The sequence below is a fragment of the Pseudomonas sp. IT-P260 genome, assembly GCF_949768395.1.
GTDB lineage: Bacteria > Pseudomonadota > Gammaproteobacteria > Pseudomonadales > Pseudomonadaceae > Aquipseudomonas > Aquipseudomonas parakoreensis.
Genome location: NZ_CATKPO010000007.1, coordinates 55455 through 111983 on the forward strand (window position 1 = coordinate 55455; position 56529 = coordinate 111983).

Consider the following 56529-nt stretch of genomic DNA (forward strand, 5'->3'; position numbering starts at 1 on the left):
GACCTGTCCGACCGCAAGCGCTACCTGAACGCCCGCAGCACCCTGCGTGCACTGGTCGAGCTGAAAGTCATCCCGGTGATCAACGAAAACGACACGGTGGTCACCGACGAAATTCGTTTCGGCGACAACGACACGCTGGCAGCGCTGGTGGCCAATCTGGTCGAGGCTGATCTGCTGGTGATCCTCACCGATCGCGACGGCATGTTCGATGCTGATCCGCGCAATAACCCTGATGCGCAACTGATTTACGAGGCGCGCGCCGATGATCCGACCCTGGATGCGGTGGCGGGTGGCACCGGCGGTGCGCTGGGGCGTGGCGGCATGCAGACCAAGCTGCGTGCGGCGCGTCTGGCAGCGCGTTCCGGGGCGCATACCATCATCGTCGGCGGGCGTCTGGAGCGAGTGCTCGATCGCCTGAAGGCTGGCGAGCGCATCGGTACGCTGCTGTCGCCTGAGCGCGGCATGCTGGCGGCGCGCAAGCAGTGGCTGGCCGGGCATCTGCAAACTCGCGGCACGCTGGTGCTGGACGAAGGTGCGGTGTCGGCATTGTCGCAGGGCCACAAGAGTCTGTTGCCGGTCGGTGTGAAACTGGTCCAGGGCAGTTTTCGCCGGGGCGAAATGGTGGTCTGCGTGGCACCTGATGGTCGTGAGATCGCCCGTGGCCTGGCCAACTACAGTGCGCTTGAGGCGCAAAAAATCATCGGTCAGTCGTCGGATGCGATTGTCGGCGTGCTGGGCTACATGGCTGAGCCGGAACTGGTTCACCGTGACAACCTGATTCTGGTCTAAGGGAAATTACGCATGCGCATGGCAAAAGGATTGTTGGGGCTATTGATGGCGTTGCCATTACTGGCCTCGGCCGAGGAAATCGGTCAGGTGTCGACGGTATTCAAGTTCGTCGGCCCGAATGACCGAATCGTAGTCGAGGCTTTCGATGATCCGAAAGTCGACGGCGTGACCTGCTACCTGTCTCGCGCCAAAACGGGTGGGGTGAAGGGTGGTCTGGGTCTGGCCGAGGATCGCGCTGAGGCGTCGATTGCCTGTCGTCAGGTTGGTCCGATCAAGTTCAAGGGCGAGCTGAAGGATGGCGACGAGGTGTTCAAGGAGCGCACGTCGCTGGTGTTCAAGACCATGCAGGTGGTGCGTTTCCTCGACAAGAAGCGCAATACGCTGGTGTACCTGGTTTACAGCGATCGCATGATCGAAGGGAGTCCGCAGAATGCGGTAACCGCAATTCCGATCGTGCCGTGGGTACCGGTCCAGCAGTAACAGCGCAAAGCCAATTGCAGGGGTGAGCTTGCTCGCTCCTGCATTTTTTTGCCCTGCGTTGATCAAATTGCAGGCAATAAAAAACCGACCCTAAGGTCGGTTTTTTAATGACTACGTCGATTAAGCAGCTTCTTTCAGTGCCTTGACGTGGCCATTCAGACGGCTCTTATGACGAGCAGCCTTGTTCTTGTGGATGATGCCTTTATCGGCCATACGGTCGATAACTGGCACAGCCAGAACGTATGCAGCTTGAGCTTTTTCAGCGTCTTTTGCGTCGATGGCTTTAACTACATTCTTGATGTAGGTACGAACCATGGAACGCAGGCTGGCGTTGTGGCTGCGACGCTTCTCAGCCTGTTTTGCACGTTTTTTGGCGGAAGGTGAGTTGGCCACCGTCGAGCTCCTCGAAAGACTTTTTAGGAAATAGCAAACAAAATAGGCCGCGAATCATGCCGATGAAGAGAAGTCTTGTCAAGGGCGCTTGAAACGTTCCGCTAAGTGGTAGGTATAAAGAGGCGGGATATTTATTTCCGGCGCTTGACCTGTAAACTCGCGAGCTTTGGCTCTGTGCTGTTGCGGCGCGGAGTATCGCACAAGTGGGCGCATTGTTCGCCTGCTGTTTATCGACAGGCACTAATTTCCTCAATGAATCTGCTCAAATCGTTGGCCGCTGTCAGCTCTATCACGATGCTTTCCCGGATTCTGGGGTTCGTCCGTGACACGCTCATCGCTCGCACCTTCGGCGCCGGAATGGCGACGGACGCCTTTTTCATTGCCTTCAAATTGCCCAACCTGCTGCGACGAATCTTCGCCGAGGGTGCGTTCTCGCAGGCCTTCGTGCCGATTCTGGCCGAATACAAAAGCCAGAAGGGCGAAGAGGCGACTCGCACCTTTATCGCTTACGTTTCCGGCCTGCTGACCCTGGTGCTGGCGCTGGTTACCGCGCTGGGGATGATTGCTGCGCCGTGGGTGATCTGGGCCACGGCTCCCGGTTTTACCGACACGCCGGAAAAATTCCAGCTCACCTCCGACCTGTTGCGGGTGACGTTCCCTTATATATTGCTGATCTCCCTGTCCTCGCTGGCCGGGGCGATTCTCAATACCTGGAACCGTTTTTCGGTGCCGGCTTTTGTGCCGACCCTGCTCAACGTGAGCATGATCGTGTTTTCGTTGTTCCTGACGCCGTATTTCGACCCGCCGGTCATGGCGCTGGGCTGGGCGGTGCTGGTCGGTGGTCTGGCGCAGTTGCTCTATCAACTGCCGCACCTGAAAAAAATCGGCATGCTGGTGCTGCCACGCCTGAACCTGCGTGATACCGGCGTCTGGCGAGTGATGAAACAGATGTTGCCGGCGATCATTGGCGTTTCGGTGAGTCAGATTTCGCTGATCATCAACACCATTTTCGCTTCGTTCCTGGTGGCCGGGTCGGTGTCGTGGATGTATTACGCCGACCGTTTGATGGAGCTGCCGTCCGGCGTGCTCGGTGTGGCGCTGGGCACGATTCTGCTGCCGACATTGGCCAAGACCTACGCGAGCAAGGATCGCCACGAGTATTCGCGGATCCTCGACTGGGGCCTGCGCCTGTGCTTTGTGCTGGTGCTGCCGTGTGCATTGGCGCTGGGGATTCTCGCCGAACCGCTGACCGTTTCTCTGTTCCAGTACGGGCAATTCAGCGCGTTCGATGCATCCATGACCCAGCGTGCGCTGATTGCCTATTCTGTCGGTCTGCTGGGGATTATCGTGATCAAAGTGCTGGCGCCGGGCTTTTATGCGCAACAGAACATCCGCACCCCGGTGAAAATCGCAATCTTCACGCTGTTGTGCACGCAGCTGTTCAATCTGGTGTTGATCGGCCCGCTGGCTCACGCCGGTCTGGCGCTGGCGATCAGTGCAGGGGCCTGCCTCAATGCCGGGTTGCTGTTCTATCAACTGCGCAAGCAAAAGATGTATCAGCCGCAACCGGGCTGGTACATGTTCGGTTTCAAGCTGGTGGTAGCGGTGGCGGTGATGTCGGCAGTGCTGCTGCTGGGCATGCATTTCATGCCGGCCTGGGATCAGGGGCACATGCTGGAGCGCTTCCTGCGTCTGGGGGCGTTGGTGGTTGCCGGTGTGGTGGCGTATTTCGGTATGTTGCTGCTGCTCGGTTTCCGCCTGCGTGACTTCAATCGCAAGGCCTTGAGCTGAGGTTTCAGCCATTAAATACGGGCACGGGCTGGCAGTTTTGTCGGCTCGAGCACTTTGCGTTACGGTGTTGCCTGTCGTCGACCGTCGGGTGTGGTTATAATCGACCACTTTATGAGCAAGAAGCGCGTTATGCAGCTGGTTCGAGGCCTCCACAACTTGCGCCCCCAGCATCGGGGCTGCGTCGCCACTATTGGCAACTTTGACGGTGTTCACCGTGGTCACCAGGCTATCCTAGCCCGGCTGCGTGAGCGTGCGCTTGAGTTGGGCGTACCCAGCTGCGTGGTGATTTTCGAGCCGCAGCCCCGGGAGTTCTTTGCCCCGGAGACCGCGCCGGCACGTCTGGCCCGCTTGCGCGACAAGCTGCAGCTGCTGGCTGCCGAAGGTGTCGACCGGGTGTTGTGCCTGGCATTCAACCAGCGCTTGAGCAAGCTCAGCGCCAGTGAGTTCGTCGATACTATTTTGGTGGACGGCCTCGGCGTGCAGCATCTGGAAGTCGGCGACGATTTCCGCTTTGGCTGCGATCGCCTTGGCGATTTCGATTTTCTGCTGCAGGCCGGCCAAGTTCACGGTTTTACCGTGGAAGCCGCACAAACCGTTGAGCTGGACGGCATTCGCGTCAGCAGCACCCAGGTGCGCAATGCGTTGGCCGCCGCCGATTTTGCCTTGGCCGAACGCTTGCTCGGCCGTCCGTACCGGATTGCCGGTCGCGTGCTGCATGGTCAGAAGCTGGCCCGGCAACTGGGTACGCCCACTGCCAACATTCAACTCAAGCGTCGTCGCGTGCCGTTCACCGGGGTTTACCTGGTGGATGTGGACATCGACGGCAAGACCTGGCCCGGCGTCGCCAACATCGGCGTGCGGCCCACGGTCCAAGGTGACGGCAAAGCCCACCTTGAAGTTCATCTACTGGATTTTGCCGGCGATCTGTATGACCGGCGTCTGACGGTGGTTTTCCACCAAAAGCTGCGTGAAGAGCAGCGTTTCGCCTCCCTGGAGGCACTGAAAACGGCGATCAACGCGGATGTCGCCGCCGCCCGTGCACTAGCCGCACCTAGCGCCCATCGCTAATGAAGAGCCTTAAATGACCGACTATAAAGCCACGCTAAACCTTCCGGACACCGCCTTCCCAATGAAGGCCGGCCTGCCACAGCGCGAACCGCAGATTCTGCAGCGCTGGGACAGTATTGGCCTGTACGGAAAGTTGCGCGAGATTGGCAAGGATCGTCCGAAGTTCGTCCTGCACGACGGCCCTCCGTACGCCAACGGCACGATCCACATCGGTCACGCACTGAACAAGATTCTCAAGGACATGATCATCCGCTCGAAAACCCTGTCGGGTTTCGACGCGCCGTATGTTCCGGGTTGGGACTGCCATGGCCTGCCGATCGAGCACAAGGTTGAAGTGACCCACGGCAAGAACCTGGGCGCGGACAAGACCCGCGAGCTGTGCCGTGCCTACGCCACCGAGCAGATCGAAGGGCAGAAGACCGAGTTCATCCGCCTCGGCGTGCTCGGCGACTTCGCCAACCCCTACAAAACCATGGACTTCAAGAACGAGGCCGGTGAAATCCGCGCCCTCGCCGAAATCGTCAAGGGCGGTTTCGTGTTCAAGGGCCTCAAGCCGGTGAACTGGTGCTTCGATTGCGGTTCGGCGCTGGCCGAAGCCGAAGTCGAGTACGAGAACAAGAAGTCCTCGACCATCGACGTGGCGTTCCCGATCGCCGACGAAGCCAAACTGGCCGCCGCGTTCGGTCTGCCGTCGCTGGGCAAGCCTGTCTCGATCGTGATCTGGACCACCACCCCGTGGACCATCCCGGCCAACCAGGCGCTGAACGTTCATCCTGAGTTCAACTACGCGCTGGTGGATATCGGCGACAAGCTGCTCGTCCTGGCTGAAGAGCTGGTTGAATCCTGCCTGACCCGTTACGGCGTTGAAGGCACCGTACTGGCTACTGCGCCAGGTTCGGCGCTGGAACTGATCAATTTCCGTCACCCGTTCTACGACCGCCTGTCGCCAGTGTACCTGGCCGACTACGTCGAGCTGGGCGCCGGCACCGGTGTGGTTCACTCCGCTCCGGCCTACGGTGTGGACGACTTCGTGACCTGCAAGAAATACGGCATGGTCAACGATGACATCCTCAACCCGGTGCAAAGCAACGGCGTGTACGTGCCGTCGCTGGAATTCTTCGGCGGCCAGTTCATCTGGAAGGCCAACCCGGCCATCGTCGACAAGCTGACCGAAGTCGGTGCGCTGATGCACACCACCGTCATCGAACACAGCTACATGCACTGCTGGCGCCACAAGACCCCGCTGATCTACCGCGCCACCGCGCAGTGGTTCATCGGCATGGACAAAGAGCCAGTCAGCGGCGACACCCTGCGTCAGCGCTCGCTCAAAGCCATTGAAGACACCAAATTCGTGCCGGCCTGGGGCCAGGCGCGCCTGCACTCGATGATCGCCAACCGCCCGGACTGGTGCATCTCCCGTCAGCGCAACTGGGGCGTGCCGATCCCGTTCTTCCTGAACAAGGAAAGCGGCGAATTGCACCCACGTACCGTGGAGCTGATGGAAGAAGTCGCCAAGCGCGTCGAAGTCGAAGGCATCGAAGCCTGGTTCAAACTCGACGCTGCCGAACTGCTGGGCGATGAAGCCCCGCAATACGACAAGATCAGCGACACCCTCGACGTCTGGTTCGACTCGGGCACCACCCACTGGCACGTCCTGCGCGGCTCGCACCCGATGGGCCACGAGAGCGGCCCGCGCGCCGACCTGTACCTGGAAGGTTCCGACCAGCACCGCGGCTGGTTCCACTCGTCCTTGCTGACCGGTTGCGCCATCGACAACCACGCGCCGTACCGCGAGCTGCTGACTCACGGTTTCACCGTCGATGAGTCCGGGCGCAAGATGTCCAAATCGCTCGGCAACGTGATCGCGCCGCAAAAAGTCAACGACACCCTGGGCGCCGACATCATGCGTCTGTGGGTCGCTTCGACCGACTACTCCGGCGAAATGGCGGTGTCCGAGCAGATCCTGCAACGCAGCGCGGACGCCTATCGCCGTATCCGTAACACCGCGCGCTTCCTGCTTTCCAACCTGACCGGTTTCAACCCGGCCACCGACCTGCTGCCGGCTGAAGACATGCTGGCGCTGGATCGCTGGGCGGTGGATCGCACGCTGCTGCTGCAACGCGAATTGCAAGAGCACTACGGCGAATACCGTTTCTGGAACGTTTACTCGAAGATCCACAACTTCTGCGTGCAGGAGCTGGGTGGTTTCTACCTCGACATCATCAAGGATCGCCAGTACACCACCGGCGCCGACAGCAAGGCACGTCGCTCGTGCCAGACCGCGCTGTTCCACATCTCCGAAGCGCTGGTACGCTGGATCGCGCCGATCCTCGCGTTCACCGCCGACGAGCTGTGGCAGTACCTGCCGGGCGAGCGCAACGAATCGGTGATGCTCAACACCTGGTACGAAGGTCTGACCGAGCTGCCGGAAGGCTTCGAGCTGGGTCGCGCCTACTGGGATCGCATCATGGAAGTGAAGGTAGCGGTCAACAAAGAGATGGAAATCCAGCGTGCGGCCAAAGCCGTCGGTGGCAACCTGCAAGCCGAAGTGACGCTGTTCGCCGAAGAGGCGCTGAGTGCCGACCTGGCCAAGCTGAGCAACGAGCTGCGCTTTGTCCTGATCACCTCGACTGCCAGCGTGGCGCCTTTCGTTCAGGCACCTGCGGACGCGGTAGCCACCGAAGTCAGCGGCCTGAAACTGAAGATCGTCAAATCGGCCTTCCCGAAGTGCGCCCGTTGCTGGCACTGCCGTGAAGACGTCGGCGTGAACCCGGAGCATCCGGAAATCTGCGGTCGTTGCGTCGACAACATCAGCGGCGCCGGCGAGGTTCGTCACTATGCCTAATGCCGTTGGCCGTTTCGGACGGCTGAGCTGGCTCTGGTTGAGCTTGCTGGTTCTGGTCATCGACCAGGCCAGCAAGTTCTACTTCGAAGGCAAGCTCGAAATGTTCCAGCAGATCGTGATCATTCCCGATTACTTCAGCTGGACCCTGGCCTACAACACCGGCGCGGCGTTCAGCTTCCTGGCTGACAGCTCCGGCTGGCAGCGCTGGCTGTTCGCCTTGATCGCGATCGTGGTCAGTGCGGTGCTGGTGGTCTGGCTCAAGCGTCTGGGACGCAACGATACCTGGCTGGCCGTCGCCTTGGCGCTGGTGCTGGGTGGCGCGCTGGGCAATCTGTATGACCGCATTGCCCTGGGCCATGTGATCGACTTCATTCTGGTGCACTGGCAGAACCGCTGGTACTTCCCGGCGTTCAACTTCGCCGACAGCGCCATCACCGTGGGTGCGGTGATGCTGGCACTGGACATGTTCAAATCGAAGAAAACCGGAGAAGCCGTTCATGACTGAACAGGTATTGGCTGAGCAACGCATCGGCCAGAACATGGAAGTCACTTTGCACTTTGCATTGCGCCTGGAGAACGGCGACACGGTCGACAGCACATTCGACAAAGCCCCGGCGACCTTCAAGGTCGGCGACGGCAACCTGCTGCCGGGTTTCGAAGCGGCATTGTTCGGCTTCAAGGCCGGCGACAAGCGTACGCTGACCGTCGAGCCGGAAAACGCCTTCGGCCAGCCGAACCCGCAAAACGTACAGATCATCCCGCGTTCGCAGTTCGTCGACATGGAACTGTCGCCGGGTTTGCTGGTGATCTTCAACGATGCGGCCAATACTGAGTTGCCGGGTGTGGTGAAAACGTTCGACGACGCGCAAGTGACCATCGACTTCAACCATCCGCTGGCCGGCAAGACGCTGACCTTTGACGTCGAGATCATCAACGTCAAAGCGCTGTAAAAAATGTGGGAGCGAGCCTGCTCGCGAATGCTGACTGACATTCAACATCGCTGTTGTCTGACACACTGCCTTCGCGAGCAGGCTCGCTCCCACAATGTTTTCAACCGTTTTCGCTATTTCTTGCGCGCAAGACACGAGGCACAGCATGCAAATCAAACTCGCCAACCCCCGTGGCTTCTGCGCCGGCGTGGACCGGGCGATCGAAATCGTCAACCGCGCCCTTGAAGTCTTCGGGCCGCCGATCTATGTGCGTCATGAAGTGGTGCACAACAAGTTCGTCGTCGAAGACCTGCGCAACCGTGGCGCGATCTTCGTCGAAGAACTGGATCAAGTGCCGGACGACGTCATCGTGATCTTCAGTGCCCACGGCGTTTCCCAGGCTGTGCGCAATGAAGCCGCCGGCCGTGGCCTGAAGGTATTCGACGCCACATGCCCGCTGGTGACCAAGGTGCACATCGAAGTCGCCAAATACAGCCGCGACGGCCGTGAGTGCATCCTGATCGGCCACGCCGGCCACCCGGAAGTCGAAGGCACCATGGGCCAGTATGACGCCAGCAATGGCGGCGCGATCTACCTCGTCGAAGATGAAAAAGACGTGGCCGAACTGCAGGTGCGTAACCCGGAAAAACTGGCGTTCGTGACCCAGACCACCCTGTCGATGGACGACACCAGTCGCGTGATCGATGCCTTGCGCACACGTTTCCCGGCCATCGGTGGTCCGCGCAAGGACGACATCTGCTACGCCACGCAAAACCGTCAGGACGCGGTCAAGCAACTGGCCGACGAATGTGACGTGGTATTGGTGGTGGGCAGCCCGAACAGCTCCAACTCCAATCGCCTGCGTGAACTGGCCGAACGCATGGCCACGCCGGCCTACCTGATCGACGGCGCCGAAGACCTGCAGAAAAGCTGGTTCGATGGCGTTGGGCGCATCGGTATCACCGCCGGAGCCTCCGCGCCGGAAGTATTGGTTCGCGGCGTGATCCAGCAGTTGCAGGCCTGGGGCGCCACGGGTGCCGATGAGCTGGCCGGCCGCGAAGAGAACATCACCTTCTCGATGCCGAAAGAGCTGCGCGTCCGCTCGATCTGACGTTCTTCGTCTTCAGGCACAGCGCCTGCTCAGCCTTTGCGCTGGTCAGGCGCACCCGACCGGTTGCCGCCAGCACCACCTGGAGTTGGCTGACCGGTTCGCGTGCCGAGCAGATATGTAGCGTCCCCGCCTGAAACGCCCGCCCGGGCATCAGCGGTTGTCCCAGACTGCTGAAACGCACATAACGACTCACCGCCCAATTGCCGACGATCGGTATTCGTCCGTCACTCGCATGTTCAACCAGCAGCGGATTGCTGCGGTCCTGCGGCCCCTTGCCGTTGAGATCCAGAATGATCCGCCAGCCCTGACTCCAGTCGCCATCGATGCCATGGATTACCACACTCTGATTGCGGGTGATGGCCAGGGTGCGGGCGTTGCGAATGCCCTCGAGCAGTGACCGCGCTGCTTGCTCGCGATGGGTTGATTCGGTGAAGGCGGCGAACGCCGGGCTGACCAGTGACAGAACAATTGCGCCAATCGCCAGTCCCATAAGCAATTCGATCAGGCTGAAACCCTGTTGCGGCATGACGACTCCCTCCGTGGAGCATGAAGCCCGGCACGACCCTTTTCGTCGGGCAGGGCAAATCAACCGACGCAGGCCGGTTGAATGTTCTAGTTTGTAGAAGCAGGTATAGCCGACGGCAACGGAGGGCATCGATGGATCATCGTACAAAAGGTTTCACGCTGCCCGAGTTGTTGGCTGCGGTCGCCGTGTTGGTGATCCTCATCACCCTGGCGGTTCCGGGTTTCACCCGCTCGATCCAGAGCAGCAAGGCCGATACGGAAATGGGCGACCTGCAGCGTGCCATCAACTTTGCGCGGCTGGAGGCGATTGATCGCGGCGTGACCACACGCTTGCGCCCGAGCGCCGGCGGCAGCGTGTGGACCGGCGAATTGTCGGTCTACGACGGTACTGGCACTGCGGCCAATGTATTGCGGGTTGTTCCAGCGATGAGCAGCGGCGCGACTCTGACGCTACCCTCAGGAGTGTCCGCACTGGATTTCAATAATCTGGGTGGCCTGGCGGCGCCGTCGACGGCGGTGGTCATCAGTTATGTGCTGGGAACGCAAAGCAGGACGCTGAACGTGTGTCTGAACGGACGAATTCAATCGGGTGGAAGTTGCGGATGAGGGCAGGGAGCACACAGGCACAGGAAGGCATGTCGCTGATCGAAGTGCTGGTCGCGTTGCTGATTCTGACGGTCGGGATATTGGGCGCAGCCGCCGTGCAGCTCAATGCGCTGAAATACACTGACAGTTCACGGATGACCAGTCAGGCCAGTTTTATCGCCTACGACATGATGGACCGCATCCGCGCCAACGCTGCCGCCGACTACACGGTGACGCCGCCGACCTCGGGCAATCTCAGCGTGGCCCGCGATCAGGATCTTTACGACTTCACCACCAACATCGTCAATTTCGGCGGGCCCACCGCCACGGGCACGATCACCCTCAATCAGCGGGTGTACACCATCACCATCAACTGGAATGACTCGCGGGCCGCGAATGCCACCGGCACCACACGCAGCTTCGTTCTGACCAGTCGCGCCACGGTCGATCCGGTGGCCACGCCATGAAGCATGATCAGCGGGGGTTCGGCCTGATCGAAATGCTCATCGCGCTGGCGCTTGGGCTGATCATCGTACTGGGGGTGGTGCAGACGTTCCTTGCAGCCAAAAACACTTACGTCAGCCAGAACACCGCCGCTGCGATGCAGGAAGACGCGCGTTTTGTCCTGAGCAAGATGATCCAGGAACTGCGCATGGTCGGCATGTTTGGCTGCCTGGGCACGATTACTGACGCGAGTTCGGCAGGGGATTTCTACGCGGCGCAGGTCACGCCGATCAACTGGGACAACAGCAACCTCAAGCTGACCCTGGTCACCGCCGATGTTGGCGGCAGTGGCGGCACACCGACCTGGACGGTGCTCTCCGATTGCCGCAACAGCGCCACGGCCTATACCGGGTTGCGGGCGGCGGCGAGCGGGCAGATCGCCTTTCCGATCCGCCGCTTGATCTACAGCTTCAGCAACAACCAGATTCTCATGGGCACCGGCAGTGGCACCCCGACCCAACAGGTGCTGGTGAATAACGTCAGTGCCTTCAATGTGACCTTCGGCCTGGCCGCGTCCGCCACCGACGTCGCGGCTTCCTCCTACAGCGCCAACCCCAGCGATCCGGCGCGTATCCGCAGTGTGCGCCTGAGCCTGACCCTCACCGACCCGAACAATCGGGTGGCCAATCAAACCTTCAACGTGGTTGCCGCGTTGCGCAACCGCTTGCAGTGAGGGCCGGGCTGATGAAAGTTGCATTCAACCAGCGGCAAAACCAGCGCGGAATGGCGCTGCTGGTCAGTCTGGTGTTCCTGTTGCTGTTGACCTTGATCGGGCTGTCCTCGATGCAGAGCGCCAACCTGCAGGAAAAAATGGCCGGCAGCGTCAGCCTGCGCAATCAGTCGTTCCAGACCGCCGAGGCCGCGTTGCGTATCGGCGAGAGTGCGGTGCAGCTCGACAGTTACTCGCTGGCGGTGTGTGCCAATACCACGCAGTGTGCGCCGCCAGCAGAGTCCTCGGTGGTCAGTGCGGCGGGGCTCAATTCGACTTCCGGCGTAACGTGGATCGCAGCCGGTAACGGCTTTTATGGTGTACAGAATATCGGTACCACTCTGACGGCGGTCAACGTGCCGAGCAACACGTCGGCGACCCTGTATCGGGTCACTGCGGTCGGTATCGCTGGCACTTCTCGCAGTGTGGTGGAGAGTGTCTATGCGAAGTATTGAGCGCTGCCGGACACTGTTGACCGGCATGCTGCTGGGCTTGTATCTGGCGGCGCCGGCGTATGCGTTCACGCCGTCCGACTCGCCACTCTTGAGCGCAGCGGCGGTGCCGCCCAACGTGATGTTGCTGATCGACGATTCCGGCAGTATGAACAGCATCATTTACGCGGCAGGATTCGACCCGAACGTCACGCGCACCCCGGCCCGGCAGTGCAATGCGTTCCTTGGCCTGTGTTCGGCATTGAATGCGCCCGCGATTACCGGCGATCCGGTATTTTTATCGAACCTGCCGACATCCGGTTGTTCCGGCGGCGCCTTCGCCTTCTACAACAACAGCATTGCACCGCTGTGCCTGAAACTGCCTGATCCGGTAGGCGGCGGCAATACGCGTTACACGGGGGATTACATTTCTTATGTGGTCAGTCTGGCGATCAACAATGGCACCCGCGACTTCACCACCGGGGCGATTCCCAACGACTACCGGATCAACGTCGCGCGCAACGTGTCCACCGCCCTGGTCACCAGCAACCGTAACTTGCGCATGGGCCTGTCGACCTTCAACCCGGTCACCAACAACAATCCCGGGAATGGTGGATACATCGCCCGCGCCATCAGCGACCTGTCTCCGGTGTCCGGCAGCGTGACCCAGGCGCAGGCCGACACCAACTACAACGCGCTGATTTCCTCGATTAACGCTTTAGGTGCCGTGGCCAACACGCCGCTGGCGGAAACCTACTACGAAATCACCCGCTACATGCGCGGCATGGCGCCGTACTACAACAGCACGCCGACGACTTACACCAGTCCGATCCAGTACCGCTGCCAGAAAAACTACGGCGTGGTCATCACCGACGGTTTGCCGACTTACGACCGCAGCTTCCCGAGCAATGATCCGTTGGGTGGCAGTCGTCTGCCGAACTGGGACGGCATCAACAATGACGGCAACAACCTCAATGGCGATAACGAGGGTGACACGCTGTATCTGGATGACATTGCCAAATTCGCCTTCGACATCGACATGCGTTCGACGGGGACCGACGCTGCCGGCAAAAGCTGGAACGCGGTGGATTTTCCCAAGCAGAACATGAATACCTACACCGTCGGTTTTACCGCCGACAACGACATGCTCTCGGACGCTGCCAGCTACGGACAGGGCCGCTATTACCAGGCGACCGACAGCACCGGTCTCAACACCGCGTTGTCTTCGGCGTTGAGCGATATCACCTCCAAGGCCGGTTCCGGCGGCGCGGGAGTCACCAGCGGCACCACGCTGGCCAGTGGCACCAGTTATTTCCAGACCAGCTACGACCCCAAGGACTGGCGTGGCACGATCAAGTCATTCGGCTTCACTTCGGCGGGCGCGGTGAACACCTCGGCGGCCCTGTGGACCACCGATACCACTATCGTCCCGGGCGCGACCGCACCGACCTATCAATCGTGGAACACCAGCAGCAACGCCGCCGTGACGCTGGCCTACGGCAACTTTTCCGCGACCCAACAGACGGCGCTCAGTCAGAGCCTGCCCACCGGCATCAGCGGCAGCGATCTGGTGGAGTGGAGCAAGGGCACCAACAAGACCGGGCTCAAGGTGCGCAGCGTATTGCTCGGCGACATCATCAACTCGCCACTGGTGCTGGCTTCGCCCAGTGATAAAACCGCCTCCGACCTGTCGGGCGACACCACTTACACCACGTACCTGACCACCAAAGCAGCGAACATGAATTCGAGTCTGGTGGTGAATGCCAACGACGGCTTCGTCAACGTGATCAACTCGGCCAACGGCACTCGACGTTATGCCTACATGCCGTCCAGCGTGTTGTCGTCGCTACGGCTGATTGCCGATCCGGCGTACATCAATGGTGTCAGCCACAAGTTTCTGGTGGACGGTCAGGTCGGTGTGTATGACGCGCAAATCAACAGCGCCTGGAAAACCCTGGCCATCGGCGGCACCGGTGCCGGCGGCAAGACTTTCTACGCGCTGCAACTGTTCGACGCGTCTGCGGGCAATGTGCTTAATGCCTTGTGGGAAGTCAGCGCACCCGCCACAGCGAACACAGCCAACGCATTTAATGATCTGGGTTATGCCTACGCGCGGCCGGAAGTGGCACGCTTGGCCGACGGTCGCTGGGCGGCGTTCATTGCCAATGGTTATGGCAGCAACTCCGGAGTGGCGGCTTTGTATGTGCTGGATGTGCGTGACGGTTCGTTGATCAAGAAGATCGTCATCGACAGCACCGAGACCACCAATGGTCTGTCGTCGGTCAAGCTCAAGGTCAATTCTTCGAACGTGGTGCAGGCCGCCTATGGCGGTGATTTGAAAGGGCGCCTGTGGAAATTCGATCTGAGCGCGACGTCGACCGACAGCTGGGGCGTGGCGTTTTCCGGCAAACCACTGTTCACCACGGCGGGCGGTGCGACTCAGCCGATCACCGCGCAGCCGCTGCTGGCGGACAATTCGCTGGGGGGCAAACAGATCTTCGTCGGCACCGGCAAATTCAACGAGACCGCCGACAAGACCAACAAGGATTTGCAGGCGTTCTACTCGGTGTGGGATGCCGACGGCGGTTCCGGACAGTTGACGGTCAGCAGTCTGCAGGCGCAGGCGGTGACCGGAGTGTTCTCCGGCAGCACCGGGCAGTTCATCACTACCAGCCAGAACGACACGACCTATCCGGGGGAGAAGGGCTGGTATCTGCCTTTGGTGTACAACAATGTGCTGACTGGCGAGCGGGTGATCAATCAGGCCAGTCTGGTGCTCGGACGCATCGTGTTTACCACCGCCAGTGTCGACACCACGGACCCTTGTGCCAGTTTCGGTACCGGCAAACTGGTCGAACTCGATGCGTTCAGCGGTAAGATGCTCAACTACGCGGTGCTCGACACCAGTTCCGATGGCGTGGTCGACAGCAACGACACGATCTCCAGTGGCGTGGTGTTCACCGGCGGGATTCCGACCCTGAACGCCATCGTCAACGGCGGGACTCGCAAGTTCGTCAACGATTCCAGTGGCACCGTGACCACGCTGGTGGAAAAACCCGGTGGCGGCAGCCGTCGTATCATGTGGCGACAAATACAGTAAGTGAGAGATTGAGGCATGCGCAGATTCAACCGGGGCTTCACCCTGATCGAAATCATGATCGTGATTGCGATCATCGGGATCATCATCACCATCGCCGCACCGAGCTACACCGAGTACCTGAAAAAGGGCCGGCGCGCCGAAGTGGTGTCGCTGCTTTCGGAACAGGCGCAGATCCTCGAGCGCTTCTACACCAAAAACAACGTCTACACCGGCATCACCGGTCTGAGCACGGGCAATGATTTCTACACCATCACCCCGACGATCGCTGACCAGACCTTCCTGCTGACCGCCACCCGCAAGGCCGGTACGACCATGGCGACCGACAAGTGCGGGGATTTCACCCTGACCAACACCGGCGTCAGAAGCATGAACAACGCTACCACCGGGCTGACCACCAAGGATTGTTGGGGCCGCTGAGGTAACTTCTTACGGGCGCCTCTTTGCGCCCGCTGTCTTTATTACGGTTGGATCAAACATGACCAGGCAACAGCAAGTGGTGATTGTCGGTGGCGGGGTGATTGGCCTGCTGACCGCCTACAACCTCGCCTCCGAAGTGCGCAGCGTGGTGCTGCTGGATCGCTCGAACGTCGGCCAGGAATCGTCCTGGGCCGGTGGCGGCATCGTTTCCCCGCTGTACCCTTGGCGCTACAGCCCGGCCGTCACCGCGCTGGCGCATTGGTCGCAGGATTTTTATCCACAGCTGGGCGAGCGACTGTTTGCCGATACCGGAGTTGATCCCGAAGTGCACACCACCGGCCTGTACTGGCTGGATCTGGAAGATGAAACCGAAGCACTGGCCTGGGCCGAGCGGGAAAACCGTCCGCTGCGGGCTGTGGATATCTCGGCGGTGCACGACGCGGTGCCGGTGCTGGGTGGCGGGTTCGCCCGGGCGATCTACATGGCCGATGTGGCCAACGTCAGAAACCCACGGCTGGTGAAGTCGCTGAAAGCGGCGTTGCTGGCGCTGCCGAACGTGACGATTCACGAGCAATGCGAAGTCAGCGGGTTTGTTCGCGAAGGCGAGCGAGTGATTGGCGTCGAGACGTCCAAGGGCCTGATCCGCGGCGAGCAGATCGTGCTGACGGCCGGGGCATGGAGCGGTGAACTGCTCAAGACATTGGATCTGACGCTACCGGTGGAGCCGGTCAAGGGCCAGATGATTCTCTACAAGTGTGCAGCGGATTTCCTGCCGAGCATGGTGCTGGCCAAGGGACGTTATGCGATTCCGCGTCGCGACGGGCACATTCTGATCGGCAGCACGCTGGAGCACGAAGGCTTCGACAAGACCCCGACCGAGGTCGCGCTGGAGAGTCTCAAGGCTTCGGCAGTCGAGTTGCTGCCGGCGCTGGCGGAGGCCGAAGTGGTGGGGCATTGGGCCGGTTTGCGCCCGGGTTCGCCGAAGGGTATTCCGTATATCGGCCGGGTGCCGGGGTTTGACGGTTTGTGGCTGAACTGCGGGCATTACCGCAACGGCCTGGTGCTGGCGCCGGCGTCGTGTCAGTTGTTTGCCGATGTGATGCTCGGGCGTACGCCGATTATCGATCCGGCGCCGTATGCACCTGAAGGTCGCATTTAGTCTGATATTTTCTGTAGCCTGGCAGATCGCTTTCGCGAGCAGGCTCGCTCCCACAGTTGATCTTTGTCGGTCACAAAATCCAATGTGGGAGCGAGCCTGCTCGCTAAGGGGCCCTCAATCCAGCCCGAGTTTCTTCAGCCGATAGCGCATCGAGCGAAATGACAGACTCAAGCGCTGCGCCGCTGCCGTGCGATTCCAGCGGGTTTCCTCCAACGCCTGCAGGATCAGCTTGCGCTCGACGTTCTCCAGATAATCCTCAAGGTTGTCGATCCGGGTAAGATCGGCGATGCCGCCCTCGACCGCGCAATTACCTTCGCTGAGGCGTAAGTCTGCCGCCTCGATCAACTGGTTTTCACACAGCGTGTGCGCCCGTTCGAGGACGTTTTCCAGCTCTCGCACATTCCCCGGGAAGCGGTAACTCTTCAGCGCCTCAAGCGCCTGTGGGTGCAGGCGGGCCGCCGCTCGACCGCTGCCTGCCGCCAGACGCTGGAGCATGTGCGCAGCCAATACCTGAATGTCATCGCGCCGTTCGCGCAGGGACGGCACGCGCAGTTCGATCACGTTCAAGCGGTAATACAGGTCCTGGCGAAAGCGCCCGGCGGCGACCTCGGCCTCGAGATCCTTGTGGGTAGCACAGAGAATGCGCACATCGACCACCGCTTCCTGCTGGCCGCCGACACTGCGCACGGCTTTCTCTTGAATCGCCCGCAGCAGTTTGACCTGCATCGCCAGCGGCAGGTCCGCCACCTCGTCGAGAAACAGGGTGCCGCCGTGCGCGGCCTGGAACAGCCCGGGTTTGTCCTCGACCGCGCCGGTGAAGCTGCCCTTGCGATGGCCGAAAAACTCGCTTTCCATCAGCTCTGACGGAATCGCCCCGCAATTGACCGGTACAAAAGGCTTGCTGGCGCGCGGTCCCTGTTCGTGGATCAGCCGTGCGACCAGTTCCTTGCCGCTGCCCGATTCTCCGCTGATGTAGACCGGCGCCTGACTGCGCGCCAGCTTGTCGATCTGTTTGCGCAGATCGCGCATGGGCAGCGAGTCGCCGAGCAGGCGCCGATCTATCGACGTGCCGGCGCCGCCCACCGCCGGCATGCGCAACGCGGTGCTGACCAGTTCACGCAAGCGCGTCAGATCAACCGGCTTGGTGAGGAAGTCGAAGGCGCCGGCCTTCAACGCATTGATCGCTGTTTCCAGGCTGCCATACGCGGTGATCATCGCCACCGGCAGTTGTGGATGACGTTGCTGGATGTGCTGCACCAGGTCCAGCCCCGTGCCGTCGGGCAGGCGCATGTCGGTCAGGCACAGGTCGAACGCATTGCGTTGTAACAGCGCCTGGGCTTCGCCGAGGTTGCGAGCACTGAAGGTGTCGAGTTTCATCCGTCCCAGGGTGATTTCCAGGAGTTCGCGGATATCCGGCTCGTCGTCGACGATGAGGATTTTTTGCCGTGGGCTCGTGTTCAACTTTGTTTCCGTCCGTGAGCAAAGGTGATGCGAAAGCAGCCGCCGCCTTGGCGTGGTTTGAAGTCTAGGCGCGCCTGGTTGCTTTCGCACAGCTCACGGGACAGATAAAGCCCAAGGCCGGTGCCCTGGCTGCTGGTGGTGAAGAAGGGTTCGAACAGATGCGGTTGTTGATCAAGCGGCACACCGGGGCCATTGTCCTGGACTTCAAGCACCGCCAGCTGGCTCTCGGGGTCGATGAACAGCGCCAGCCAGACCTCGGCCTGCTCGTGCAGCAGGGCGCTGTGGCGCCAGCCGTTACGTAACAGATTGTCGAGAATCTGCGTGAGCTGATCCGGATCCATCAACGTGATGAAGTCCCCGGAATTGATCCGCAAATGAATCGACTGCCGCTCGCTCGCCTGTTCGCGGCTCTCGGCAACGAAGTGCTCCAGCCATGGCTTGAGATCCAGGCGCTGAGGGGCGCTCTGCTGGCGGCGCGACAGTTGCAGGACGTTTTCGATGACTCGGTTCATGCGCTGGGAGTGGTCTTGAATGATCTGCGTCAGACGCCGATCCGCACCATCGAGTTCCTCGGACTCGCCCAGCAGCTGCGCGGCGTGACTGATGGCGCCCAGTGGATTGCGGATTTCATGGGAGATGCCGGCGGTCAGGCGCCCGAGCGCGGCGAGCTTGAGTTGCTGGGCCTGCTGCGCGACTTGCGCCAGATCTTCGAGGAACACCAGGGTTTGCTGGTTGGGGCTCTGATCGAGGGCGATGAAGTTCGGTTGCAGTTCCAGGCCATTGCCGGGAATCTTCAGACTCTGCGGGCGCAGGGTCGGGTTGCTCAGCCACAGTTGCAGGCGCTCGACCAATGCCGGCGAATAGTCGCTGATCAAATGGCCTTCAAGATGCGACTGGGCCAACAGCGTCTTCGCACTGTGGTTGGCCAGCTGTACCCGGCGCTGCTCGTCGAGCACCAGAATGCCGGTACGCATGCGTTGCAGAATCAGAGCGTTGAGGGCTTCAAGGCTGGTGACTTCGCTGGCGCGCTGTTCGGCGAGATTTTCGCTGACTTCCAGGCGCCGGATCAGACCCTGAACCAGCAGCGATGCGGCAAAACACAAGGCGCCCAAGGTTCCGGCTTGCAGATAGTCATTGGCGCTCAGGGGATGGCTCAAGCTCAGCAGGAAGCTTGAGCCGACAATGCCAAGTGCGCCGATGGCGGCGATCAGCAGGCCAATGCGCCGGCGCAGCAAGGTGTTGCTGATCGCCACCGAGACAATCAGCAGGTTGCCGATCGCGCTGGCCACCCCGCCCGCGGCGTAGAACAAACTGCACAACAGCAGCACATCCACCAGCGCCAGACTGAACAGCTGCGAGGGCCGCCGGGTATTTTCCAGAAACACCACCAGCAGGATGTTCAGCACCAGATACAACCAGCTGCCACTGCGCAGCAGATCGTCGTCGGCCGACGTCAGCAGGCGATTGTCCATATTGCTGGAGATCAGCAGCACCAGCGTGATGCCGACGCTCAAACGGTAAAGATGATAAAGACGCAGCAGGCGCTGCGCCTGTTTACGGTCGGCGTTGGCGGCCTCAGCGATCACTGGCGCCCGGGCCTTGCTCAAGATGAGCCTGGCTGCAATACCATTGTTGCTGAAGGTTCAGCGCACGGTCGCGGGGCAGATGCACGCCGCAGTGGGCGCAGCGCACCATCGGTGCGGCGTCTTGCTCGCGGGGCGATTGAGCAGACGAGGCGGGCGCCTTGAATTTGCGCCACAGCCATACCGCGGCGAAAATCAGGACAATCCAGAACAGTAAACGAAGCATGATGGGCGGCTTTTCGGCTAATGATTCGGCAGTTTAGCCAAGGAGCCGGCAGGCGCACAGACTATTAACGCGCCGCCACAAAAAAGGGAGATCCGCAGATCTCCCTTTTTATGTAACCGATGTGATCAGTCGAACACGCCGAAGGTCATGTAGCTGAACCACGAACGATCTTCGTTGTTGCCTTCGGCTTCATGACGCTCTTCCTCGATCACGTCGCCGTTTTCGTCTTTAGGCTTGAGCTCGTTCGGGATCGCGTCTTTCGCGTCCTGGAACTGCTTCTGCACGTCCTGGTTGGCGCGGGTTTCTCCCGGCGGCAGCGGTGGACGCGACTCGATCAGGCCCAAAGTCGCCTTGCTCAGGAACGAGCGGTTGTCGGCTTCGGCAACCGATGGCACGAACTGACCGTCCTGCAGGCTCGGGTGATTCGGGTAGTTGAGTTTCAGGGTTTCCAGACTGGTAGCGGCCAGTTCGTCCAGGTGCAGACGCTGGTAAGCCTCGGTCATCACCGCCAGGCCGTCGCCGACCGATGGGGTTTCCTGGAAGTTTTCCACTACATAACGGCCACGGTTGGCGGCAGCGACGTAGGCCTGACGGGTCAGGTAGTAGTCGGCTACGTGGATTTCGTAGGCGGCCAGCAGGTTGCGCAGGTAGATCATGCGCTGCTTGGCGTCCGGCGCGTAGCGGCTGTTCGGGTAGCGGCTGGTCAGTTGGGCGAACTCGTTGTACGAGTCGCGGGCAGCGCCCGGGTCACGCTTGGTCATGTCCAGCGGCAGGAAGCGCGCCAGCAGGCCGACGTCCTGGTCGAACGAGGTCAGGCCCTTGAGGTAATAGGCATAGTCCACGTTCGGGTGCTGTGGGTGCAAACGGATAAAACGTTCGGCGGCGGACTTGGCAGCTTCCGGCTCGGCGTTTTTATAGTTGGCATAAATCAGTTCAAGCTGTGCCTGATCCGCGTAGCGACCGAACGGATAACGCGACTCCAGAGCCTTCAGCTTGGCCGTGGCGCTGGTGTAGCTGTTGTTGTCCAGGTCGGTCTGAGCCTGCTGGTACAGCTCGGCTTCGCTCAGGTTTTCGTCGACGACTTCCTTCGATGAGCAAGCAGCGGTCAATGCGAGGATGGCGATCAGCAGCAGGTGTTTCACTTGCATGGCGGCTTGCGTCCCTATGACGGCCGCTGTCTTGGGCGGGGCCGTCCTGTTATGATGAGCGCCCCGTTGAAAAGCCTCGGGGCAAAAGACGCCGTATTTAACCACAAGCGCGCAGCCGAAACCAAAGGCTGTGCCGACGCCCAGTCAGAGCATGTCCGATAAAATTGAACTTCGCGCAGAGGTGCCGTCCGATTTGGGCGGCCAACGCCTCGATCAAGTCGCCGCCCAACTCTTCGCTGAGCACTCACGCTCGCGCCTTTCCGCCTGGATCAAAGAAGGTCGCCTGACTGTGGACGGGGCGGTCATCCGCCCGCGCGACATCGTGCATGGCGGTGCCGTCCTTGAGCTGACTGCCGAGCAGGAAGCCCAGGGCGAGTGGATCGCCCAGGACATCGAGCTCGACATCGTCTATGAAGACGACGACATCCTGGTGATCAACAAGCCTGCGGGCCTGGTGGTGCACCCGGCTGCCGGCCACGCCGATGGCACCTTGCTCAATGCCTTGCTGCACCACGTGCCGGACATCATCAATGTCCCGCGTGCCGGTATCGTGCATCGCCTGGACAAGGACACCACCGGTCTGATGGTGGTGGCCAAGACCATTCAGGCGCAGACCAAGCTCGTTGCCCAGCTGCAGAGCCGCAGCGTCAGCCGGATCTACGAGTGCATCGTGATCGGTGTGGTGACCGCCGGGGGCAAGATCAACGCCCCGATCGGCCGTCATGGTCAGCAGCGCCAGCGCATGGCCGTGATGGAAGGCGGCAAGCCGGCCGTCAGTCACTACCGCGTACTGGAGCGTTTCCGGTCCCACACGCACGTGCGGGTCAAGCTGGAAACCGGCCGGACCCACCAGATCCGTGTGCACATGGCGCACATCAACTTCCCGTTGGTCGGCGACCCGGCGTACGGCGGGCGTTTCCGCATTCCGCCGGCGGCGAACCCGACCATGGTCGAATCACTCAAGCACTTCCCGCGTCAGGCGCTGCACGCGCGCTTCCTTGAGCTGGATCATCCGACCACCGGTGAACGCATGAGCTGGGAATCGCCGCTGCCGGAAGATTTCGTCTGGCTGCTGACCTTGCTCAAGCAGGATCGCGAGGCCTTCGTCGGATGAACTGGCTGACGCCGGACTGGCCTGCGCCGGCCAGCGTCAGGGCCTGTGTCACCACCCGCGAGGGAGGTGTCAGCGAGGCGCCGTTCGACAGCCTCAATCTGGGCGATCATGTCGATGATCGCCCGGACGCAGTCGCCGAGAATCGTCGGCGTCTGACCGAACATTTCTCCATAAAGCCTGCCTGGTTGCAGCAAGTGCACGGCATTGTCGTGGCTCATGCTGATCCGGGCGTGGTGGCCACCGCCGATGCCAGTTGGACGGCAACTCCCGGGATTGCCTGCACGGCGATGACTGCCGATTGCCTGCCGGTATTGTTCTGCAACCGGGCCGGCACTCGCGTCGCGGCGGCCCATGCCGGTTGGCGCGGGTTGGCGGCCGGCGTACTGGAAGCCACCCTCGATCATCTCGACACCGCTGCGTCGGACGTGCTGGTCTGGCTCGGCCCGGCCATCGGCCCGAAAGCCTTTGAAGTCGGCCCGGAAGTACGTGAAGTCTTCGTCAAGCAACTGCCGGAAGCGGCAGCCGCCTTCGTGCCCAGCCACAATGCTGGCAAGTTCATGGCTGACATTTATCTGCTGGCGCGCCTGCGTCTGGCGGCCAAAGGTGTCACGGCGGTTTATGGTGGCGGTTTCTGCACGGTGACCGATCCGCGCTTCTTTTCTTACCGCCGTGCGTCGCGCACGGGGCGCTTTGCCTCCCTTGTCTGGCTCACCCGCTAAGCTTGTCTGATCTACATCAATCTCCCGACGCTTGAATCTCCCAGAATCGACCGCATCTACAGTGGTATCTGGCAGGTTTCTTTATTCAGGATGGTTTTTAGGTCCGACCTGCTCAAAAGGAAGGTGACCCCATGCGTATAGACCGTTTAACCAGCAAATTACAGTTGGCGTTGTCCGACGCCCAATCCCTGGCCGTTGGCCACGATCATCCGGCCATCGAGCCGGCGCACTTGATGCAAGCCATGCTTGAACAGCAAGGTGGTTCGATCAAACCCCTGCTCATGCAAGTGGGCTTCGACGTCAACAGCCTGCGCAAAGAGCTGACCAAAGAGCTCGATCAATTACCGAAAATCCAGAACCCGACCGGCGACGTGAACATGTCGCAGGATCTGGCGCGTCTGCTCAATCAGGCTGATCGTCTGGCCCAACAGAAGGGCGACCAGTTCATTTCCAGCGAGCTGGTGCTGCTCGCCGCGATGGACGAGAACAGCAAGCTCGGCAAACTGCTGCTCGGCCAGGGCGTGAGCAAGAAAGCCCTGGAGAACGCAATCAACAACCTGCGCGGTGGTGAGGCGGTGAATGACGCCAACCACGAAGAGTCGCGTCAGGCACTGGACAAATACACCGTCGACCTGACCAAGCGCGCCGAAGACGGCAAGCTTGATCCGGTGATCGGCCGTGACGACGAAATTCGCCGCACCATTCAGGTGCTGCAACGTCGCACCAAGAACAACCCGGTGCTGATCGGTGAGCCTGGTGTGGGTAAGACCGCGATTGCCGAAGGTCTGGCCCAGCGCATCATCAACGGCGAAGTGCCGGACGGGCTCAAGGGCAAACGCCTGTTGTCGCTGGACATGGGCGCGCTGATTGCCGGTGCCAAGTATCGCGGTGAGTTCGAAGAACGCCTCAAAGCGCTGCTCAACGAACTGTCGAAGCAGGAAGGGCAGATCATTCTGTTCATCGACGAGCTGCACACCATGGTCGGCGCCGGTAAGGGCGAAGGCTCGATGGATGCCGGCAACATGCTCAAACCGGCATTGGCTCGCGGCGAGTTGCATTGCGTCGGCGCAACCACGCTCAACGAGTACCGCCAATATATAGAGAAGGATGCGGCCCTCGAACGGCGCTTCCAGAAAGTGCTGGTGGACGAGCCGAGCGAAGAAGACACCATCGCCATCCTGCGTGGCCTCAAGGAGCGTTATGAGGTTCACCATAAGGTGGCGATCACTGACGGTGCGATCATCGCGGCCGCCAAGCTCAGCCATCGCTACATCACTGATCGGCAGCTGCCGGACAAGGCCATCGACCTGATCGACGAGGCCGCCAGTCGCATCCGCATGGAGATCGACTCCAAGCCGGAAGTGCTCGATCGTCTGGAGCGTCGGTTGATTCAGCTCAAGGTTGAATCCCAGGCACTGAAGAAAGAAAGCGATGAAGCGGCGATGAAGCGCCTGGAAAAACTCCAGGAAGAAATTGTCCGCCTCGAACGTGAGTACTCGGATCTGGAAGAAATCTGGAACTCGGAAAAAGCCGAGGTACAGGGGTCGGCACAGATTCAGCAAAAGATCGAGCAATCGCGTCAGGAACTGGAAGCCGCGCGCCGTAAAGGCGACCTCAACCGCATGGCCGAATTGCAGTACGGGGTGATCCCGGATCTGGAGCGCAGCCTGCAAATGGTCGACCAGCACGGCAAGAGCGAGAACCAGTTGCTGCGCAGCAAGGTGACCGAAGAGGAAATCGCCGAAGTCGTTTCGAAGTGGACCGGTATTCCGGTGTCGAAAATGCTCGAAGGCGAGCGCGACAAGCTGATGAAGATGGAAAGCCTGTTGCACCAGCGCGTGATCGGTCAGGACGAAGCGGTGGTCGCGGTGGCCAACGCCGTACGGCGCTCGCGTGCCGGTCTGGCGGATCCGAATCGTCCGAGCGGTTCGTTCATGTTCCTCGGCCCGACCGGGGTCGGTAAAACCGAGCTGTGCAAGGCGCTGGCCGAATTCCTCTTCGACACGGAAGAGGCAATGGTGCGGATCGACATGTCCGAGTTCATGGAGAAACATTCCGTGGCGCGGCTGATCGGGGCACCACCAGGCTACGTGGGTTACGAGGAGGGCGGTTACCTGACCGAAGCGGTACGCCGCAAGCCTTACTCGGTGATCCTGCTGGACGAGGTCGAGAAGGCGCACCCGGACGTGTTCAACATCCTGCTGCAAGTGCTGGAGGATGGACGCCTGACCGACAGCCACGGACGTACGGTGGATTTCCGTAATACCGTGATTGTCATGACCTCGAACCTCGGCTCGTCGCAGATCCAGGAACTGGTCGGTGACCGTGAGGCGCAGCGTGCAGCGGTGATGGACGCGCTGACCAGTCACTTCCGTCCCGAGTTCATCAACCGGGTCGACGAAGTGGTGATCTTCGAGCCATTGGCGCGGGATCAGATCGCGGGCATTACCGAGATCCAGCTGGGCCGTCTGCGCAGTCGTCTGGTCGAGCGCGAGCTGAAGCTGGAACTGAGCCCGGAAGCGATGGACAAGCTGATTGCCGTGGGTTACGACCCAGTGTATGGCGCACGTCCGCTCAAACGTGCGATCCAGCGCTGGATCGAAAACCCGTTGGCGCAGTTGATCCTGTCGGGGCATTTCCTGCCGGGCGACACGGCAACCGGCAAGGTCGTGAACGACGAAATCGTTTTCGACTGAGCGGTAAAGCCAATGAAATAAGGAAGGCCTCGCTTTGCGAGGCCTTTTTTTCGTTAGGCTGTTGAACTCTAAGGAAAAGGCTTGTAAAGTGCGCCCCGCAGTCAGTCACCCGCAGCATCTCAGCTCACTGAGCTGAAATCTGAAATAAGTTGCAAATCATTAACTTGAAAGCGATTTAGGGGGTTGACAGAGGTGTTCTAGGTTGTAGAATAGCGCGCCTCAGACACACGAACGCAGCGATGCGAACGACGTCTAAGAGCTGTAAGTTTCACCGTTGTAAATTGAAATATGTAGTTCCGTGATAGCTCAGTCGGTAGAGCAAATGACTGTTAATCATTGGGTCCCAGGTTCGAGTCCTGGTCACGGAGCCAATTTCAAACCGGGGTATAGCGCAGTCCGGTAGCGCGCCTGCTTTGGGAGCAGGATGTCAGGAGTTCGAATCCCCTTACCCCGACCATTTTTGGGTCGTTAGCTCAGTTGGTAGAGCAGTTGGCTTTTAACCAATTGGTCGTAGGTTCGAATCCCACACGACCCACCATTTTTGAAACCAGGTAACACTGGGATCGAATCTTAAGATCAGAGGCCAAAAGCGCTGATCGAAGAAGGCGATCTTTGAAAGGTCGCCTTTTTTTTACCGGGGTATAGCGCAGTCCGGTAGCGCGCCTGCTTTGGGAGCAGGATGTCAGGAGTTCGAATCCCCTTACCCCGACCATATTAAAAATCCTCGTATCGAAAGATACGGGGATTTTTTTTGTCCTCGCGTCAGACAATTCCTTTCAAGTCGTCGTACAACTTGCCGATAGCCCGCTAACGAGAGGGGCGGCCACTGTTCGCCCCTTCAATTTGGCCAATACAAGAATAAGGGCGTTCGTCATGTTGCTTCGTCAGTTGAATATTGCTCCACGTGCCGCGCTGGGTTTTGCCCTGATAGCGGTCCTGGTGGCGTTGCTCGGCGTATTTGCTTTGGGGCAGATGTCGAGCATCCGTGACAGTGAGGTCGCGGTCGAGAGCCAGTGGCTGCCGAGCATTCGCGGCGGTGACGAAATTCGCGAGCTGATGTTGCGGATCCGTACGATTTCCCTGCGCATGGCCCTTGATCAGGATCCACAGAACATCGCGACTTACCGCAGCCAGATGGACACCCGTGACAAGGAACTGAGCGAGAAAATCGCCGCCTACGACAAACTGGTCACCACGGCGGAAGGCCAGCAGCTCTATGACCAGTTCAAAAAGACCTTCGCTGCCTATCGCACCGGCATCGCGCAATCCTTCACCCTGGCCGATCAAGGCCGGCGTGAAGAACTGACCAAACTGTTGCTGATTGATATGAAGACCGTGGTCGATGGCTCCGGCAAGCAGCTCAATGACCTGGCGGATCTGTTCGCCAGGCAGGTCGCCGCGGAAAGCCAGAAATCCGCTGACCACTACCAGACCTCGCGCACCATCGTCAGCCTGTTCATAGGGCTGGCGGCGCTGGCCACGGTGGTGCTGGCGATGTTGCTCACCCGCAGCATCGTCCGTCCGCTGAGCAGCGCCGTCAGCGCTGCCGAAAGCGTGGCCCGGGGCGACCTGACCCGGCCGATCGAAACCCACGGTAACGATGAAGTCAGCCGATTGCTCAAGGCGCTCGCGACCATGCAGCAAAACCTGCGGGAAACGCTGCAAGGCATCAGCGGTTCGGCCACGCAACTGGCGAGCGCTGCTGATGAACTCAACGCGGTGACGCTCGACAGCACACAAGGCCTGCAGCAGCAGAACAACGAAATCGAACAGGCGGCGACGGCGGTCAATGAAATGACCACGGCCGTTGAAGAAGTCGCTCGCAATGCCGTGTCGACATCCGATGCCACCCGCCAATCCAGTGAGTCGGCGCAACTCGGGCAGGCGCGGGTCAGTGATACCGCATCGGCCATCAATGCGCTGGCCAGCGACGTGCAGCACACCGGCGAGTTGGTGCAATCGCTGGCCAACCAGTCACAGGACATCGGCAAAGTGCTGGATGTGATCCGTGCCATTGCCGAGCAGACCAACCTGCTTGCGCTCAACGCCGCCATCGAGGCGGCCCGCGCAGGGGAAAGCGGACGAGGTTTTGCGGTAGTCGCCGACGAAGTGCGGGCGCTGGCCTATCGCACCCAGCAATCGACGCAGGAGATCGAGCAGATGGTGCAGGGCATGCGCAGTGGTTCAAGCCTGGCGCTGGACTCAATGCAGGCCAGCGCTGCACGGGCCACGACCACACTGGCGTTGGCCGAACGCGCCGGGGAGGCCCTGGAAACCATCACCGCTTCGGTGCATGAGATCCATGAGCGTAATCTGGTGATCGCCAGTGCCGCCGAAGAGCAGGCGCAAGTCGCGCGGGAAGTGGATCGTAATCTGGTGAACATTCGTGACCTGTCGGTCCGTTCGGCAGCGGGTGCCGATCAGACCCGTGCGTCGAGCCACGAACTGTCGCAACTGGCCAACGCGCTGCAAGGCATGGTGCGCCGCTTTCAGCTCTGATGAGCGGAGGAGTGAGCTTGCTGATTTTGTGAGTTGCACAAAACAATGTGGGAGCGTGGCTTGCCCGCGATAGCGGCGGATCAGTCGACATCATCGCCGACTGACCGATCGCTATCGCGGGCAAGCCAGCTCCCACACGTTTTGGTTTTAGTGCAGCTTCAGGCGTGGCTCGGTGCCGCGACCGATCTTGCTGCCCAGCATCAGCATCGCCGTGCGGAACGGTCCGTACAGCGCCATCTGGTGCATGCGATACAGCGACACGTAGAACATCCGCGCCAGCCAGCCTTCGAGCATCACGCTGCCGGTCAGGTTGCCCATCAAGTTACCCACAGCGGAAAAACGCGACAGGGAGATCAGCGAGCCGTAGTCGGTGTACTTGTACTCCGGCAGGGTTTTGCCCTCGATACGCAGCTTCAGCGACTTGGCCAGCAATGATGCCTGTTGGTGTGCGGCTTGTGCACGCGGCGGCACGTTGCGATCCGAACCCGGTTGCGGGCACGCGGCACAGTCACCGAAGGCGAAAATGTTTTCGTCGCGGGTGGTCTGCAACGTCGGCAGCACTTGCAGCTGATTGATGCGGTTGGTTTCCAGGCCGTCGATGTCCTTGAGGAAACCCGGTGCGCGGATCCCGGCGGCCCAGACTTTCAAGCTGGCCTTGATCACATTGCCATCGGCGGTGATCAGGCTGTCGGCGGTCACTTCGCTGACCGCCGCATTGGTCATCACATTGACCCCGAGTTTCTCCAGGGTCTTGTGCACCGGGCCGCTGATGCGTTCGGGCAGGGCTGGCAGCACTCGCGGGCCGGCTTCGATCAGGGTGATGTGCATGTTCTCCGGTTTGATCCGGTCCAGACCATAAGCCGCCAGTTCATGCGCCGCGTTGTGCAGTTCTGCCGCCAGCTCGACACCCGTGGCGCCGGCACCGACGATGGCCACGCTGATCTGCTCGACCACATCGGTCTGTCCGGCATGCGCGCGCAGATAGTGGTTGAGCAGCTGCTGGTGGAAACGCTCGGCCTGTTTGCGGGTGTCGAGGAACAGGCAGTGCTGCGCCGCGCCCTGGGTGCCGAAATCGTTGGTGGTGCTGCCGACGCTGATCACCAGCGTGTCGTAAGGCACTTCACGCGCCGGTACCAGTTCCACGCCGTTCTCGTCGTAGGTGGCGGCCAGCTGGATTTTCTTCTGCGCCCGATCAAGCCCGCTCATGCGCCCCAGCTGGAACTCGAAGTGGTTCCATTTCGCCTGGGCAACATAGTTGAGTTCGTCTTCGGAAGAGTTCAGCGATCCTGCGGCCACTTCGTGCAGCAGGGGTTTCCAGATGTGCGTCAGGTTCGCGTCGACCAGCATCACGCTGGCCGTGCCGCGCTTGCCCAGAGTCTTACCCAGACGGGTAGCCAGCTCCAGACCGCCGGCGCCGCCGCCGACAATGACAATACGATGGGACATAGGGATAACTCGCAAGGTTTTTAAAGGAAATCGGTGCGGTTACCCGAGCGAGCGCCAGGCAGCTCATAGCGTCAGGTAACTGATAAGTCGGCTCAGCAAGCCCAGACCAATGGTCACTGCCAGCACCAGCACCAGGAGCATCCACGGCCGGAAAGGCCGGCGCTCGACACGGTGTTGGGACAACTGCAGGTACTCTTCGACATGCTTCTGGTCTTCGGGGTTCAGGCGGCTGGTCATAAAGGCCTCGTCAGGTAGACGTTGCTGAAGGTGGAGACGCTACAGCGGTTTTTATCCCGGGTTGAACGCAGCATAGCCACTGGCCGGAACCGGTTCGACCGAAACACCGTCGTCGAGGCGGATGATCCCGCTTTGTAACACCCGAGCGGTAATTCCGCCATGCCCGCGCACCGCTTGAAAGGTGCCGGGGCCGAGGTTGCTTTGCAGGCGCGCGCAGGGCTGACACCAGCCAGTGGTTTCGAATATTGCCTGACCGATGCGAAAGCGCCGACCCTTGAGACTAAACAGATTGATACCGCTGATGACCAGATTGCGCCGCAGGTCTTCAGGCTTGACCGGATGATCCTGTGACCGGCCCATCAACGCGCTGATCACGGCCAAGTGTTCGAACTGAATCAACGTCACCTGCCGCGCGTTGCGTACCCCAGGCCGAGCGTGATCGCCAGTCAGTCCGGCCTCCAGTCGTGCTTCCACCGCGTCGAGTTCGATCATTGGCCCGCGAGACTCGGGGCGCACGCCGATCCAGCGCACGCGCCCGGTCTGCGGGACGTCGGCAATCAACTGCTGCAGCGGCGTCACAGGCTGATTCCGACATCGAAGACGATGCTGCGACCGAGGTTGCTGCGCAGGAAATCCGGTGCATCAGGATGGGCGAACAGCACCCGGGCGAAGGTCGGCCCGACCAGCGACAGCGAGCGCCAGCCCTGACGCAGGTATTCGGTCGGCGGTGGGAAGTGGCTGTTGAGGTCCAGCACTTCGCGCTTGAGGCTGGCGAAGGCGATGATGTCCAGTTCGCCCAGATCCATGCCGCGTTCCTTGTAGTTGTGCGCTTTTTTGCGCAAGGTCGGCGCCAGCCGCAGCAAGAATTCATTGGCCGGGATCCGCCGTGGCTTGGCTTCACGGCGCACCAGTTGGCTGAGGGAAAATGCACTGCGCCGGCGTTGCAGTTCGTCGCGCCATTCGTCGTTGAGTCGGCGGCCTTCATCGAGCACGAAAAACACTTCGAAATTGGCATCGCGAAACAGCACGTCCGGCGGCTCGCCAGCAGGGGCAAACTCATCGGCGCGGTAAGGAATGTTCAAGCCTTGCAGCAGGCGCTGGCAGACCCAACGCTCACGCTCCCATTTGCGGGCATTGGACAGGAACGCGTTGGCTTGCTCGGCCGCGATGGTCAGCAGGCGTAAATAATCTGAGTCATCCATAAGCCCAAGCTTAGCGTTCAATTGCGACAAGCTGAAAGCACCACGCGGCAATGTGTGTCAGTGGGCGGTTGCAATGGGCGGTGTAGACTGAGGAAAACCGTCCATTAATGCCAAATCGAGGGGATGAACGTGAAATTTCGCTGGCTGCTGGTGTTGGCTGTGATTCCGCTGTGGGCCCAGGCGCTTGAAATCGGTGAGCGGCTGGCGCCCTGGACGTTGCTGGATCAATACGATCAGCCGTTCACCCTCGATAACCGCACCACGACGCTGCTGGTGGCGCGCGACATGGACGGCGCCAAGCTGATCAAGCAGGCGTTGAAAGACCAGCCAAAAGGCTATCTGGAGGCGCGCCACGCCGTGTTCGTCGCTGACATCCAGCGCATGCCGGCACTGATCGCGAAGATGTTCGCGGTTCCGGCGATGCGTGACTACAGCTATCGGGTCATGCTCGATCGTGAAGGCAGGGTGGCGTCGCGTTATCCCGGCGCCGAAGGTTCGGTGCTGTGGCTGCAACTCAAGGACGGCCGACTGCTCGAGCAGCATGAGTACACCGACGCGGCCCAACTGCACGAGGCACTGGAGAAGGCCCGCCCATGATCGGCGCCGAGTTGCTGTCACCGCAAAGCCTGACGGTCGGCTGGCTGATCTATCTGCCGGTGCTTATCTGGGCGATCTGTCGTGCGCCGTGGGTCGAGTTGTTCAGTGACAGTCGCCGTCAGCACCTGCTGTTCGGCACCGTGTTCGCCGTGTTTTTGCTGTGGATGGTGCGCAGGGATTTCGACACCGGGGTTTCTTATCACTTCATCGGCATGACCGCCGTGACACTTTTGCTGGACTGGCCGCTGGCGATTGTCGGCGGGCTGGTGGCGCAGATCGGGTTGGTGTTGCTCGGGCGTCAGGATCTGCTGGCGGTCGGGGTCAACGGTACGTTGCTGATCCTGTTGCCGGTGTTGATCACTGAGTGCGTGGCGATCATCGTCGAGCGTGCCCAGCCGCGAAATCCGTTCGTGTATATCTTCTGTTCCGGATTCTTTGCCGCAGCGTTGTCGGCCTTGTTGTGCCTGACGTTGAGCCTGAGCCTACTGTGGTACGACGGCCTGTTTGCCATGCCGGAATGGCTGGAAGACTTCATCGGCTACCTGTGGCTGCTGATCTTTCCAGAAGCGTTCATCAACGGCATGGTGATCAGCGCGCTGGTGGTGTTCAGTCCCGAGTGGCTGGAGACCTTCAATCGCACCCGCTACCTTTCGGCGCCGTGGAAGGACGACGATCCCAAGTCTTGATCCACATCAAATCCGTCAGCCTCGCGGCATTTCATGCTCAATCAAATCCTTTCAGGAGCAGCGGCATGAGTGTTTACGAGTGGGCGAGGCAGGAAACGCGGCAGAGTCTGGAGATGGCGCTGGAGGTCGGCTTCGATCCGGGCCTGAGTTTGCGCGCCTTGCTCAGCGCGGTGGTGCAACAGAGCAAGACGGTGCGCAACGCCGAAGACCTGGCCGACGAATTGCGCTTTCTCGCGGAAAACCTCGACGACGATCAGGACTACGGCTTCATGCGGCCCTGATCGCGATCAGTGACGCGGGTCGAAATCACCGGAGAACATTTCGTCTTCGGCATCCGGGGCGACCGGAATCTTGTGCTCTTCGGACGCCCAGGCGCCGAGGTCGATCAGCTTGCAGCGATCGGAGCAGAACGGGCGGAATTTGTTCTCTGGGGTGAATTCCACGGGGGCGCCGCAGGTTGGGCAGTCAACGGTTGGGATTGGGCTCATGCTTGGCCTCCGGATAAAGTCAGGTAAAAGTGATGCAGGCGCTCGACTTCGCTGTGCAGCCAGGCGAGGTCGCGGTCGTTGACCACCACATCGTCGGCACGGCTCAGGCGGTCTTCGCGGCTCGACTGGGCCTTGAGGATCGCCTGGACCTGCTGCTCGCTGGTCTGGTCGCGCTGCAAGGTGCGTTCGATCTGCAGTTGTTGCGGGGCATCGATCACCAGGATGCGCCGGGTCATCGCGTATTGCCCGGATTCGATCAGCAGCGGTGACACCAGGATCGCATAAGGCGATTTTGCCAGCGCCAGATGGTGAGCGATTTCCTCGGCGATCAACGGATGCAGCAGGGCTTCGAGCCAGCGGCGTTCTTCCGGCACTTCAAAGATCAACTTGCGCAGGGCCGCACGGTCCAGAGTGCCATCGGCTTGCAGGACGCCGGGCCCGAAGTGTTCGGCAATCTTCGCCAGCGCCGGACGCCCCGGCTCGACCACCCAGCGCGCTGCGTGATCAGCGTCGACCACATGGATCCCGAGATCGATGAAGTGCTGGGCCGCGGCGCTTTTGCCGCTGCCGATGCCGCCGGTCAGGCCGAGAATCCAGGGTTTTTGCACAGGGGTATTCATTTCAAACCGACAAACTGCCAATAGAAGTCGGTTATTTGACCACCCCAGAGCAAGGCAATCCAGCCGGCAATTGCCAGATACGGGCCGAAGGGCATCGGCGTCGAGGTTTTCTGCTCACGCAGCCGCAGCAGAATCACCCCGACAATCGCCCCCACCAGCGACGACAACAGAATCGTCAGCGGCAGAATCTGCCAGCCGCCCCAGGCCCCGAGCAGCGCCAGCAGCTTGAAATCGCCGTGGCCGATGCCGTCCTTGCCGGTCAGCAGCTTGAACAGCCAGAACACCGACCACAGCGCCATGTAGCCGGCCACCGCGCCCCACAGCGCGGCGTGTAGGGAGACGAACAGCCCGAAGCTGTTGACGATCAACCCCATCCACAACAATGGCAACACCAGCACATCGGGCAGCAATTGATGTTCGGTGTCGATCAGGCTCATCGCCAACAGACCCCAGGTGAGGACGATCAACAAGGCGGCCGGCCAGCCGAACCCCAGATGCCAGGCGACGAATGCCGAGAGCAAACCGCAAGCCAGTTCGGTCAGGGGATAACGTTTGCTGATCGGGGCGGCACACGCCGAACAGCGTCCACGCAGCAACAGGTAGCTGAGCAGCGGAATGTTTTCCCACGGCCGAATCCGGTGGCCGCAGTGCGGGCACTGGGAATGCGGCAGCATCAGGTTGTAGGTCGGCAGTGGCGTTTCGCTCGGCAGGCCGAGGACGTCCTGCGCCTGTTGGCGCCAATCGCGCTCGAGCATTTTCGGCAGACGCCAGACCAGCACGTTGAGGAAACTGCCCACCACCAGACCCAGCAGCAGGGCGGTGCACACAAAGGCCAGCGGATACAGACTGAAGAGTTGGTCGATAGGCATGTCAGATCGCTGAGCCGAGCTGGAAAATCGGCAGGTACATGGCCACGACCAACCCGCCGACGATGACCCCGAGCACCACCATGATGAACGGCTCCATCAGGCTGGTGAGGTTGTCGACCATGTTATCCACTTCGTCCTCATAAAAACCGGCGACCTTGTCGAGCATGTCATCCAGCGCGCCCGACTCCTCACCGATCGCGGTCATCTGTACCGCCATGTTCGGGAACACCCCGGTGCTGCGCATGGAAAAATTCAGCTGCATACCGGTGGCGACGTCCTGGCGGATACGCAGCACTGCACGTTTGAACACCACGTTGCCGGTGGCGCCGGCCACCGAATCCAGTGCCTCCACCAGCGGTACGCCAGCGGCGAAGGTGGTCGACAAGGTGCGGGCGAATCGCGCCACCGCCGATTTGTACATCAGCGTGCCCACCAGCGGCAGCTTCAGCAGCCAGGTGTCCTTGCGGTCGCGCAATGCCTGGGATGTCTTCAGCGCATGACGGATGCCGAACACCGCTGCAATCAGGGCGCCGAGCACCGCCCACCACCATTGCTGCATGAACTCGGAGATGCTGATCACCATCAGCGTGAAGGCCGGCAGTTCAGCGCCAAAACCGGAAAATACCGCCTGAAACTGCGGCACCACTTTCACCAGCAAAATCCCCGTGACGACCATCGCCACCAGCACCACGGCTGTGGGGTAAGTCATGGCTTTCTTGATCTTGGCCTTGAGCGCTTCGCTTTTTTCCTTATAGGTTGCGACCCGTTCGAGCAACGTATCGAGTGCACCGGATTGCTCGCCGGCATCCACCAGGTTGCAATACAGCTCATCGAAATACTGCGGCTTCTTGCGCAGGGCGGCGGCGAAGCTGTTGCCGGCCGCCACCTCTTGCTTCACGTCGTCCACCAGTTTGCGCATCGCCGGGTTGTCGAAGCCTTCGCCAATGATGTCGAACGACTGCAACAACGGCACGCCAGCCTTCATCATGGTTGCCATCTGCCGGGTGAACAGGGCGATGTCCTGGGCCTTGATGCGTTTGCCGAGGCTGAGCAAGGAGGTGGATTTCTTGCGCACCTTGCCCGGGTTGATGCCTTGTTTGCGCAGCTGGGCCTTGATCAGCGCAGGGTTCTGCCCGCTCAACTCGCCCGTGACCTTGCTGCCTTTGCGATCCGTGCCTTCCCAGGCGTAGATGCTGATTTTCGCTGCCTTGACCGCCATGTTCAGTCCTTGGTGACCCGGTTGATTTCTTCCAGGCTGGTGATGCCTTGCATGGCCTTGTGCAGGCCCGAGGTGCGCAGGTCGTCGAAGCCGTCGCGACGCATCTGGCTGTCGATTTCCAGCGAGTTGCCTTCGGCCATGATCAGCCGCTGCAGCTCGGAGGTGTTTTTCACCACTTCATAAATCCCCACGCGTCCCTTGTAGCCGCCGTTGCAGTGATCGCAACCGACCGGCTCGTAGATCGTGAAATTGCCGATCTGTTCCGGTGGGAAACCTTCCTTGATCAGCGTTTCGCGGGGGATTTCGATCGGTTTCTTGCAGTGGTTGCACAGCTTGCGCGCCAGGCGCTGAGCGATGATCAGGCTCACCGAGGTGGCGATGTTGAACCCGGGAATGCCCATGTTGTGCAGGCGGGTCAGGGTTTCGGCGGCGCTGTTGGTGTGCAGTGTGGACAGCACCAGGTGGCCGGTCTGTGCGGCCTTGATCGCGATTTCGGCAGTTTCCAGGTCGCGGATCTCGCCGACCATGATCACGTCCGGGTCCTGCCGCAGAAACGAACGCAGGGCCTGGGCAAAATCCAGCCCCTGCTTGGGATTGACGTTGACCTGGTTGATGCCTTCCATGTTGATTTCCACCGGGTCTTCGGCGGTGGAAATGTTGATGTCGACGGTGTTGAGAATATTCAGGCCGGTGTACAGCGATACGGTTTTCCCCGAACCCGTAGGCCCGGTTACCAGAATCATCCCTTGGGGCTGCTTGAGCGCGGCCATGTACAGTTCTTTCTGCACCGGTTCGTAACCCAATGCATCGATGCCGATCTGCGCGCTGGACGGGTCGAGGATCCGGATCACCACTTTTTCGCCCCACAGGGTCGGCAAAGTGTTGACCCGGAAGTCGATCGACTTGGTCTTCGACAGGCGCATCTTGATCCGCCCGTCCTGGGGTTTGCGGCGTTCCGAGATATCCAGGCTGGCCATGACCTTCAGGCGTGCGGCGATCCGCCCGGCCAACTGGATCGGCGGTTTGGCCACCTCGCGCAGGATACCGTCGGTGCGCACCCGCACCCGGAAGTTTTTCTCGTAGGGTTCGAAGTGCAGGTCGGAGGAGCCACTCTTGATCGCGTCGAGCAGCATCTTGTGCACGAAGCGCACGACCGGCGCATCGTCGGCGTCGAGCCCGCCGATGGCGTCTTGGCGGCTGTCGTCGACGGACTCGACATCCATGCCGTCGAGATCGACGTCGGCCATGTCCTCCAGACCGCTGGCGTGGGTGTCGAAAAATTTCTCGATGGCCTCGGTGAGCTTGTCGTCCTCCACCAGAATGGCTTCGGTGCTCAGCCCGGTGCTGAACTGAATGTCATTGATCGCTTGATGATTGCTCGGGTCGGAAATGCCCACGAACAGTTTGTTGCCACGGCGCCACAAGGGCAGGGCGTGGTGCTGGCGCACCAGTTTTTCACTGACCAGGCCTTTGGGCTGGGTTTCCTTGTCCAGGCAATTGAGGTCCATGAAGGCCATGCCGAAATGCTCTGAAGCGATCTCGGCCACCTGTGAGCTCTTCACCAGTTTGTTCTGCACCAGGTAGCTGACCAGCGACAGCCGATTGCGCTGCGCCTGTTGCCAGGCCTGCTGGGCGCTTTTTTCCGTAAGCAGTTCGGCCTGTACCAATTGCTTGGCCAGACCGCTCAGAGCGATGTCATTCATGGGAATTCCGGAAGCTGACAGTTCATGACTTATAGCCTAGTCAAGTGACAGCGCCAAACACCCTCGGTGCAGGTGACAAAAAGTGTCAGATAGTGCGGTTAGAGGTTGTAGGAAAGCGCGATATCACCCGTTTACGCCCAGCGCACGGGGTCTGCAGGCGGTTGGCATGGCCTATGCTGAGCCCTTTGCAGATCATGAGATTCCGACTCATGCATGGAGAGCCTGTCTATGAACAACCAAAAGGGTTTCACACTGATCGAGCTGCTGATCGTGGTGGCGATCATCGGCATTCTGGCGACCATCGCCCTGCCCCAATACTCCAAATACCAGGCCCGTTCGAAAGTGACAGCAGGTCTGGCAGAAATCAGCGCGCTCAAAGTGCCGTTTGAAGACACCATCAATCAAGGTACGGATCCGACGCTGACACTGGTGGCGGGCGGCGCTTCCGCGACCACGTCGAACTGCACACTGGCGGCCTCTGGGACGGCCTCGACCGGTGCCGGCACCATCACTTGCACACTGGTGAACGCACCGGGTCCGGTATTGGGTAAGACAATCACGCTTACCCGTTCGGGGGCTGCAACGGGCAGCACCTCTGGCGTGTGGACCTGCGCAACCACCGTCAACCCTGACTACTCGCCAAAAGGTTGCACTGCCAGCGGCACTTGATACGAGGGCCTGAATGGCAAATGCCCCGATCTTCGGGGCATTTTCATTTCCAGAGCAGTAAAAAAAGCTTCAATAATTTCAGCCATTTAGGAACTTTCCAAAAAACCGCAACTTGCATGTCGATAATCCACGTGTCATGCAAATTGCATGATTTCGAAAATTTATCTAATTCATAACTTATTGATTTATAACGATTTATTGTCTTTCGAAAAGTTGGCACAGCCTTCGCAATATACCCAGTAACCCTGCTGACAAGACAACCAGCAGACTTTCCAGAAAAACAGGAGTTACTCGTATGAAGAAGTTCGCTATCACTGCCGCTGCTGCTACCGCGCTGACCCTGACCATGGCTTCCGGTGCTTTCGCACAATCCACCCAGGCTACTCAGGCTCCAATGACTCTGGCTGCCGGTGAAATGACCAAGGCTAAAGAAGCTACTTCCGATACCTGGATCACTACCAAAGTCAAAAGCGACCTGGTAACCGAAAAAGGCATTCCTGGTACCGACATCAAAGTCGAAACCAACAAAGGTGTGGTTTCCCTGTCTTCTGACGTCGCTGTCACCGAAGCTCAGAAAACCACCGCTGTGAACATCACCAAGAAAATCAAAGGCGTCAAAGCGGTCTCCGCTGACGGCCTGAAAGCCGAGTAAGGCATGACTTCTCGCCTGGACCGGGAGAAGACGCGACAGACGGGCCGAGCAATACGTCTGCCGCAACTTTAGAGTTCATGCGAACGGTCACACGGATGTGACCATTACGGGCCCCGGCACTTGTGTCGGGGCCTGTTCTATTGGGTAGAAGCAAAAGATCGCAGCCTCCGGCAGCGTCTACAGTGGAATGCATTTCCCTGTAGGCGCTGCCGGAGGCTGCGATCTTTTGATCTTTCAGTTACCGCGCTTGCTGTTGATCTGCCGCAGGCGATTGCCTTCAAAGCGCAGGTATTGATACATGCCGTTGCTCGGGCCGTAGGTCCATTCCTCGACCTGAAATTCTTCTCGGCGGTTGGCGCTGCGCTTGTAGCCGAGGACATCGCGGCTGACCGGTTCGCCGCATTTCTGCAGCACTTCGCTGGCACGGTCGCCGAGACTGACCAGTTGGCTGCCACAGCGCAGCGTGTCGGAGGCCAGCGCAGGGCTGGCGGCGAGCAGCAGCGTCAAAGCCACCCGCCATTTGCGGTTCATCATTCGGCGTCCAGGTGCATTTGCGTCACGACCCGGCCATCGCTCTCGGCCTCGCCCAGATTGGCATCGATGAAGTACACCCGGTCATCGGCCAGTTGGCCCTTGTCGACGAGATAGTCCTTGATGCTGCTGGCGCGTTCCTGACCCAACTGGCGCAGCAGGACATCGCTGGAGCTCCAGAACTTGATCACGCCGTCACGCATTTTCGCCGTGCGTTCTTCCTTGCCCAGATCCTTCCATTCGGCCGGCGGCTGGGTTTTCAGACGCGTGCGGTAGATGCCTTCGAGCAACGGGCCTTTCTCGTTCTCCGGCACTTGCAGCAGGGAAGCCTGGGCCGGCACCTTGTCGCCACGGCGCTGGAGCATCTTGTAGTAGTTGTACTGGTATTCGCGCTCCAGACGCTGTTCGGCCAGCAGCGGACCGTCGCTGCTTTGCGCGGCGGTGCCTTCGATCTCCAGGCGCAGGGCCGGACGTTCCTTGAGCGCCTGGGACAGTTTGTCCAGCGCTGATTCGGCGTCTTTGCTCAGGTCGCTCGAACCTGGGGCAAAGGACACGGTGCCGAGGTCTTCAGAGCCGCCGCCACTGACCAGTCCGCCAATCAGCTTGAACGGCGCGGCAGCCGCTTTGACGATCAGATTGCGCAGGGTCTGCCAGACAATCGGCATTACGCTGAATTGCGGGTTGTTGAGGTCGCCGGTGACCGGCAATTCGATGGAAATCTTGCCATCGACGTCCTTGAGCAGGGCAATCGCCAGTTTCAACGGCAGGCTCACGGCATCCGGGCTGTCGACTTTCTCGCCGAGTTGCAGCTGCTCGACCACCACTTTGTTTTCAGCCTTCAACTGGCCCTTGGTGATCAGGTAGTGCAGGTCGAGATTGAGCCGACCCTTGCGGATGCGGTAGCCGGCGAATTTGCCGGAATACGGGGTGAGCGTGGTCAGTTCGACGCGTTTGAAACTGGTAGCGATATCGAGGCTGGCCATCGGGTCGAACGGATTGACAGCACCTTTGATGGTCACCGGCGCATAGCGGTCGACCTTGCCCTTGACGTCGACGCTGGCCGGTTTCGCCTGACGGCTGTCGATGGTGCCGATCTGGCCGTTGAGTTGCTGGATTGCCGTGGCGAAGTTCGGGGTCAGGCTGAAGTCGGCGAAGTTGGCCGAGCCGTCATTGATCGCGATACCGCCAATGTGAATGCCCAGCGGTTTCGAGTGATTGGCGGGTTTGGCCGCTGCCGTTTTCGCCCCGGAATCGGCAGGTTGCGGGATCAGCAAATCATCAATGTTGGTGGTGCGGTCATCGTTGATCATGAACCGCACATACGGCTGGAACAGGTTGACCTTGTCGATCGACACACTGTCACCGTGTTGATAGTTGATGCCTTCAACCACCACTTGCTGCCATTTGAGGAAGTCGCGGGTTTTCAGGGTGTCGAGGGTGTGCAGTTGATCGATCTGCGCGCGCCCGGTCACGCTGAGTACCAGTGGCTCGGTGCTCTTGAGGTTGACCTTGAGGTCACTGCCGAGCATGCCGCTGCGCAGTTCCAGGCGAATGAACGGATTGATGTAGGACTGCGCGACACGCAGGTCGATGTCCTGGGTCTTCACGTTGAGCTGGGCGGTAACCGGTGCGAGGTTGACCACGCCGTCGGCGTTGATCTTGCCTTGTTTGCCCAGACCGCTGTCGAGCCTGACCTTGAAAGGCGAACCGTTGAGGCTGTCGAAATCCTGCAGGTCGACATTCAGCGGCGTCACATCCAGCGCTACCGGCGGGTTGGCCGAACGGTCGGCGAGATGCACGGTGTAGTTGCGCAACTGCACATCCTTGAGCAGCACCTGCCAGGGCTTGCTCGGCGCGGCCGGCTCTTTCGGCGAGTCGGCGGCGGCCGGAGTGGTCTTGGGTTCGGCGGCGGCCTTGGCGGCAGGCTTCGAGGGTTGGCTGGCGAACAGTTTCTGCCAATCGAGCTGGCCGTCGGCTTCGAGCGCGGCCCAGGTTTCCAGTTTGTTGCTGCGGATCTTGCCGACCACTACCTGCTGTTTGGCCAGGTCCAGCGAGGTCTCGCTGACATCAAGGCGTTCGAGTCTGGCCAGCGGACGTCCGTCCGGCGCCTTGATTGCGAACGGCGCAATATTCACCGCGACGTTGTTCAGCAGCAGTTCGGTTTCTTTCGACAGATTCAGTTTGTACTCGGTGCTGAGGTTGATCACGCCGTCTTCGAGCACCAGTGGCAGCGCGTCACGCACATAGGGCCAGAAGGATTTCATCTTGCCGTCGGTGACTTTCAAGGTGCCTTCAGAGGTGAACGGGATCAGGCTGAAGTTGCCTTTCCAGTCGATCTGCCCACCGGCCGGGCCGGCAGCCACCAGGGTCATGTCGGCATTGTCTTCGGGCAGGGTGCTGAGGTTTTTCAGTTCGAAGTCGAGTTTGTCGTAAAGGAACTCGATTGGCTCACTCGGCCGGGCGTCCTGGAAATGCACGTTGCCGCCGGCCAGTTGGATGCGGTCGATGCGCAGCGGGAACGGTTTGGCATTCGGGTCGGCCGGGGTCGGCTCGCTGGCGGGAATCTTGAACAGACCGAGCAGATTGAGCTGGCCGTCCTTGGCGAAGAGAATTTCGGTCTTGGGCTTGTCCAGCTCGATATCGGCCAGGTGCAGTGCTTTGGTCCACAGGCTGTCGAGTTGCAGGTTGGCGTACAGCCGCTCGAAGCCGACCTGCTCCTTGCCCGGCTCACCGACGACCAGGCCCCACAGGGTGACTTCAAGGCTGAACGGATTGAGCTCGATGCGCTGGATGTGCGCAGGCACCGTGGCGTAGTTCGCCAGTTGCTGGTTGGCAATGCGCAGGGCAATGCCCGGCAAAATCAGAAACCCCAGCAAGCTGTAGAGGGCCAGAGCAGTCAACAAGGCGCCAATCGCGCGGATCAATCCTTTGGGCATGTGCGGCTTCATCTGTCTGAATCGGAGTGCCTTGGAGTATGGCACGCGATTCTGGTTCCGAAGTACCTCGTGGGGGGCAGGATTGTTCAGATTGTTCTGTAGGAACACATCCCGTGTGGGAGCGAGCCTGCTCGCGAAGGCGTTCTATCAGTCACCCTGTCTGGTGGCTGATACACCGCTTTCGCGAGCAGGCTCGCTCCCACAGTGGGCAGCTGTTAGCCGCAGAGGAGGGTTACAACTGCAGGATCAGGGTTTTCAGCGGTGGCTGTTGATCCAGCGACGGGAAGTCGGTGCCCGGGGTCATCACGCTCCAGTCGCGGACCGGGCGGCCGGCCTTCTCGGCGCAACGCAGCACCTGTTCACGCCAGTCGTCCATGCTGACTTTCGCCAGGTTGTTGCAGCAGATCAGCACGCCGTTGTCGGCGGTGGTCAGCAGCGCCGGTTTGAGCAGGCTTTGATAGTCGCGCAGCAGGTCGACGGTGCCGAACGCGCTCTTGGCCCAGGCCGGTGGATCGAGCAGCACCAGATCGTATTGGCGCTGTTCGAGGCGCTGATAGCTCGGCAGTTTCTGCCCGCGCCGCTGGCTGATCGGCAGCCCGGCGAGCTGACGGATCGCCGGGAAATAATCGGACTGGATAAATTGCATCTCGGGCAATTGCGGGTTGAGCAGGCCGTTCTCACGGCCGACCGCCAGATTGCCTTCGGCGAAATCCAGATTGCACACCTCGCGCGCCCCACCGGCAGCGGCACTCAGACCAACGCCGCAGGTGTAGGCAAAGAGGTTGAGCACGCGCTTGCCCTTGGCGTGATCCTTGACCCAGCCACGGGTGTTGCGCAGGTCGAGGAACAGCAGCGGATCCTGGCCGGCATGCCGCCCGCGCACGCGGTAGTTCAGGCCCCACTCATGACCGACCAGATCCACCAGCGCGGCGTCATCGGCTTTGTAGACATTGTCCTCACGGTCGATCCGCGAGTTGCCGCGAGAGCGGTCGTTGTAGACCAGCAGGGTGTCAAACCCCAGGGTCTGGTTGACCATGGTGTGCAGTTGCAGCAGGTCGTCACGCTCCAGGGTCTGGTGAAAACTCTGCACCAGCAATTGCGGGCCGTAGCGGTCGACGGTCAGGCCACCGGCGCCTTCCTGGCTGCCGTGGAACAGCCGATAGCAATCGGTGCCCTGGCTGTGCAGCTCAGCGAGTAGATCCTGGCGTTTATCGAGGGCGGCGCGCAGCGCCTGATTCAAGGAAGACATGCGTGCGCCTTGCTGGTGAGAATGGGGGCGCGGGAGTTTAGCAGCTTGGCGGGCAATCGAGTTGCGCCCTTCGCGAGCAGGTTCGCTCCCACACAGGATCTATGCTGCAAATCAAATCTGCTGTGGGAGCGAGCCTGCTCGCGAAGCTTTCAGGTCAGCAAACCCATCCGTCGTTTGGCTCGTTGCACCGAACCATTGCGCATCGCCCAGCGCAGCATCGGTGCACTGCGCTTGACGCTGGCGCGGATCAGCTGGCGTTGCAGCGAATTCTGCCGTATGCCGAACATGGCGCTGGCCCAGTCCGGCAACAGATCGATGCCGGCCTTCATCATCAGGTCGCCAAAAGGTCGGGCCAGCACGCTTGGGGCCGGGGCATCGAGCAGCAGGCGCAGGACTTCGCGGCTGCGCTCATCACAGAGCAGTTGCGGGCGCATGTGTAGCAGATAGTCGGCCACGGCCTGCCGCGACTTCGGCACATCCCGCGCACCCAGGCGCTCGGCGACCACGGCGATTTCTGCGTAGTAGCGATCCTGATCCGCCCCCGACAATTGCGGGTTGCGGTAACGCAGATGCGCGGCAAGAAAGTGACTGACCTCGGCTACGTGCACCCAGGTCAGCAGGTCCGGATCGCTGGCCGCATACGGTCGGCCGTCCGGCGCGATACCGACCACTTGCAGGTGAATGGTGCGCACTTTGTCGATCAGCCATTCGGCGTCGCGGCGCGAGCCGAACGTGGTGCCGGAAACAAACTGACTGGTGCGGCGCAAACGCCCGAGCATGTCCTGACGAAAGTTGGAATGATCCCAGACCCCGGCCAGCGCCAGCGGATGCAGGGCTTGCAGCAACAACGCGCTGATGCCGCCGATCAGCATGCTGCTGAAGTCGCCGTGCACTTGCCAACTGATCGAGTCGGGGCCGAACAGCCCGGGATCGCCCTTGGGGTTTTCCAGATCGAGTTGACCGAGGGACAGCCCGGTCAGGCTCATGAGTTGGTTTTCGATACGGCTGCGGATGAATTCCATGACAACTCATTGGTGATGAACGGGCGCGGCCGGGTGACCGCGCCACGGATGTTACTGATTGAGGCGCTTGTCGATCAAACCCTGCACCACGCTCGGATCGGCCAGGGTCGAGGTGTCACCGAGGCTGTCGAGTTCGTTACAGGCGATCTTGCGCAAGATGCGCCGCATGATCTTGCCTGAACGGGTTTTCGGCAAGGCCGGCGCCCACTGGATCAGGTCCGGTTTGGCGAAGCTGCCGATTTCCTTGCTGACATGGGCGAGCAACTCTTTCTTCAGGTCGTCGCTTGGCTCGACGCCGTTCATGGGGGTGACGAAGGCGTAGATGCCCTGGCCTTTGACGTCGTGCGGGTAACCGACCACGGCGGCCTCGGCGATGCTGTCGTGCAGCACCAGCGCACTTTCCACTTCGGCGGTGCCGATGCGGTGGCCGGACACGTTGATCACGTCATCGATGCGCCCGGTGATCCAGTAATCGCCGTCCTCGTCGCGGCGTGCGCCGTCGCCGGTGAAGTAATAGCCGGGGTAGGGTTTGAAATAGGTGTCGACCATCCGTTGCGGGTCGCCGTAGACGCTGCGGATCTGCGCCGGCCAACTCGACTTGATCGCCAGCACGCCGCTGCCGGCGCCTTTGATTTCCTTGCCGTGCTCGTCGAGCAACACCGGTTGCACGCCGAACATCGGCTGCGTGGCGCAACCCGGTTTGATCCGCTGGGCACTCACCAACGGGCTGAGCATGATGCCGCCGGTTTCGGTCTGCCACCAGGTATCGACGATCGGGCAGCGCTGTTCACCGACCACGTTGAAGTACCATTCCCACGCTTCCGGGTTGATCGGCTCACCGACACTGCCGAGCAGTCTGAGGCTTTGGCGCGACGTTTCCTGCAATGGCCCGGCACCTTCGCGCATCAGCGCGCGCAGGGCGGTCGGCGCGGTGTAGAAGATGTTGACGTGGTGTTTGTCGATCACCTGCCAGAAGCGCGAAGTGCTCGGGTAGCTCGGCACGCCTTCGAAAATCAGCGTGGTCGCGCCATTGGCCAGCGGGCCGTAGACGATGTAACTGTGGCCGGTGACCCAGCCGACGTCGGCGGTGCACCAGAACACTTCGCCCTCGCGGTAATCGAGCACGTACTTGAAGGTCATCGCCGCCTGCAGCAGGTAGCCGCCTGTGGTGTGCAGCACGCCCTTGGGTTTGCCGGTGCTGCCGGAGGTGTAGAGGATGAACAGCGGATCTTCGGCGTCCATCGGCTCCGGCGGGCAGTCGTCGCTGACGTCACGCACGGCCTGGTGATACCAGAGGTCACGGCCCTCGACCCAATCGACCTTGCCTTGGGTGCGTTCGACCACGACGACGGTGCTGACGTCCGGGCAACTGTGCGGGGCCTTGTCGACGTTTTGCTTGAGCGGTACGAATTTGCCGCCGCGCACGCCTTCATCGGCGGTGATCACCGTGCGGCAGTCGGCATCGAGGATACGGTCGCGCAAGGAGTCCGGGGAGAAGCCACCGAACACTACCGAGTGAATCGCGCCGATCCGCGCGCAGGCGAGCATCGCGTAGACCGCCTCGGGGATCATCGGCATGTAGATGCACACCCGGTCGCCTTTTTTCACGCCACGGCTTTTCAGGACGTTGGCCAGGCGGCAGACATGATGGTGGAGTTTTTTGTAAGTGATCTGCGCCGATTCGGCAGGGTCGTCGCCTTCCCAGAGAATCGCGGTCTGCTCGCCGCGTTGTGCGAGGTGGCGGTCGATGCAGTTGTAGCTGACGTTCAGTTGGCCGCCGGCAAACCAGGCCGCTTCACCGGTTTTCAGGTCGTAGCGCTGAACGGTCTGCCACGGCGTGCTCCAGTCGAGGAAGCGGGTGGCCTGTTCGGCCCAGAAGGTGCTGGGGTGTTCAATCGATTCGCGGTACAGGCGCTTGTAGTCGTCCTGACTCAACTGCGCAGCCCGGCGGACGGCATCGGCTTTGGGGAACGTGCTGATATCGAACATGACGGTTCCTTATTCTTGTTGTGCGACAGGAATAAAGATGCGCCGAGCGGCCTGGAGGTTCAAGTCATCCCTGAAACAACTGTGGGAGCGAGCCTGCTCGCGAATGCGCTGTATCAGCCACAAAGATGCTGAATGACACACCGAATTCGCGAGCAGGCTCGCTCCCACATGGGAAATGGCTTGCCCACAGGATTTGTGGGCAAGCCATTCACCTCACCCGCGGTGACGACCGCGGAAGTAGTTGATCAGGCCTTGGGTGGAAGCATCGTCAGCAACGGTTTCATCGCTGCCGACCAGACGGTTGTAAACGCCTTTGCCCAATTCCTTGCCCAGTTCCACGCCCCACTGGTCGAAGGCGTTGATGCCCCAGACCACGCTCTGCACGAACACTTTGTGCTCGTACATGGCGACCAGCGCGCCAAGACGACGCGGGCTGATGCGCTCGACCACAAGGGTGTTGCTCGGGCGGTTGCCCGGAATCACCTTGTGCGGCGCGAGTTTGCGCACCTGCTCTTCGCTCATGCCTTTTTCGCGCAGTTCGGCCTCGGCTTCCGGCAGGGTCTTGCCGAGCATCAGCGCCTGGCTCTGCGACAGGCAGTTGGCGTACAGCCACTGATGGTGATCGGAAACCGGGTTGAAGCTGACGATCGGCACGATGAAGTCGGCCGGGATCAGTTGGGTGCCCTGGTGCAGCAACTGGTGATACGCGTGTTGACCGTTGCAGCCGACGCCGCCCCAGATCACCGGGCCGGTATCGGTCGACACCGAGGTGCCGTCCTGACGCACGCTCTTGCCGTTGGATTCCATGTCCAACTGTTGCAAGTGCTTGGTGATGTTGCGCAGGTAGTGGTCGTACGGCAGGATCGCGTGGCTTTGCGCACCCCAGAAGTTGCCGTACCACACGCCGAGCAGGGCCAGCAGCACCGGCATGTTCTGTTCGAACGGTGCGCTCTGGAAATGCTGGTCCATGGTGAAGGCACCGGACAGCAGTTCCTTGAAGTTGGACATGCCGATGGCCAGGGCAATCGGCAGACCGATGGCCGACCACAGCGAGTAACGACCGCCGACCCAGTCCCACATCGGGAAGATGTTTTCTTCGCGGATGCCGAACGCAACGGCCGCCGCGTTGTTGCTCGATACCGCGATGAAGTGGCGATACAGCTCGGCTTCCGAACCACCCTGCGCCAGATACCAGGCGCGGGCGGCCTGAGCGTTTTTCAGGGTCTCGAGGGTGTTGAAGGATTTCGATGAAACGATGAACAGCGTGGTTTCGGCGCGCAGCTTCTGCGTCAGCTCGTGGAACTCACTGCCGTCGATGTTCGCCAGGTAATGGCAACGCACGCCTTTCTGCGCATAGGACAGCAATGCTTCGGAAACCAGCTCAGGGCCGAGGAACGAGCCACCGATGCCGATGTTGACCACGTCAGTGATCGGCTTCTCGGTGTAACCACGCCACAGACCGTCGTGGATGCGGCCAACCAGATCGGTGATCTGGTTCAGCACCTTGTGCACTTCCGGCATCACGTTGACGCCATTGACCGACAGCTTGTCGCCCACCGGGCGGCGCAGGGCGGTATGCAGCGCCGGGCGGCCTTCGGAGGCGTTGACGATTTCGCCGTCGAACAGCGCTTTGATCGCGCCTTTCAGATCGACTTCATTGGCCAGGCCCACCAGCAGGTTGCGGGTCTCGGCGTTGATCAGGTTCTTCGAATAATCGAGAAACAGGCCGCAGCTGCTGAGCGTGAATTGATTGAAGCGCTGCGGATCGGCGTTGAAGGCCTCGCGCATGCTGAAATCCTGCATGGCTTGGCGGTGATCTTTCAACGCCTGCCAGGCAGGCAGAGCGGTAACGTCATGAGGAGTGCGGTAGTACGCCATCGCTGCGGTTTTCCTTTTTACTTGAACGGCCTTTTGAACACAGAACAGACCGATACGCCCTGGTTGGGCGAGGGTCAAATGCGTCGACACGATTTTTCAACGCAGGGCGAATACAGTAAACCTCGCGCTGCGATCTGTCTTGACTTCTTCTGACCTGTTCCCTGTACTTTTTTAACATCAAGACCGGGAACGGGCCGACCAACGGAAGGGGAGTGGCGCGTCGAAGCGGCTCAGGCGAGCTGAACCGGAATCGCGTTGCTGGTGTGGCTGAGCTCATTGCCCGGTGCCATGTACAGCATGCGCGGCTTGAAATTGACCAGTTCCGCTTCGCTGTAATGGGCGTAGGCGCAAATGATCACGCGGTCGCCGACTTTGGCTTTATGCGCGGCTGCGCCGTTCACCGAAATCATCCGCGAACCTTCTTCGCCACGAATCGCGTAGGTGGTGAAGCGCTCGCCATTGTCGACGTTGTAAATCTGGATCTGCTCGTATTCACGAATGCCGGACAAGTCCAGCCACTCGCCATCAATGGCGCAGGAACCTTCGTAATCGAGTACCGCATGAGTGACTTCGGCGCGGTGCAGCTTGGCCTTGAGCATGATGGCTTGCATGAGGAATTTCCCGGGTTGGAAACGAACGGCGGGCAGTGTGCCCGAAGGCTTTGGGGGCGGCAATATGGTCTGTGTGGACACCAGAAACCAATGTGGGAGCGAGCCTGCTCGCGAAAGCGTCGGAACAGTCGACATCGTTGTCAACTGACAGATCGCATTCGCGAGCAGGCTCGCTCCCACAGGGGTATTGCGCTGTTTTTTTAAGCTGGGCTATCGAGATTCAGATGCAAGTTGTCGATCAACCGCGTGGTGCCGAGGAACGCGGCCACCAGAATCACCAGATCGCGGTCTTCAGCCGTCGCCGGACGCAAGGTCAGGGCGTGGCGGATTTCCAGATAGTCCGGGCGCAGGCCGGCAGCCTCCAGTTGTTGAATCTGAGCGGCGATCAGCGCCGGGTAGTTGCGCTCGCCGTGCTTGATCGACTCGGCGATTGCGCTCAGGGTCCGATAAACCACCGGGGCCACCGCACGCTGGTCTTCGCTGAGGAAACCGTTGCGCGATGACAGCGCCAGGCCGTCGGCGGCACGCACGGTCGGTTCGCCGATGATCTGGATCGGCATGTTCAAGTCATGCACCAACGCGCGGATCACCGCCAGTTGCTGGAAATCCTTCTGACCGAAGATCGCCAAGTCCGGCTGCACCATGTTGAACAGCTTGCTGACCACCGTCGCCACACCTTCGAAGTGCCCCGGACGGCTGGCGCCACACAGGCCTTCAGACAGTTGCGGCACGCTGACCCGGGTTTGCCCGGCCATGCCGTCGGGGTACATCTCTTCGACGGTCGGGGCGAACAGCAAATGGCAGCCGGCTTGCAGCAGCTTTTCCTGATCCGCCGCCAGGGTGCGCGGGTACTTGTCGAGGTCTTCGCCGGCGCCGAACTGCAGCGGGTTGACGAAGATGCTGGCAACCACGAAGTCCACGCGCTGTGTGGCTTTGGTGATCAACGCAATGTGACCGCTGTGCAGGTTGCCCATGGTCGGCACGAAGCCGATGCGCTTGCCTTCACTGCGGGCGCGGGCCACGGCGGCACGCAGTTCGCGTACGGTTTTGACAGTGTTCATGCAGAGAATCCGTGTTCGAGGCCAGGGAAAGTAACGCCTTTGACTTCGTTGACGTAGGCCTTCAGGGCGGACTGGATGCTGTCCTGACCCTGCATGAAGTTTTTGACGAATTTCGGTACGCGCCCCGTGATCGACAGGCCGAGCATGTCGTGCAGCACCAGTACCTGCCCGTCGGTATCGCTACCGGCGCCAATCCCGATGACCGGAATCTTCACGGCCTGGCTGATTTCCGCCGCCAGTTCGCTCGGCACGCATTCAAGCAGCAGCATGGCGGCGCCAGCCTGTTCCAGCGAGATCGCATCGGCACGCATCTGCCGCGCCTGGTTCTCGTTGCGGCCCTGCACTTTATAGCCGCCAAGAATGTTCACCGCCTGTGGGGTCAGGCCCATGTGTGCACAGACCGGCACACCGCGCTCGGCCAGCAGGCGGATCGACTCCGCCAGCCACAGCGCACCTTCGACCTTGATCATGTGCGCGCCGGCCTGCATCAGCGTGGCGCTGTTGGTCAGTGTTTGCTCGGTCGTGGCGTTGGCCATGAACGGCAGGTCAGCCAGGATCAGGGCGTCGGTGTTACCGCGTTTGACGCAAGCGGTGTGATAGGCCATTTCTGCGATGGTCACCGGCAAGGTGCTGTCGTGCCCTTGCAGAACCATGCCGAGGGAGTCGCCCACCAGCAGCACTTCGACACCGGCCTCGTTGCAGGCGTGGGCGAAGGTCGCGTCATAGCAGGTCAGCATGGTGATCTTTTCACCTTTCTGCTTGAGGCTCTGGAGCGTGGTCAGGGTGATGGCTGGCATGTAAAAAATCCTCGTTCAGGCGCTCTGGAAACTACTGCGAGTAACGCGCGTGATTCTTCGTCTACTCAGGCGCACGGTCTTTTGTCGTGCTTATAAGGCCTGGATTGCGCCCGTATGTGCCGGGTTGGCGGCAGCGGGACGCCTATAGTCGTGAGGAGAACCTAGGAAGTCAATTGCGTGTGTTACCGCATTGTTACGAGGGGAGTGTTACCGGCGTTACTGATGCGATTCAGCGGCACGGCGGGATTGATTGGGAGGTTTTTTGTCCGACAAAAATGGCAATGCTGCACGCACTCTATGTAGGAGCTGCCGAAGGCTGCGATCTTTTGATCCTGGTTTTTCAGAAACAAGATCAAGATCAAGATCAAGATCAAGATCAAGATCAAAAGATCGCAGCCTTCGGCAGCTCCTACACGGGATTTTTGTCAGGCGTGGGGAAGGCGTTCGAGGCCGACGAACGGGCAGGCGGCGAGCAGGTCAGCCAATGTGCGGCCATCGGCCAGGCGCAGATCCTTGGGTGCCAGTTCGGCCAGAGGATAGAGCACGAACGCACGCTCCTGAATCTGGTAGTGCGGGACTTTCAGGCGCGGCTCGTCGATCAGGCGATCGCCGAACAGCAGGATATCCAGATCCAGCGTACGCGGCCCCCAGCGCTCCAGGCGCTCCCGACCTTGATCGTTTTCGATGGCTTGCAGGGCATCGAGCAGGTCGAGCGGTGCGAGTTCGCTGTCGAGGGCGGCGACCGCGTTGGTGTAACGCGGTTGCCCCGGCAGCAGTGAATCGCTCTGATAGAACGCCGAAACACCAGCAAGGGAAGTCTGCGGCAATTGCCCCAGCGCATTGAGCGCGCTGCGCAATTGTTCGGCCGGGTCAGCGAGGTTGCTGCCCAGACCGATATAGATGCGTTCCATGCCTTATTCGCCCGTCGAGCTGGAAGCCCCGGCGCGCTTGCGCTTGGAACCACTGCTGCGGCGACGTTTACGTGGCGCACCGCTGGCGTCATCACCTTTGCCGCTGAGATCGCGGATCATGTCGCGACGTTCGCTGTCGTTGGCGTCCTGATAATCCGTCCACCATTCGCCCAGGCCGTCGGTTTCCTCGCCAGCGCTTTCACGCAGCAGCAGGAAGTCGTAACCGGCGCGGAAACGTGGATTGTCCAGCAGCAGGTCGGCGCGTTTGCCGCTGCGGCGTGGCAGACGTTCCTGCATGTCCCAGATCTCGCGGATCGGCATGGTGAAGCGCTTTGGAATGGCGATGCGCTGACACTGTTCGGCGATCAGCTCATGCGCGGCTTCCTGCATGGCCGGAATCGGCGGCATGCCACGCTCTTGCAGGCGCAATACGCGGGCCGGCAGGGCAGGCCACAGCAGGGCGGCAAACAGGAACGCCGGTGTGACCGGTTTGTTCTGTTTTATGCGCAGATCGGTGTTGGTCAGCGCTTCGCTGATCAACGTATGGGTGTATTCCGGGTTGTATTCCAGGGCGTCGGCACTGGCCGGGAACAGTGGGGCAAACAGTTGCAGATCGACCAGCATCTCGAAGGTGATCGCACCGTGGCCGGAGAGGAACAGCTTGAGCACTTCCTCGAACAGGCGGGCGGACGGGATCTCGCGCAACATCGGCGCCAGTTCGCGGATCGGCTGCACGGTGTGTTTTTCGATGCCGAAATTGAGCTTGGCGGCGAAACGCACGGCCCGCAGCATGCGTACCGGATCTTCCTGGTAACGCTGCTTCGGATCGCCGATCAAACGGATCAGGTGATTACGGATGTCGTGTACGCCGTTGGCGTAATCGAGAATGCGCTCGCTGACCGGATCGTAATACAGGGCGTTGATGGTGAAGTCGCGGCGTTGCGCGTCTTCTTCCAGGGTGCCGTAGACGTTGTCGCGCAGAATCCGCCCGCTCTCGTTACGCGAAGACTGGTTGCTGTCTTCGTCGTCTTCATTGACCGGGTGATTGGCGCGGAAGGTCGCGACTTCAATGATTTCGCGACCGAAATGGATATGCACCAGCTTGAAGCGGCGACCGATGATCCGCGCATTGCGGAATTCGGCTCGGACTTGCTCGGGGGTAGCGCTGGTGGCGACGTCGAAATCCTTGGGCGTGATGCCCAGGAGCATGTCACGCACGCAACCGCCGACCAGATAGGCCTGGTAACCGGCGCCCTGCAAGCGTTCGACGATATTCACCGCATAGCGGCTGAATTGCCCCTTTTGCAGCGAATGTTGGCCGCTGTTGAGCACTTCAGGAGTGCTGCGGATGTGTTGCGTACGACGCACGGGTGTTCGGAATGACTGGAACAGCTTCTTCAGCATGGGATGCACTGTTTGAAGGAATGTTCGGCCATACCAAAGAATGACCGCATGATGGGCGCAGATTCTAGCATTTAGTCGGGGGATGGTGTAGGACGCAGCAGATTTGCGCTGCAAGCCGCAGGCTACAGGCATCGGGCAGGGTCGAAACGGAGGTTTTTGCCGAAAGACAGAAACTACAAGGGGAGCCGAAGCTCCCCAAGAAGTAGTTGCGTGCTCTTTTTATTATTGATTCGGGCTTCTTGTTTTTGTTGAGTGCCCTCGCCATGAAGTTTTTCCTTCATGACCCTCCCAATCGGGAGCCAAGAGCAAACGGATTGCTTTGGTCGCTGTGTTGCAGTGATCTTGCGATCCAACCAGTACAGGCTCTGTCTTAGGACAGTTTTTGTTGTTCTCGGCCTGGTCGTGGGGCTAGCCCCAAATACAACGCCTCTCCAAAAGAATCAGTTAGCTGCGCCTCTCGCCGTCTTGTTTTTATTGTGCGTGAGTCGATTCGTCTTATTTTTATTGTCTTGTGCATTGCTTGTTATTGTTCTTGTACCAAACATATAGCAGGTGCCGTGCCAACTTTTGCCAAGCCCAATAAAACAAGGGGTTAGGTCGATATAACCGTTTTCTCGGGGCGAAAAAAAGCCGGGGTTTCGTTACCGATAACCCCGGCTTCTGTTACGTGAAAAAGCTGAGGTAACAGATTTTTCACGTCTTCAAGCGTTACCCGCACACTCGACAGGTAACGTTCAGCTCTCGCTGGTGACCCCGGTCTTGCGCCGTGGAATGCCCAGGCGCTGACGACGTTCCCACAGACACTTGCGGCTCACGCCCAGTTTGCGCGCCAGTTCGGTCTCGGTCATGTGATCCTGATGCTCAAGCACAAAGTGCTGGAAATAGTCTTCCAGCGACAGGTCTTCCGTCGGCTCATGGCTGCTGTTGCTGGCGTTGCCCACGGTTTGCGCGGGCAAGCCGATGAACTCGTCGTCTTCCAGGTCGCTCAACTCGATGTCGATGCCCAGCAGGTCGGCGGAGATTTCCGGGCTTTCGCTCAGGATCACCGCGCGCTCCACGGCATTTTCCAGCTCACGCACGTTACCCGGCCAGGAATAATGCCGGATGGCCTGTTCGGCATCGGCGGCAAATTTCAGGTCGGTACGGTTGATGCGCGCACTCTGGCGGGCGAGAAACGCCGTGGCGATTTCGTTGACGTCGGCGCCACGTTCACGCAGGGCCGGCAATTTCAGGGCAATCACGTGCAGGCGGTAATACAGGTCTTCACGGAACTGGCCGATTTTCGCCAGGCTCTTGAGGTCACGGTGGGTCGCGGCGATCAAACGCACATCGACCTTTTGCGACTGCACCGAACCCACGCGGCGAATTTCGCCTTCCTGCAGCACGCGCAGCAGACGGGCCTGGGCTTCCAGCGGCAGTTCGCCGATCTCGTCGAGGAACAGCGTGCCGCCGTCCGCCGCTTCCACCAGACCGGCGCGCCCGGCGCTGGCGCCAGTGAACGCGCCTTTTTCGTGGCCGAACAGTTCGGACTCGATCAGGCTTTCCGGGATAGCCGCGCAGTTCACCGAAATCATCGGTGCCTTGGCACGCTTGGACAGGTTGTGCAGGGCGCGGGCCACCAGTTCTTTACCGGTGCCGGACTCGCCCTGGATCAGGACATTGGAATCGGTCGGTGCGACCTTGCGGATCTTGCTGTACAGATCCTGCATCGGCGGGCACGAGCCAATGATGCCGATCTCGCCGTTGCTGTTGTCGACAGACGACTTGCCGCTGCCATTGGCTGCTTTGCCGGCAGGCACTTCGCTGGCGGCAGGCGCCGACTGGTGATCACGCAGGATCCGCGCAACCGCCTGAAGCATTTCATCGTGATCGAAAGGTTTGGCGATGTAGTCCACCGCGCCCATCTTCATCGAGTCGACCGCCGAGCGCAGGCTGGCGTAGCTGGTCATGATCAGCACCGGTTTACCCTGGCCAAGCTTGATCAGCTCGGTGCCGGGGGCGCCAGGCAGGCGCAGGTCGCTGACGATCAGATCGAATGTGGGAATACTGAAGCGTTCTTGTGCTTCCTGCACTGAACCGGCTTCGCTGACCTGGTACTGGTTGCGTTCCAGCAGGCGGCGCAAGGCGGAGCGGATAATGGTTTCGTCTTCGACGATCAAAATGTGCGGCATTGATTCGATACTCTCGACGGTCTCAGTTCACAGCGGACGTCGCTTCGACATGACGCGGTAAGGTCACCCGGATTCGGGTGCCGCGCTGGCTCTGTACATCAGCCGGGCTGTCGATGGTGATTTGTCCATAATGCTCTTCAACGATGGAATAGACCAGTGCAAGGCCCAGACCGGTACCTTCACCCGGGTCCTTGGTGGTGAAGAAAGGTTCGAACAATCGGTCCATGATGTTCTGCGGAATACCACTGCCCTCGTCTTCGACGATCAGATCGACCGTGTGTTCGCCGGCTTCACTCTTGACCCGCACGGCGCTGCCCGCAGGCGAGGCATCACGGGCGTTGGAGAGCAGATTGATCAGCACTTGGGCGAGCCGCTGCGGATCGCCTTCGACCCAGTGATCCGGATCGCACAGGTTGTAGAACTGCACTTCGAAGTTGCGCCGGTTCAGCGCCAGCAGACCGATGGCGTCCTGCGCGACTTCGGCCAGACAAACCGGTTCGTCGCTGTGTTGATGGCTGCCGGCGTGGGCAAAGCTCATCAGCGACTGCACGATGCGCGACACGCGCTTGGTCTGTTCGAGGATCTGCCCGCTGATTTCCGTCAGTTCGCCGTCTTCTTCGCGCTCTTCGCGCAGGTTCTGCGCCAGACAGGCGATGCCGGTGATCGGGTTGCCGATTTCATGGGCCACACCCGCCGCCAGTCGACCGATGCTCGCCAGGCGCTCGGAGTGCACCAGTTTGTCTTCGAGCATCTGCGTTTCGGTCAGGTCTTCCACCAGCAGCACCAGACCACTGTTGCCCGGCGCCAACGGTTCGTCGATCGCCGCTTTGTGCAGATTGAGCCAGCGGGTCTGGCCGTCGAGAGCCAGATGCTGCTTGTGCAAGTGCTCGTCGGGCAGGTTGATGAAGCCTTGCAGCAATGGCTTCCACGGATCGGCGATGGTGCTCAGGCGCGAACCGACCACCCGTTGCGCTGCGATGCCGGTGAGTTCTTCCATGGCCTTGTTCCACATCAGGATCTCTTGATCCTTGGCCAGCGAGCAGACGCCCATTGGCAGCTCCTGCAAGGTCTGGCGGTGGTAGCGGCGCAGGGCGTCGAGTTCGGCGGCCAGCCCGGTGAGGCGCGAGTGGTAATCCTCGAGACGGCTTTCGATGAAGTGGATGTCTTCGGTCACATAGTTTTCGCCGCCGGCCTTGTACGGCAGGAAGGTTTCGACCATGTCCTGCGCCACGCTCGGGCCCATCAGGCCGGAGAGGTTGGCTTCGATGCGGTCGCGCAAGCGGCGCAAGGCATAAGGAC

General features: G+C 60.4%; 52 protein-coding genes and 4 tRNA genes (2 of these 56 running past the window's edge). 28 read left to right on the plus strand and 28 right to left on the minus strand.

Features of this window, described 5'->3' with window-relative positions:
- Both proB and ACM6HV_RS05375 read left to right on the plus strand, forming a co-directional pair.
- Positions 1-789 carry the 3' portion of a glutamate 5-kinase gene (proB, locus tag ACM6HV_RS05370; protein WP_041065290.1) on the plus strand. Its footprint begins 330 nt before the window's first position, so only the last 789 of its 1119 coding nucleotides appear in the window; its start codon lies beyond the left edge, outside the window; the stop codon is at positions 787-789.
- 12 nt (positions 790-801) lie between these two features.
- Positions 802-1269, plus strand: a complete 468-nt coding sequence (locus ACM6HV_RS05375; protein ID WP_414903705.1) for a CreA family protein — start codon at positions 802-804, stop codon at positions 1267-1269.
- A gap of 120 nt (positions 1270-1389) precedes the next feature.
- On the opposite strand, the gene rpsT is transcribed toward ACM6HV_RS05375, so the two are convergent.
- Positions 1390-1662, minus strand: a complete 273-nt coding sequence (gene rpsT / locus ACM6HV_RS05380; protein ID WP_003228351.1) for a 30S ribosomal protein S20 — start codon at positions 1660-1662, stop codon at positions 1390-1392.
- A 252-nt stretch (positions 1663-1914) separates the two neighbouring features.
- Between rpsT and murJ the strand changes: the two genes are divergently transcribed.
- The 6 genes from murJ to ispH all read left to right on the plus strand — a co-directional run bounded on the left by murJ (position 1915) and on the right by ispH (position 9406).
- Positions 1915-3453, plus strand: a complete 1539-nt coding sequence (murJ, locus tag ACM6HV_RS05385; RefSeq protein ID WP_414903706.1) for a murein biosynthesis integral membrane protein MurJ — start codon at positions 1915-1917, stop codon at positions 3451-3453.
- 129 nt (positions 3454-3582) lie between these two features.
- Positions 3583-4521: a bifunctional riboflavin kinase/FAD synthetase gene (ribF, locus tag ACM6HV_RS05390; RefSeq protein WP_003228347.1), complete on the plus strand. Its 939-nt coding sequence runs from the start codon at positions 3583-3585 to the stop codon at positions 4519-4521.
- Between the two features lie 13 nt (positions 4522-4534).
- Positions 4535-7366, plus strand: coding sequence for an isoleucine--tRNA ligase (gene ileS / locus ACM6HV_RS05395; protein ID WP_145598286.1), 2832 nt, complete (start codon positions 4535-4537; stop codon positions 7364-7366).
- Positions 7359-7871, plus strand: coding sequence for a signal peptidase II (gene lspA, locus ACM6HV_RS05400; RefSeq protein ID WP_007963824.1), 513 nt, complete (start codon positions 7359-7361; stop codon positions 7869-7871). The genes ileS and lspA overlap by 8 nt, the downstream gene beginning before the upstream one ends.
- Before the next feature lie 7 nt (positions 7872-7878).
- Positions 7879-8316: an FKBP-type peptidyl-prolyl cis-trans isomerase gene (fkpB, locus tag ACM6HV_RS05405; RefSeq protein WP_414903738.1), complete on the plus strand. Its 438-nt coding sequence runs from the start codon at positions 7879-7881 to the stop codon at positions 8314-8316.
- Between the two features lie 145 nt (positions 8317-8461).
- Positions 8462-9406 carry a 4-hydroxy-3-methylbut-2-enyl diphosphate reductase gene (gene ispH / locus ACM6HV_RS05410; RefSeq protein ID WP_145598284.1) on the plus strand — a complete coding sequence of 315 codons (945 nt, stop codon included), beginning with the start codon at positions 8462-8464 and terminating at the stop codon, positions 9404-9406.
- On the opposite strand, the gene ACM6HV_RS05415 is transcribed toward ispH, so the two are convergent.
- On the minus strand, positions 9363-9932 hold the full coding sequence (locus ACM6HV_RS05415) for a GspH/FimT family pseudopilin (RefSeq protein WP_414903707.1): 570 nt from the start codon (positions 9930-9932) through the stop codon (positions 9363-9365). The two genes, ispH and ACM6HV_RS05415, sit on opposite strands and share 44 nt — an antisense overlap.
- 131 nt (positions 9933-10063) lie before the next feature.
- On the opposite strand from ACM6HV_RS05415, the gene ACM6HV_RS05420 reads away from it, so the two are divergent.
- Genes ACM6HV_RS05420 through thiO form a run of 7 tightly spaced genes read left to right on the plus strand, consistent with a single transcriptional unit; the run spans position 10064 to position 16836 of the window.
- Complete coding sequence (locus ACM6HV_RS05420) at positions 10064-10537, plus strand: GspH/FimT family pseudopilin (RefSeq protein ID WP_041065311.1); 474 nt, start codon at positions 10064-10066, stop codon at positions 10535-10537.
- Positions 10534-10983, plus strand: a complete 450-nt coding sequence (gene pilV / locus ACM6HV_RS05425) for a type IV pilus modification protein PilV (RefSeq protein WP_414903708.1) — start codon at positions 10534-10536, stop codon at positions 10981-10983. The genes ACM6HV_RS05420 and pilV overlap by 4 nt, the downstream gene beginning before the upstream one ends.
- Positions 10980-11693, plus strand: coding sequence for a PilW family protein (locus ACM6HV_RS05430; RefSeq protein WP_041065317.1), 714 nt, complete (start codon positions 10980-10982; stop codon positions 11691-11693). The genes pilV and ACM6HV_RS05430 overlap by 4 nt, the downstream gene beginning before the upstream one ends.
- An 11-nt stretch (positions 11694-11704) precedes the next feature.
- Positions 11705-12184, plus strand: a complete 480-nt coding sequence (locus tag ACM6HV_RS05435) for a PilX N-terminal domain-containing pilus assembly protein (RefSeq protein ID WP_041065320.1) — start codon at positions 11705-11707, stop codon at positions 12182-12184.
- The gene (locus tag ACM6HV_RS05440) at positions 12171-15260 is read left to right on the plus strand and encodes a pilus assembly protein (protein ID WP_414903709.1); all 3090 of its coding nucleotides are present in this window, start codon (positions 12171-12173) and stop codon (positions 15258-15260) included. The genes ACM6HV_RS05435 and ACM6HV_RS05440 overlap by 14 nt, the downstream gene beginning before the upstream one ends.
- Positions 15261-15275: 15 nt before the next feature.
- On the plus strand, positions 15276-15677 hold the full coding sequence (locus ACM6HV_RS05445) for a type IV pilin protein (protein ID WP_041065326.1): 402 nt from the start codon (positions 15276-15278) through the stop codon (positions 15675-15677).
- Between the two features lie 58 nt (positions 15678-15735).
- On the plus strand, positions 15736-16836 hold the full coding sequence (gene thiO, locus ACM6HV_RS05450; RefSeq protein ID WP_414903710.1) for a glycine oxidase ThiO: 1101 nt from the start codon (positions 15736-15738) through the stop codon (positions 16834-16836).
- Between the two features lie 114 nt (positions 16837-16950).
- On the opposite strand, the gene ACM6HV_RS05455 is transcribed toward thiO, so the two are convergent.
- The 4 genes from ACM6HV_RS05455 to ACM6HV_RS05470 all read right to left on the minus strand — a co-directional run bounded on the left by ACM6HV_RS05455 (position 16951) and on the right by ACM6HV_RS05470 (position 21254).
- Complete coding sequence (locus ACM6HV_RS05455) at positions 16951-18297, minus strand: sigma-54-dependent transcriptional regulator (protein ID WP_108183840.1); 1347 nt, start codon at positions 18295-18297, stop codon at positions 16951-16953.
- Complete coding sequence (locus tag ACM6HV_RS05460; protein WP_414903739.1) at positions 18294-19883, minus strand: sensor histidine kinase; 1590 nt, start codon at positions 19881-19883, stop codon at positions 18294-18296. Before ACM6HV_RS05460 ends, ACM6HV_RS05455 begins: the two co-directional genes overlap by 4 nt.
- Entirely contained in the window at positions 19873-20106 is a 234-nt protein-coding gene (locus ACM6HV_RS05465) for a PP0621 family protein (RefSeq protein WP_027612810.1), read from the minus strand. The genes ACM6HV_RS05460 and ACM6HV_RS05465 overlap by 11 nt, the downstream gene beginning before the upstream one ends.
- A gap of 125 nt (positions 20107-20231) precedes the next feature.
- Positions 20232-21254: an outer membrane protein assembly factor BamD gene (locus tag ACM6HV_RS05470; protein ID WP_041065336.1), complete on the minus strand. Its 1023-nt coding sequence runs from the start codon at positions 21252-21254 to the stop codon at positions 20232-20234.
- Positions 21255-21405: 151 nt separating this feature from the next.
- On the opposite strand from ACM6HV_RS05470, the gene rluD reads away from it, so the two are divergent.
- The 8 genes from rluD to ACM6HV_RS05510 all read left to right on the plus strand — a co-directional run bounded on the left by rluD (position 21406) and on the right by ACM6HV_RS05510 (position 28282).
- Positions 21406-22368, plus strand: a complete 963-nt coding sequence (rluD, locus tag ACM6HV_RS05475; RefSeq protein ID WP_047296633.1) for a 23S rRNA pseudouridine(1911/1915/1917) synthase RluD — start codon at positions 21406-21408, stop codon at positions 22366-22368.
- Positions 22365-23087, plus strand: a complete 723-nt coding sequence (pgeF, locus tag ACM6HV_RS05480) for a peptidoglycan editing factor PgeF (RefSeq protein ID WP_145598280.1) — start codon at positions 22365-22367, stop codon at positions 23085-23087. Before rluD ends, pgeF begins: the two co-directional genes overlap by 4 nt.
- Positions 23088-23218: 131 nt before the next feature.
- Entirely contained in the window at positions 23219-25783 is a 2565-nt protein-coding gene (clpB, locus tag ACM6HV_RS05485; RefSeq protein WP_108183838.1) for an ATP-dependent chaperone ClpB, read from the plus strand.
- A 295-nt stretch (positions 25784-26078) separates the two neighbouring features.
- A tRNA-Asn gene (locus tag ACM6HV_RS05490) sits at positions 26079-26154 on the plus strand.
- A 9-nt stretch (positions 26155-26163) separates the two neighbouring features.
- Positions 26164-26240: transfer RNA gene (locus ACM6HV_RS05495), tRNA-Pro, on the plus strand.
- Between the two features lie 5 nt (positions 26241-26245).
- A tRNA-Lys gene (locus ACM6HV_RS05500) sits at positions 26246-26321 on the plus strand.
- 97 nt (positions 26322-26418) lie between these two features.
- Positions 26419-26495, plus strand: a tRNA-Pro gene (locus ACM6HV_RS05505).
- A 161-nt stretch (positions 26496-26656) separates the two neighbouring features.
- On the plus strand, positions 26657-28282 hold the full coding sequence (locus tag ACM6HV_RS05510) for a methyl-accepting chemotaxis protein (RefSeq protein ID WP_414903711.1): 1626 nt from the start codon (positions 26657-26659) through the stop codon (positions 28280-28282).
- A gap of 147 nt (positions 28283-28429) precedes the next feature.
- Here the strand turns inward: ACM6HV_RS05510 and ACM6HV_RS05515 are convergent, their stop codons facing one another.
- The 4 genes from ACM6HV_RS05515 to ACM6HV_RS05530 all read right to left on the minus strand — a co-directional run bounded on the left by ACM6HV_RS05515 (position 28430) and on the right by ACM6HV_RS05530 (position 31167).
- On the minus strand, positions 28430-29728 hold the full coding sequence (locus ACM6HV_RS05515; RefSeq protein WP_041065349.1) for an NAD(P)/FAD-dependent oxidoreductase: 1299 nt from the start codon (positions 29726-29728) through the stop codon (positions 28430-28432).
- A 63-nt stretch (positions 29729-29791) separates the two neighbouring features.
- Positions 29792-29965, minus strand: a complete 174-nt coding sequence (locus ACM6HV_RS05520; protein WP_003228304.1) for a DUF3094 family protein — start codon at positions 29963-29965, stop codon at positions 29792-29794.
- 51 nt (positions 29966-30016) lie between these two features.
- Complete coding sequence (locus ACM6HV_RS05525) at positions 30017-30544, minus strand: MOSC domain-containing protein (RefSeq protein WP_414903712.1); 528 nt, start codon at positions 30542-30544, stop codon at positions 30017-30019.
- Positions 30541-31167: a DUF1780 domain-containing protein gene (locus tag ACM6HV_RS05530; protein WP_003228301.1), complete on the minus strand. Its 627-nt coding sequence runs from the start codon at positions 31165-31167 to the stop codon at positions 30541-30543. The genes ACM6HV_RS05525 and ACM6HV_RS05530 overlap by 4 nt, the downstream gene beginning before the upstream one ends.
- Positions 31168-31296: 129 nt before the next feature.
- Between ACM6HV_RS05530 and ACM6HV_RS05535 the strand changes: the two genes are divergently transcribed.
- The 3 genes from ACM6HV_RS05535 (at position 31297) to ACM6HV_RS05545 (ending at position 32731) form a co-directional block, all read left to right on the plus strand.
- Positions 31297-31764, plus strand: a complete 468-nt coding sequence (locus ACM6HV_RS05535; protein ID WP_086793092.1) for an FAD/FMN-containing dehydrogenase — start codon at positions 31297-31299, stop codon at positions 31762-31764.
- Positions 31761-32450 carry an energy-coupling factor ABC transporter permease gene (locus ACM6HV_RS05540; protein ID WP_108183834.1) on the plus strand — a complete coding sequence of 230 codons (690 nt, stop codon included), beginning with the start codon at positions 31761-31763 and terminating at the stop codon, positions 32448-32450. The genes ACM6HV_RS05535 and ACM6HV_RS05540 overlap by 4 nt, the downstream gene beginning before the upstream one ends.
- A 65-nt stretch (positions 32451-32515) precedes the next feature.
- On the plus strand, positions 32516-32731 hold the full coding sequence (locus ACM6HV_RS05545) for a hypothetical protein (RefSeq protein ID WP_041065358.1): 216 nt from the start codon (positions 32516-32518) through the stop codon (positions 32729-32731).
- 6 nt (positions 32732-32737) lie between these two features.
- Here ACM6HV_RS05545 and yacG read toward each other — a convergent pair whose 3' ends face one another.
- The 5 genes from yacG to pilB are packed head-to-tail and all read right to left on the minus strand — an operon-like array spanning position 32738 to position 37349.
- The gene (gene yacG / locus ACM6HV_RS05550; protein WP_007963861.1) at positions 32738-32938 is read right to left on the minus strand and encodes a DNA gyrase inhibitor YacG; all 201 of its coding nucleotides are present in this window, start codon (positions 32936-32938) and stop codon (positions 32738-32740) included.
- The gene (coaE, locus tag ACM6HV_RS05555; RefSeq protein WP_414903713.1) at positions 32935-33558 is read right to left on the minus strand and encodes a dephospho-CoA kinase; all 624 of its coding nucleotides are present in this window, start codon (positions 33556-33558) and stop codon (positions 32935-32937) included. The genes yacG and coaE overlap by 4 nt, the downstream gene beginning before the upstream one ends.
- Positions 33555-34427, minus strand: coding sequence for a prepilin peptidase (locus ACM6HV_RS05560; RefSeq protein WP_414903714.1), 873 nt, complete (start codon positions 34425-34427; stop codon positions 33555-33557). Before ACM6HV_RS05560 ends, coaE begins: the two co-directional genes overlap by 4 nt.
- Before the next feature lies 1 nt (position 34428).
- Complete coding sequence (locus ACM6HV_RS05565; RefSeq protein WP_414903715.1) at positions 34429-35646, minus strand: type II secretion system F family protein; 1218 nt, start codon at positions 35644-35646, stop codon at positions 34429-34431.
- A gap of 2 nt (positions 35647-35648) precedes the next feature.
- A complete protein-coding gene (gene pilB / locus ACM6HV_RS05570; RefSeq protein ID WP_414903716.1) occupies positions 35649-37349 on the minus strand; it encodes a type IV-A pilus assembly ATPase PilB in 1701 nt (566 codons plus the stop codon).
- Positions 37350-37577: 228 nt separating this feature from the next.
- Here pilB and ACM6HV_RS05575 point away from each other — a divergent pair, with 228 nt between their 5' ends.
- Both ACM6HV_RS05575 and ACM6HV_RS05580 read left to right on the plus strand, forming a co-directional pair.
- The gene (locus ACM6HV_RS05575) at positions 37578-38018 is read left to right on the plus strand and encodes a pilin (protein WP_041065372.1); all 441 of its coding nucleotides are present in this window, start codon (positions 37578-37580) and stop codon (positions 38016-38018) included.
- Positions 38019-38313: 295 nt separating this feature from the next.
- Complete coding sequence (locus ACM6HV_RS05580; RefSeq protein ID WP_007963876.1) at positions 38314-38670, plus strand: BON domain-containing protein; 357 nt, start codon at positions 38314-38316, stop codon at positions 38668-38670.
- Positions 38671-38904: 234 nt separating this feature from the next.
- Here ACM6HV_RS05580 and ACM6HV_RS05585 read toward each other — a convergent pair whose 3' ends face one another.
- From ACM6HV_RS05585 to ACM6HV_RS05645, 13 genes are all read right to left on the minus strand, one after another.
- Complete coding sequence (locus ACM6HV_RS05585; protein WP_041065375.1) at positions 38905-39201, minus strand: DUF2845 domain-containing protein; 297 nt, start codon at positions 39199-39201, stop codon at positions 38905-38907.
- The gene (locus ACM6HV_RS05590; RefSeq protein WP_414903717.1) at positions 39201-42149 is read right to left on the minus strand and encodes a DUF748 domain-containing protein; all 2949 of its coding nucleotides are present in this window, start codon (positions 42147-42149) and stop codon (positions 39201-39203) included. The genes ACM6HV_RS05585 and ACM6HV_RS05590 overlap by 1 nt, the downstream gene beginning before the upstream one ends.
- Before the next feature lie 220 nt (positions 42150-42369).
- Positions 42370-43386 (minus strand): class I SAM-dependent rRNA methyltransferase, encoded by a 1017-nt coding sequence (locus tag ACM6HV_RS05595; protein WP_414903718.1) that lies wholly within the window; start codon positions 43384-43386, stop codon positions 42370-42372.
- A 149-nt stretch (positions 43387-43535) separates the two neighbouring features.
- Entirely contained in the window at positions 43536-44408 is an 873-nt protein-coding gene (locus ACM6HV_RS05600) for an oxygenase MpaB family protein (protein WP_414903719.1), read from the minus strand.
- Between the two features lie 51 nt (positions 44409-44459).
- Positions 44460-46397 carry an acetate--CoA ligase gene (gene acs / locus ACM6HV_RS05605; protein ID WP_414903720.1) on the minus strand — a complete coding sequence of 646 codons (1938 nt, stop codon included), beginning with the start codon at positions 46395-46397 and terminating at the stop codon, positions 44460-44462.
- Positions 46398-46610: 213 nt separating this feature from the next.
- Positions 46611-48275 carry a glucose-6-phosphate isomerase gene (pgi, locus tag ACM6HV_RS05610; protein ID WP_047296605.1) on the minus strand — a complete coding sequence of 555 codons (1665 nt, stop codon included), beginning with the start codon at positions 48273-48275 and terminating at the stop codon, positions 46611-46613.
- A gap of 230 nt (positions 48276-48505) precedes the next feature.
- Positions 48506-48886, minus strand: a complete 381-nt coding sequence (panD, locus tag ACM6HV_RS05615; RefSeq protein ID WP_041065393.1) for an aspartate 1-decarboxylase — start codon at positions 48884-48886, stop codon at positions 48506-48508.
- A 200-nt stretch (positions 48887-49086) separates the two neighbouring features.
- The gene (gene panC, locus ACM6HV_RS05620; protein WP_414903721.1) at positions 49087-49947 is read right to left on the minus strand and encodes a pantoate--beta-alanine ligase; all 861 of its coding nucleotides are present in this window, start codon (positions 49945-49947) and stop codon (positions 49087-49089) included.
- Positions 49944-50744, minus strand: a complete 801-nt coding sequence (panB, locus tag ACM6HV_RS05625; RefSeq protein ID WP_414903722.1) for a 3-methyl-2-oxobutanoate hydroxymethyltransferase — start codon at positions 50742-50744, stop codon at positions 49944-49946. The genes panC and panB overlap by 4 nt, the downstream gene beginning before the upstream one ends.
- 425 nt (positions 50745-51169) lie before the next feature.
- Entirely contained in the window at positions 51170-51655 is a 486-nt protein-coding gene (gene folK, locus ACM6HV_RS05630) for a 2-amino-4-hydroxy-6-hydroxymethyldihydropteridine diphosphokinase (RefSeq protein ID WP_414903723.1), read from the minus strand.
- A 3-nt stretch (positions 51656-51658) separates the two neighbouring features.
- Positions 51659-53059 carry a polynucleotide adenylyltransferase PcnB gene (locus tag ACM6HV_RS05635; RefSeq protein ID WP_414903724.1) on the minus strand — a complete coding sequence of 467 codons (1401 nt, stop codon included), beginning with the start codon at positions 53057-53059 and terminating at the stop codon, positions 51659-51661.
- A gap of 734 nt (positions 53060-53793) precedes the next feature.
- Entirely contained in the window at positions 53794-55230 is a 1437-nt protein-coding gene (locus ACM6HV_RS05640) for a sigma-54-dependent transcriptional regulator (protein ID WP_414903725.1), read from the minus strand.
- Positions 55231-55252: 22 nt separating this feature from the next.
- Positions 55253-56529, minus strand: the 3' portion of a protein-coding gene (locus ACM6HV_RS05645) for a sensor histidine kinase (protein WP_161794896.1). 1678 nt of this gene lie beyond the right edge of the window; 1277 of the gene's 2955 nt are visible here — the last part of the coding sequence; its start codon lies off the right edge, out of view; the stop codon is at positions 55253-55255.

What these genes read in the sequence shown, in the direction of transcription:
- ACM6HV_RS05375 (WP_414903705.1), top strand. Translation starts at nt 802, where the DNA reads ATGCGCATGGCAAAAGGATTGTTGGGGCTATTGATGGCGTTGCCATTA.
- murJ (WP_414903706.1), top strand. Translation starts at nt 1,915, where the DNA reads ATGAATCTGCTCAAATCGTTGGCCGCTGTCAGCTCTATCACGATGCTT.
- ribF (WP_003228347.1), top strand. Translation starts at nt 3,583, where the DNA reads ATGCAGCTGGTTCGAGGCCTCCACAACTTGCGCCCCCAGCATCGGGGC.
- ileS (WP_145598286.1), top strand. Translation starts at nt 4,535, where the DNA reads ATGACCGACTATAAAGCCACGCTAAACCTTCCGGACACCGCCTTCCCA.
- lspA (WP_007963824.1), top strand. Translation starts at nt 7,359, where the DNA reads ATGCCTAATGCCGTTGGCCGTTTCGGACGGCTGAGCTGGCTCTGGTTG.
- ispH (WP_145598284.1), top strand. Translation starts at nt 8,462, where the DNA reads ATGCAAATCAAACTCGCCAACCCCCGTGGCTTCTGCGCCGGCGTGGAC.
- ACM6HV_RS05415 (WP_414903707.1), bottom strand. Translation starts at nt 9,932, where the DNA reads ATGCCGCAACAGGGTTTCAGCCTGATCGAATTGCTTATGGGACTGGCG.
- ACM6HV_RS05420 (WP_041065311.1), top strand. Translation starts at nt 10,064, where the DNA reads ATGGATCATCGTACAAAAGGTTTCACGCTGCCCGAGTTGTTGGCTGCG.
- pilV (WP_414903708.1), top strand. Translation starts at nt 10,534, where the DNA reads ATGAGGGCAGGGAGCACACAGGCACAGGAAGGCATGTCGCTGATCGAA.
- ACM6HV_RS05430 (WP_041065317.1), top strand. Translation starts at nt 10,980, where the DNA reads ATGAAGCATGATCAGCGGGGGTTCGGCCTGATCGAAATGCTCATCGCG.
- ACM6HV_RS05435 (WP_041065320.1), top strand. Translation starts at nt 11,705, where the DNA reads ATGAAAGTTGCATTCAACCAGCGGCAAAACCAGCGCGGAATGGCGCTG.
- ACM6HV_RS05440 (WP_414903709.1), top strand. Translation starts at nt 12,171, where the DNA reads ATGCGAAGTATTGAGCGCTGCCGGACACTGTTGACCGGCATGCTGCTG.
- ACM6HV_RS05445 (WP_041065326.1), top strand. Translation starts at nt 15,276, where the DNA reads ATGCGCAGATTCAACCGGGGCTTCACCCTGATCGAAATCATGATCGTG.
- thiO (WP_414903710.1), top strand. Translation starts at nt 15,736, where the DNA reads ATGACCAGGCAACAGCAAGTGGTGATTGTCGGTGGCGGGGTGATTGGC.
- ACM6HV_RS05465 (WP_027612810.1), bottom strand. Translation starts at nt 20,106, where the DNA reads ATGCTTCGTTTACTGTTCTGGATTGTCCTGATTTTCGCCGCGGTATGG.
- ACM6HV_RS05470 (WP_041065336.1), bottom strand. Translation starts at nt 21,254, where the DNA reads ATGCAAGTGAAACACCTGCTGCTGATCGCCATCCTCGCATTGACCGCT.
- rluD (WP_047296633.1), top strand. Translation starts at nt 21,406, where the DNA reads ATGTCCGATAAAATTGAACTTCGCGCAGAGGTGCCGTCCGATTTGGGC.
- pgeF (WP_145598280.1), top strand. Translation starts at nt 22,365, where the DNA reads ATGAACTGGCTGACGCCGGACTGGCCTGCGCCGGCCAGCGTCAGGGCC.
- clpB (WP_108183838.1), top strand. Translation starts at nt 23,219, where the DNA reads ATGCGTATAGACCGTTTAACCAGCAAATTACAGTTGGCGTTGTCCGAC.
- ACM6HV_RS05510 (WP_414903711.1), top strand. Translation starts at nt 26,657, where the DNA reads ATGTTGCTTCGTCAGTTGAATATTGCTCCACGTGCCGCGCTGGGTTTT.
- ACM6HV_RS05515 (WP_041065349.1), bottom strand. Translation starts at nt 29,728, where the DNA reads ATGTCCCATCGTATTGTCATTGTCGGCGGCGGCGCCGGCGGTCTGGAG.
- ACM6HV_RS05520 (WP_003228304.1), bottom strand. Translation starts at nt 29,965, where the DNA reads ATGACCAGCCGCCTGAACCCCGAAGACCAGAAGCATGTCGAAGAGTAC.
- ACM6HV_RS05530 (WP_003228301.1), bottom strand. Translation starts at nt 31,167, where the DNA reads ATGGATGACTCAGATTATTTACGCCTGCTGACCATCGCGGCCGAGCAA.
- ACM6HV_RS05540 (WP_108183834.1), top strand. Translation starts at nt 31,761, where the DNA reads ATGATCGGCGCCGAGTTGCTGTCACCGCAAAGCCTGACGGTCGGCTGG.
- ACM6HV_RS05545 (WP_041065358.1), top strand. Translation starts at nt 32,516, where the DNA reads ATGAGTGTTTACGAGTGGGCGAGGCAGGAAACGCGGCAGAGTCTGGAG.
- yacG (WP_007963861.1), bottom strand. Translation starts at nt 32,938, where the DNA reads ATGAGCCCAATCCCAACCGTTGACTGCCCAACCTGCGGCGCCCCCGTG.
- coaE (WP_414903713.1), bottom strand. Translation starts at nt 33,558, where the DNA reads ATGAATACCCCTGTGCAAAAACCCTGGATTCTCGGCCTGACCGGCGGC.
- ACM6HV_RS05560 (WP_414903714.1), bottom strand. Translation starts at nt 34,427, where the DNA reads ATGCCTATCGACCAACTCTTCAGTCTGTATCCGCTGGCCTTTGTGTGC.
- ACM6HV_RS05565 (WP_414903715.1), bottom strand. Translation starts at nt 35,646, where the DNA reads ATGGCGGTCAAGGCAGCGAAAATCAGCATCTACGCCTGGGAAGGCACG.
- pilB (WP_414903716.1), bottom strand. Translation starts at nt 37,349, where the DNA reads ATGAATGACATCGCTCTGAGCGGTCTGGCCAAGCAATTGGTACAGGCC.
- ACM6HV_RS05575 (WP_041065372.1), top strand. Translation starts at nt 37,578, where the DNA reads ATGAACAACCAAAAGGGTTTCACACTGATCGAGCTGCTGATCGTGGTG.
- ACM6HV_RS05580 (WP_007963876.1), top strand. Translation starts at nt 38,314, where the DNA reads ATGAAGAAGTTCGCTATCACTGCCGCTGCTGCTACCGCGCTGACCCTG.
- ACM6HV_RS05585 (WP_041065375.1), bottom strand. Translation starts at nt 39,201, where the DNA reads ATGAACCGCAAATGGCGGGTGGCTTTGACGCTGCTGCTCGCCGCCAGC.
- ACM6HV_RS05590 (WP_414903717.1), bottom strand. Translation starts at nt 42,149, where the DNA reads ATGAAGCCGCACATGCCCAAAGGATTGATCCGCGCGATTGGCGCCTTG.
- ACM6HV_RS05595 (WP_414903718.1), bottom strand. Translation starts at nt 43,386, where the DNA reads ATGTCTTCCTTGAATCAGGCGCTGCGCGCCGCCCTCGATAAACGCCAG.
- ACM6HV_RS05600 (WP_414903719.1), bottom strand. Translation starts at nt 44,408, where the DNA reads ATGGAATTCATCCGCAGCCGTATCGAAAACCAACTCATGAGCCTGACC.
- acs (WP_414903720.1), bottom strand. Translation starts at nt 46,397, where the DNA reads ATGTTCGATATCAGCACGTTCCCCAAAGCCGATGCCGTCCGCCGGGCT.
- pgi (WP_047296605.1), bottom strand. Translation starts at nt 48,275, where the DNA reads ATGGCGTACTACCGCACTCCTCATGACGTTACCGCTCTGCCTGCCTGG.
- panD (WP_041065393.1), bottom strand. Translation starts at nt 48,886, where the DNA reads ATGCAAGCCATCATGCTCAAGGCCAAGCTGCACCGCGCCGAAGTCACT.
- panC (WP_414903721.1), bottom strand. Translation starts at nt 49,947, where the DNA reads ATGAACACTGTCAAAACCGTACGCGAACTGCGTGCCGCCGTGGCCCGC.
- panB (WP_414903722.1), bottom strand. Translation starts at nt 50,744, where the DNA reads ATGCCAGCCATCACCCTGACCACGCTCCAGAGCCTCAAGCAGAAAGGT.
- folK (WP_414903723.1), bottom strand. Translation starts at nt 51,655, where the DNA reads ATGGAACGCATCTATATCGGTCTGGGCAGCAACCTCGCTGACCCGGCC.
- ACM6HV_RS05635 (WP_414903724.1), bottom strand. Translation starts at nt 53,059, where the DNA reads ATGCTGAAGAAGCTGTTCCAGTCATTCCGAACACCCGTGCGTCGTACG.
- ACM6HV_RS05640 (WP_414903725.1), bottom strand. Translation starts at nt 55,230, where the DNA reads ATGCCGCACATTTTGATCGTCGAAGACGAAACCATTATCCGCTCCGCC.